Origin of the sequence: Methermicoccus shengliensis DSM 18856 (genome assembly GCF_000711905.1) — an archaeon.
Taxonomy (GTDB): domain Archaea; phylum Halobacteriota; class Methanosarcinia; order DSM-18856; family Methermicoccaceae; genus Methermicoccus; species Methermicoccus shengliensis.
In genome coordinates this window covers 56,583-114,253 of the sequence record NZ_JONQ01000011.1, presented here as the reverse complement: position 1 = coordinate 114,253, position 57,671 = coordinate 56,583, and the positions used below count along the sequence as shown (strand labels likewise).

Genomic DNA, 57,671 nt, shown 5'->3' with positions numbered 1-57,671 from the left:
GCACAGCTCGTCCACCCTTTCAGAGACCTCGAGTGCCAGCCGCTCCGATGGGGTGATGAGCACGCACACCGCGGATGGGTCGTGCTCTGCCTGAGCCAGAAGGTCGAGCGCAATGGCGGTGGCATCGGCGCTCTCATCGGCAATCACGAGCACCTCAGATGGACCTGCTGGAAAGTCTATGTCCACCACATCCCTCACGAGCATCTTGGCACACGTCACCCACACGTTGCCCGGACCCACTATCTTGTGCACTGGGGCTATGCTCTCGGTGCCGTATGCCATGGCAGCTATCGCCTGAGCCCCCCCGACTTTGTACACCTCGCGTACGCCAGCGATGTGGGCTGCCGCCAGCGTGTATGGGTTCACCTCACCGCTTTTTGTGGGGGGAGTGCACATGCATATCCTGTCCACACCCGCAACCTTCGCGGGTATGCAGCACATGAGCACCGTTGATGGGTATGCAGCTCTTCCGCCAGGCACGTATGCTCCAACACTCTCGATGGGCGTGTACCTCACCCCCACCCTCACGCCCGGGAAAAGCTCGTGCATCCACTCGCTGCCCTCGAGCTGTAGGGCATGGAACCTCTCGATGTTCTTCGCTGCGGTGCGCAGGGCATCGAGCACCTCTGGCTCCACCCTCTCGAGGGCGCGCTCCATCTCGTCCCTCGAAACACGAATCTCAGAGAGCGATGTGCCATCGAAGCGCTCTGTGAGCTCGATGAGGGCGGCGTCTCCCCGCTCTCTGACGTCCTCTATGATGGCCCTGACAGTGGGAACGACCTCCGTTAGCGAACTGCTCCTCTCCAAGAGTGCCCGCCTCTCTTCGCTGCCAAGGCTCTTGAGATGCACGACCTCGAGAGACATGGATACACATCTTGCCTCTCGCTATAAAGCCTTTCGCAACGTATATACCCCATCAGATACGTGTGTGGCTCATGTTCAGCAGCACCGTGTGCACGGGCTGTGCCCTGCTGTGCGATGACGTGGAGGTCAGCATCGAGGAAGGCAAGGTGGAGCACACCAGACAGGCGTGCAGGAAGGGGATGGAGCACCTCAGGGCGCATAATGGTGATGGCGCCTTGGACGCCCTGGATGATGCGCTCGAAAGGGCGGCGGAGATGCTGAAGCAGAGCAGCTCCCCTCTGCTGTATGAGCTCTCCAGCCTTTCGAATGAGGGTATAGAGCTGGCGCTTGAGCTTGCAGAACGGGTGGGTGCGTGTGTGGACTTCGAGGCATCGGCGTGCAGGGGGGCTGCGTATGAGCTGTTCCTCACGAGTGAGCGGACGGTGAGCCTCGAGTGGGTCAGGGACAACGCCGATGTGATAGCCTACATATTCTGCGACCCCCTGAGCACCCATCCCAGACACCTCTCGATGTACTCCTACTACCCGAGGGGTGAGCACCGACAGCAGGGATGGGACAAGGACAGGAAGACGTTCGTTGTGGACGCATACGAGAGTGCCACCGCAAGGGTGGCGAACAGGTTCTTCCACGTGGCACATGCCGAGGCAGACGCATTCTTCAGCTCGCTCGCTCGGGCTCTCTCTGGAAGGGTGCCCTCTGCCACCTCGCATCTCACCCAAAAGCACATACTCGAGATGGCGAGCCATCTCAAGAGGGCAGAGGATGGGGTGCTCGTGCTGGGCCCAGAGCTCGCTCACGTGAGCAGGGAGGGACTACATGAGCTGCTCTCTGCCCTCGAGGGCACGAACGTGCGCATCCTTCCCACCTTTCCATATGCCAACTCGAGGGGGATGAGCGAGGCGGTGTACAGGAGGGTGGGAGCTGTGTGTGCAATCGGCTTTGATGGCAGCTGGCACCGTGTCGAGGGCGTCGATAGCCCCGACCTGATCCTCAGCATGGGAGATGATCCCATCGCTGTACGCCCATCGCTGCTGCGCTCACGCCCCACCATCATCTCCGCCTCGTTCCGACCAACGCTCACGGGCAGGGCTGCCACGCTAACATTTCCGATGGCGGTTCTGGGAGTGGACGAGGGCGGAACCGCCACGAGGCTCGATGGGGAGGTGGTGAGCATCCCAGCGCTCGTGCACTCAAGGCCAGGGGGCGCTGCCATCCTCGAGAGGCTACTCGAGCATCTCTGATGGTGGGTGCCACCTCTTATAGAGCTGGTGCTCGAGCCCGAGCACATCGAGCACCCTGCCCACGATGAAGTCTATGCACTGCTGCACCGTGGTGGGATGGTGGTAGTATGCAGGGCAGGCCGGAAGTATGCGCGCTCCTGCCCTCGCCGCCCTCACCATGTTCTCGAGGTGCACGAGGCTCAAGGGGGTCTCCCGTGGCACGAGCACGAGCGTCCTGCCCTCCTTGAGGCACACATCGGCAGCCCTCGCAATGAGGGTGTCCGCATAGCCATTGGCAATGCTCGATAGGCTCTTCATGCTGCACGGCGCCACCACCATCGCATCGATGCGATACGAGCCGCTCGCGATGGGGGCCCAGAGCTGGTCGTTGTCCCAGCACGCAGATGCCCTTGCCTTTAGCTCCTCCTCCGATATCGTGCACTCCAGCTCCAGTATGTGCCTTGCAGCATCCGAGAGCACGAGGTGGGTGGTGTGCCCACCGCTGGAGAGCACATCAAGCAGCCTTGCCCCTATGCCGACACCGCTCGCGCCCGTGATGCCCACCACGATTTTCAACGCTACACCCCCAGCTCGTCCTCCATGGGCGGGCGCACCACCACCGTGCGCTCTCTTCTGGACTGAACAGCCTCTCTCCACTGCTCCGGGGCATCGATGGAGCCACCCACCCGTCCCTCGCACAGCCTTCTTCTCACTCTGACGAGCGTGGGGGTGTTGATGCACACCCCGGAGATGACGGCAGTCCCCCTGTGCAGGGCGGGAAGGTGCTCTATCACATCCCTGCTGAACGACTCCACCGTGCGGGACACGTATTCCTGGTCCGAGGGGTTCACGATTCGAAGTGTTATCTGGGACATGCACTGCGAGAGGGCATCGGGGTCCAGCTTGCTGGGCCTCTGGGACACGAGGCACACGCCCACCCCGAACTTTCTTCCCTCGGCGAGCACCTGTTTGAGGATGCGCTTGGATGGAGAGTGTCCCTCTGCAGGGGTGAACCTGTGCGCCTCCTCGAGCACCACGAACGCTGGGCTTGGAATATAGCGCTCGCTGCCCTCCTCGTACTCCTCCAGCACCGTGCCCCGTCTGGCATCGAACAGCAGCCTCAGCAGCACCGCGGCTATGAGCTGCTGAAAGTCCTCCCCTATGCCGCTGACGTCCATTATGGTGAGCTTTCCTGCCTCGAAGTACGTGGAGAGGGGAATGCCCTCACTGTCCGTTATTATGCCCCTGCGCCTGAGCCTGCCAAGCCTCCACAGCAGGGCGTCCACGGTGGACTCCCCAGCGTCCCGCTGCAGCTCTATCTGCTCCTCCAGCTCGTCCAGCGTGAACATCCCCACGGGCCTGAACCCTTTTTTCCTCTCCCTCTCGAGCGCCCGCTCCCTTGCCCGCCTGTATGCCTGCTCGAAGAACTCCCGCATCTTTGGCGAGAGGTTGCCGTCGTCCATCATGGCGAGGTAGTCCGAGGGCTCGAGGTCGCACGCCCGTATCTTCACCTCTTGGGGCCGCACCACGTGCACCTTGGGCCTGTAGCGCCCGCTCACAAAGTGCTCGATGTCCACAATTCTTTTCATCGAGGAGGCATACTCGCCATGGGGGTCGAACACCAGCACCGAGGCGCAGTTCTTGGGCATCATCATCTCCTCGAGCAGCACCCCGACGGTGTACGACTTTCCAGAGCCCGTGGAGGCTATCACCGCAAGGTGCTGGCTTGCGATATCACTCACAGAGAGGTGCACTGGGACATCTGTGCCCAGCACGTGCCCCACGAAGGCAGAGCCCACGCCCCCGTCCACCTTGCTCACCTGCCTCAGCGTGTGCTCATCTGCAGCCTCTATGGGCGTGCCCACCTCGGGCATCTGCATCGGGTTCACGAACTCGCCAAGCTCCTCATCGAAGCTTCCCACGATTTTAGCCCGTGCGAGCACCATCCTGTATGCATCTGGCTCGAGCCCCATGAGCTCGCACAGCTCGAGGGGCGATATGTCGGGAGAGGAAAACAGCTCTGGGGGCAGCTGTGCCTGAGGCCTGCACTCCACCACCCTGCACAGCACCCTTCTCTCATCGCCATAGCACACGAACGTGCCGCCTGCCAGCACTCTCGGTGTGATGAACGTAAAGCCCCCTCCATCGAACGTGCACACCCTGCCCAGGACCTCTCCCATCGCCATCACCACCCGAGTGTTGGCACGGCTGGTTTATGTGCTTATCCCTCGGCTTGGACGAGCGAGCTATGACATCTCATCCTTCTGTTTTTCCTCCCCTAAGTATTCAAAAAGTTTTGGTGATTTAAGCTCCAATAGCGATTCTTTTATTCTTTTTTCCGCCAACTTCACATATTCTTCACTAATCTCATAGCCCATATACTGTCTGCCTGTTTTTATTGCTGCTATTGCTGTTTGTCCACTGCCCATGAAAGGGTCTAACACCACTTCACCCTCAAAGGTGTAAAGTTGAATACATCTGTAAGGTAGTTCCACAGGAAATGGTGCTGGATGGCCTATTTTTTTAGCCGAAACTGCGGGGAACGTCCACACGCTCTTGGTGAACTCTAAGAACTCCTCCCTTGATATTGTGCTTTTTCGCTTTTTATTCTCACGCTTAAATGTATCTTTGCAAAAGACGAGTATGTATTCATGGATATCTCTCAAAGTGGGATTCTTGGCCGATAGCCAGCTACCCCACGCCGTAGAAGGACTTGCACTGGTACCCTTATTCCATATTATTTCTCCCCTCATTAAAAATCCTATATCAAGCATGTCTTCGATAATAAAAGAATGTAAAGGAACATATGGCTTCCTCCCCAGATTTGCTACATTTATGCACACTCTTCCGCCAGGGACTAAAACTCTATATGTCTCTTTCCAAACTCTTTTTAAGAACTCTCTGTACTCAGATAGGGTTAAGTTTCTGTCATATTCTTTTCCTACATTGTATGGAGGCGATGTAACCATTAAATGAATACTATTATCTGGCAGTTCTTCCATATTTTCACTGGATTTACATAAAATAGAGTTTAGATATTCTTGTGATATATCATTCTCAGTATATTTAACTTTTTTCTCTTTAGGAAGGTCTTCATAGAGTCTGCTGGAATAGAATTCACTAGAATCATGATTGATCCGTCCGGGAACTCCGAACTTACTTGTTTTTGTTCCTTCTCTCTTTCTCTTATTCATCGCCAATACCTCTAAGCATTTTTAAGAATTTTTCGGCTTTTCTTTCATATGTAGGCTCTTTGTTAGATATTTCAATTATCTTTCCAAGTTTGACCTTTGGTATCATTGAAGAGAAAAACTCCTTATCTTCCTTAATTAGCTGCTTAAGAATATTGTATAATTCAATATAGTCTATTCTCAAAAAACCTTTCCCAGGTGTGCTCTTAATGTTATTTTTACTTGGATTATCTAAAGGATTTGGATTTACAGAATAAAAACCCATGTATTATGCCCGATTTTTTAAGAAAATCTACTTTCTTATAATATGTATTTGTTATTGGCGTATTACCAATTACTACAATGGGAATTTTGGATGATTGAAATCCAGAAACTCTAATGTTAATACTCTTCCCGATATTAACATTGTATCTGAGCGCAATAATCCAGGATTTCCTTGATGGGTAGTGTAATCCCCAATACATTTTATCTTCCCGTTGCTTGCAAGACCCCTTCGGAGGGGGATACGCAAGGGGAGGTGGCTAAGTTTAAATACTCTGCTAAATATACCAAGTCATGTAGCCCATCGGATAACGAGTTCGATGGGATGCGGGGCTCGTGACCGTCCCGAAGGGTGCATGAGCTTGAGGCGTAAAGCCTCAGGTGAACGCCCAACCGCAGCTGTCGTCCAGCTGGCATACAGCGCATTAAGGGGTGTGGTTAAGCCACACCCCATTAATCCACTCACGTCGGCTTTTTACAAAAGCCGGCAAAATAGCGCATTAAGGGGGATGGCTGTGCCATCCCCCATAATCCACTCACGTGCCAGCTTCGTTAAGCTGTTTGGAAGCCCCATGCGTAAGCGTGGGGAGGAGGTCACTTCTCCATTATCTTAATATTCCCAATTCCATACAGTAGACATTTTCACCTCAACCAGAATAAGGATGTTTTTAGCTTTCTGATACCTGTCAGGAGTTTTTACGATTGCGACATCTGCAGGAGAGCGCTCTTCTATTCCAATTTCCTCACACACAACATTATGAATAGAATAAGCATCAAACTCTTTAGCGACTGGTGCTAGCAACTCTTTAACCCACTTTTCAGTGTAACTTCCAATGAATGCATTTCTACTTTGTAGTGTTGTTTTCTTTCCTTTGTAATGTTTTGGCCAATATGTCAAATACCTTCCATCGTCAGTAATAAATAACTGTTCGGGAGTGGCTATCTCTAATGATTTCTTGAAAAATTCATATTCTTCGGCTTTATCCCATAATTTCTGTGTTTTCGTTTGTATCTCCCCCATGCACTACAGCTACGCCCTGTTATGCGCTGTCGGGGATTGTTCTTGACCTCTTGGTATTAAAGCATGCGCCCACGTCTAACACAACACCTATATGCTCAAACGCTGTGGAGGCTGAGGGAGAGGTATGCTGAGGGAGGGAGATGTCGTTCAGCTCATCGACACCAAGCAGCGTAGGTATCAGATAAGGCTCAGGGAGGGTGCCACGTACTCGTTCCAGAAGGGCATGGTGTCCCACGATGAGCTCATCGGAAGGGAGGAGGGCTGCTACATCACGTCCTCCATGGGCGAGAGGCTGCTCGTGGTGAAGCCCACCATGGGCGAGTACATCCTGAAGATGCCGAGGGGGGCGCAGGTGATATACCCTAAGGACATCGGTGCCATTCTCGTGCTCGCAGACATCTTTCCGGGGGCGAGGGTGCTCGAGGCTGGAACTGGCTCTGGAGCGCTCACCCTCGCCCTGTGCAGGGCAGTGGGCGATGCCGGGAGAGTGGTATCATACGAGCGGAGGGAGGACTTTCTCGAGCGCGCCCGCTCCAACATCGTGGGCTTCTTTGGAAGAATGCCCGACAACCTCGTGCTGCGCAACATGGATATATACGGGGGCTTGCACGAGCAGGACACACAGTTCGACAGGGTGGTGCTCGACCTTCCCCAGCCATGGAGGGCACTCGACAACGTCAGCAGGGTGCTCGTGGGTGGAGGCATTCTGGTGGCGTATTTTCCGACCGTCCTTCAGGTGTTCAGGCTCTCACGCACACTCGAGCGGCACGGGCTCTACCTTCAGGATGTCGTGGAGGTGCTCGTGAGGGGATGGCACGTTGCCAAAAAGAGCCTGAGGCCAGAGCACAGGATGGTGGCGCACACGGGCTTTCTGGTGTGTGCCCGAAGGCTCAGCCCATGATGCGAGCCCTCGCCACCATTCTTGGACCCCTGGCATCGAGGTTGGCGAGCAGCGCCACATCGCCCCGCCTGTAGACGAGAGGTCCCCTTGCGGTTAGCCTCCCAGAGAGGGTGCACCTCTCGCCAGCCCCCACGTGCTCTCTCGCCTCCCCCTCGCCCTCGATGAGTTCTATTCTCAGAGGGGCAGACTGCAGCCCAGCGAACACGTGCACCACGTCCCCTTGGCTCACCCCGTCGGTAAAGGGCACGAACTCGCACTCGAGATGCGGACGCTCGGTGAGCTCCTCTGTGGAGGACACCACCATGCCCCGCTCGAGCTTGTTTGGCTGTATCCCCTTCAGGGCAAGCCCCACCCTCGAGCCCGCAGGCGCACTCTTCACATCCTCGTCGTGCACCTGAATGGAGCGCACCTCCACCTCCTGCCCGAGGGGATACACCGTGAGCCTGTCCCGCACGCTCACCCTTCCAGCCCTCACCACGCCGAGCGCCACACAGCCCACCCCCCTGACGTTGAATGCCTGGTCAACGATTACCCTCGTGGGCTCGTCCACGAGCAGGGCATACCTCTCCTCGATGGCAGAGCACAGGGCATCCACGAGCTCCCACAGCTCACCCATTCCCTCGTGGGTGGTCGTGGACACGTACGCCCATGGAGCATTGTGGAGGGATGTGCCAGCGAGCACCTTCTGCGTGCGCTCTCGCACCTGCTCGAGCACGTGGGGGCTGGTGCTCTCGAGCCCCGTGTACACGAGCGCACCCTGCAGACCAAGCAGGCTCGCGGCGAGTATCTGCTCCCCAGATTGGGCATTCAGCCCCGTTGGGGACACGCAGACCAGCACGGCATCCGCAAGCCCCAGCGCCGTGGCAAGCGCCTTTAGCGAGTCTGGGTAGCCCACCGGGTCAACGAGCGTGAGCTTGTACCCCCTATCCACCTCATGGAGGGCGATGTCGGAGAGTGAGTAGCGCCTGCCCATCGAGCGCACCAGCTCTCCCCGCCCATCTCCCAGAACTGCGAGCGTGACCATGGGCATGGGCAGCGGCGTCAAGGTATAAAAAGGGTATCTGTTGCTGGGTGAAATGACGTACGATGTCTTAAAATACTATAATTGGGTTATGAGCCCAAGCAGAGGATAGACATGAGTGGCAACAAGAACGAAGATTCGCAGCATTCGTTATTTCATTTTGATCCGAGCTATCCAGAACTGCCTGATAAAAAATCAAGTGAACTAACTGATAAGTTAACCAGAAGACTGGAGAAATACGTGGACCCTGTAAAATGGATTACTGAAGATAGGTTTGAGGCGAATGGACTAAAGCTATTTGATGATGTTGGCCAGTTGTATGAGATACAGCTTGCAAAGATGGAATTTCAATCGTTGGGGAATGATTTAGAGAACTTTAGAAAAAGAACCGCATATTTTGAGCTTGTTAATGGACAAAAAAGCTATCATTGGCACCTGTCCAATGTAAAAGGAAAAGGGCAGATTGGCCATACAAATCAATATCTCACCCATTGGTTTTATCCTTATAAAGGAAAGTTCCACGGACAGATGATAAAGGCAATAATTAACTTTGTCAAAGCAGAAAATAGAGATATAATTTTAGACCCTTTTATGGGTTCGGGAACCACTTTGGTCGAAGCCGCGACAGTGGGCACCAATGGTGTGGGGATTGAGATAAACCCAGCACTTTGTATTGTATCTCAAATCAAACTCGATTCTCTGAACATACACTATCCAGAGTTTGAATATGCTCTAAGGGACGAGGCTAAGCTTCATGCTGTCTTTGATTACTTTCACAACTCTCAAAAAGCTCTAAGGGAAAAGAGTTGGAGAATTGAATCCAATGTGCAGGATGCAAAGGAGATACTAAATGAACTATGGGAGAACCACTTCCCGAGTTCGTTTCTTGGAGAGTACCCATTTGAGTGGAGAAACGTCTTAATGCTGATGTACTTGCATGCCTTATCAGACTACACCTACTTAAAGGGAACAGCCAAGGAGAGAGGACTAAGGGATTTTTTCCTTATAAATTTCAAGGAGTATTCTAAGACGCTCAGAGGTTGCTATAATGTTTTTAAGCAGCTCAATATAGCCCCAAGCCAACACAAGGTGCTCTTGGGCTCGGCTCTGGAGCTGCCCTTGGATGATAATTCTGTGAAAGGGATAATAACCTCCCCACCATACAGTATTGCCATAGACTACGTAAAGAACGACTTGCATCTACTCAATTACCTTGGCATCGATACGTCTTTACTCCGTGAAGAGATGGTTGGATTAAAAGGAAGAAAGGGAGAAAAGCTGAGATTGTATGAAAGAGATATGAGAAAGAGCATTGAAGAGATGTATAGGGTTCTCGTGGACGAGGGGTGGATAGCCATCGTTCTTGGCGATGTTGTAGTAAACGGTAAACGAACTAATTTCTGCGAGAAGATAACAGAGTGGGCTCCAGAGATAGGATTTACAGATGCATTTGCCATGAAAAGACCCATCTTGGGGGGGTTTGCAAGGCTTAGATATGAGTATATTCTATTCTTACAGAAGTAGGTGATAAAATGAAAAGAACTGTCAAGATAGGGATAAAAAGGTATTTAGAGGGTTTTCTTCAAGGGTTGGTGAACAAATACGACCCCAAAGTGGTTAGAGACGAGGTTTTTCAGAAGGCATTCTCTTCAGGGGAACAAGGGAACTACAAGCCCTTTCATGCTGCACTCATCCCTCCAGAGCTATTGAGAATTCAAAGCTTTTTTAGGTCATTTAGCACATCTCTTGGTCAGGGTGTGTTTGAATACATTGCTAAGCTCGTTGCTGAGGCAAATCCCCAATGGATAGAGGTAAAGGCGAACTACACGTTTAAGGCAAACGCCTCCCCAACTATTCAGTCAGCAGTAGATACATTTCTTGAGGATGTAGTCTCCCGTAGGGTGCCTCCTTTTCCTTATCCAGCTTTCCCAGAGCCCAACAGCAAGTTTATAAAAGATGTCGTAGTTGATTTATCTTTTAAGGGCAGAGATGGAGGTATATATTTCTTAGAGATAAAATCCCCCAAGCCCAATAAGGACCAAACAAGAAGGACAAAAGAGAAGTTTCTTTTTTTGCTGGCAACATATCCAAATGCAAGGGCATATTATGCATTTCCCTATAATCCGTATGGAGAGCTTAAACAAAGCTACAGATGGTCGTTTACTCAGCAGTTCTTTGATTTGGAAAGGGAGGTTCTGATGGGAAAAGAGTTTTGGGACTTTATAGGTGGGAATGACACCTATGAGGAGATACTGGCTGTGTTCAGAGAGGTGGGTGAGGAGAAAGGAAAAGAAATTACGAGAAGGCTAATAGAAGGAAGCAGCTGACCCCAATAGTCTCCCAGATGGATGGGCTACTGCCACCTCACGCCCACCCCCAGCCTCGCAAGGTCATCAAAGAACGCCGGATATGAGACGTCCACCGCCTCTGCTCCCTCAATCTCCACACCACACGTGAGCCCTGCCACCGCCAGCGCCATCGCAATTCTGTGGTCGTCCCAGCTCTGCACGACCGCCCTCCTTGGAGAGCCTCCCTCTATCTCGAGAAAGTCCTTCCCTTCAGTGCACCGTATCCCCATCTTGGATAGCTCACACGCCATCGCCCTTATCCTGTCGGTCTCCTTCAGCCTCACGTGGGCGATGTTCTTGATGAGTGTCTTTCCCTTGGCATGGGCAGCCATCGCCGCTATGGTGGGCACGAGGTCTGGCGTCTGGGAGCAGTCCAGCTCTATCCCGAACAGCTCACATCCCTCGTGCACCTTCAGCGTGTCTCCATTCCAGCTCAGGGTGGCTCCCATGCGCTCTGCTATGTCCACGATTTTCGCATCCGCCTGCGTGGTGGATGTGAGTCCCGAAAGCTCGATGGCACAGCCCGTGATGCACGCAGCCGCTATCAGATATCCAGCCGAGGAGAAGTCTGCGGGCACGGTGTAGCTCTTCAGAGAATACTGCTGTCCCGAGGGCACGAAGAACGCATCTTCTTCCACCTCGACGTGCACCCCGCTGTGCCGCAGCAGCTCGAGTGTGAGCTCCACATAGGGCCTCGAGCGCATCCTGCCCTCTACATATATCGTGGAGTCCTTGGATGCGAGAGGGCACGCCATCAGCAGTGCCGAGATGAACTGTGAGCTTATGTGTCCAGCAATGGTGCACTCACCTCCCACAAGCCCCCTTCTGCCCCCACACACCACGATTGGTGCGGTGCCGTCCCCCTTCGTGGAGAATGCCAGCGCTCCAAGCTCGCCCATCGCATCGAGCAAGGGCTGGTTGGGCCTTCTTCTAAGGGAACTATCCCCGGTGAGCACCGAGCTTTTGGGGGCAAGGGAGAGTATGGCAGTCATGAGCCTTAAGGTGGTGCCAGAGTTCTGTGCGTTGATGATATCATCTGGCGTCTTGGGCTCTCCTGCCACGCCGTGCACCATCAGCCCATCATCCACGTGCACGCGCGCTCCCATTGCCTCAACCGCCTCCAGCGTGGCACGCGTGTCCCTCGATATCAGTGGGTTGAGTATGTGTGCCCTTTTCGAGAGCGCACCGCACACGAGCGCCCTGTGGGTGCAGCTCTTGGAGCCCGGGGGCGTGATGGCTCCCGAGATGTGCTGTGTGGGCTCGATTACCACCCTCATCTTCTCAGCTCACTCATGCTCTCGTAAGAGAGCTCTCATAAGCCTGCACCGTCCTCTCAATGTCTTCATCGGTATGGGCATATGATATGAAGTCGGTCTCGTACTGGGATGGAGGGAGGAACACTCCACAGCTCAGCATGTTCCTGAAGAGCTCGAGGTAGCCGGTGGCATCGCACCTCTTTGCCTCCACGTAGTTCGTGGGGGTGCTGCCAAAGAACAGCTTGAGCATGGATGCGATGCCCACCACGCTGTAGGGCAGGCCAAGCCTGTGTATCACATCCTCGATTGCCTCTCTGAGGGCCCTTCCCCTCTCAGAGAGCACACGGTACACGTCTTCTCTCTCCAGCCTTGCGGTAATCGCAAGCCCTGCCGCAATCGACAGGGGGTTGGCGTTGAACGTGCCGGCCTGATACACCTTTCCCTGTGGAGCCACGTGCTGCATTATCTCGCGCCTTCCTCCCACCACTCCTATGGGGAGCCCGCCTCCGAGCACCTTTCCCAGCGTGGTCATGTCGGGCACCACGCCATAGTACTCCTGAGCACCACCGATGCCGAGCCTGAAGCCAGTGATTACCTCGTCGAATATGAGCACCACGTCGTGCTCCCTCGTGAGCCTCCTCACCTCCTCGAGGTATCCATTCTCTGGAAGTATTGGACCCACGTTGCCCATCACGGGCTCGATGATGAGGGCAGCCACCTCTTCTGCATTGGCATCGAGCACATGAGCGAGTGCCTCAGGGTCGTTGAAGGGCACCTGAAGCGTGTGTCGTGTGAACTCCTGTGGCACGCCCAGCGAGTCTGGCACGCCGTGGGTGAGTGCTCCCGAGCCAGCCTTCACGAGCACCGCATCGTGCGCTCCGTGAAAGCCCCCCTCTACCTTGATGATCTTGCTTCTTCCGGTGTACCCCCTTGCTATCCTCAGCGCTGCCATCGTGGCCTCGGTGCCCGTGCTCACAAACCGCACCATCTCTATGCTGGGATAGTATGTGCACAGCCGCTCGGCAAGCTCCACCTCTCCCTCTGTGGGTGTGCCATACAGCCATCCCCTGTCCAGCTGCTCGACGATGGCGTCCCTCACGAACGTGGGAGCATGCCCGAACAGCAGCGGCCCATAGCCCATGCAGTAGTCTATGTAGCAGCCTCCATCTATGTCCCATATTCTGGAGCCCTGGGCCCTCTCAGCATAGAATGGATGGGGGGAGAACGCCCTCACTGGGCTGCTGACACCACCCGGAAGCACGGCACGTGCCCTCTCAAACGCCTCTCTCGACCTCTCACCACTCATGCGTATCCCTTGATACCATAGGCTATTAAGCTTTATCAGGGATACTATGTAGCATGAGAAAGCTGGGGTGCAGGCTGAGATGTCCCGTATGTGGCTCCACCGAGATATACGAGATTGCCGGGGGATACATGGGCAACGTGTACAGATGCAAGCACTGTGGGTATGTGGGGGCGTTTGTCGTGGAGGCAAACGAGAAGCTTGCGAGGGAGATTGAAAGGCAGTACCTCGAGTCCAAGGACGATGGTGATGAGGATAGCGAGGCCAAGGACGACAATCAGCCCCGAAGGTAGCTGGCTGCATCCTCTGGGCTCACCACGTTGATGTACACATCTGTGCCAAGCTCAAACCCAGCCGTGATGGAGAGCTTGGGGGCTATTCTGATGTACATGTGGTACCTGCCGTCCGAGGGATGCTGAAAGAACATGTAGTTGTATGGCACATCCCCCACCACATCGTGCAGGCGCCTCAGGACATGTCTCAGCGCTCTTCCGAGCGCCACGAGCTCCCCGTGCGATAGCCCCTGCAGGCTGGCAGCGTGCCTTTTTGGCACCACCCACATCTCGAAGGGCACCTTGGCACAGTAGGGTGAGAGCACCTTGAAATGCTCATCCTCCCGCACCACCCGCACATCGGCCTCCCTGTCCAGCACGGCACACATCGGACATCCTGCCCCATACGCCCTCATCTCCCCTGCCACCTTGGGGGCGAGAAGGGGCATGGCGATGAGCTGGGTGTGGGTGTGGCTGAGCGAGGCTCCAGCCTCCATCCCGAAGTTCTTGAACAGTGAGACGTACTCGATGCCGGGCATGGAGAGATAGTGGGCACAGCGCTCGGCATATACCTTCATGAGCAGCTCCACCTCCCCATCATCGAGCGTTGCAGGGCTCGCATCGTGCCGGGGGGTCTCCACTATCACCTCGTGAAAGCCGTATCCTGCCCGCACGCAAAAGGGGCTCCCTCTGGGTGGTGTGGGGGACGGGGAGAGGGCTGGAAACTTGTTGGGCATGCACCGTATGCTCCACCCTCTCACCCTGTGCCCATCGCTGTCCTGCAGCACCCTGCCATCTGGCATGTACACCGCCGACGCTGGAGGGGTCATGTGCTCGTTTCCCGGACAAAAGGGGCACTTTGCGGGCTTGGAGGCGTGCTGGAGCCTCTTGAAGTCAGTGGGCCTTTTTTGTCGCTCGGTGGCGATGATGCAGTACTCGTCCAGAAAGTAGTGCCTTCTGAGTTCGCTCATGCTCACCTCCCGAAAAGCTCGAACGCCTCCATGCGAACGGGATGATGGTCTCTGCCCTTGGAGGCTCCTTGGAGGCTCGATGTTGTCCTTCACCTTTCCAAAAAAAGAGGGGATATTTCCCCTATACCACGTCTATCAACGTCTGTATGACGCTTCTCTTGCTCGCCCTTCTGGGCGGGTGCGCAGTGCTCCCTGGCTGTGCGCTCCTCGCCTCCTCCTCGACCACGTCCAGCCTGCTGCCCGCATAGGTGTTGTGGGTCTTCCTGCCCATGATTTGAGGTGAGCGCACGCCCGTGAGTATGGCAAGCACCCGCACCTTGTCTTCGTAGTCCTCTCTGAGCCTTGCGCCCCAGATGACGTTTGCCTCGGCGTCCAGCTCGTAGGTAAGGCTCTCGGCTATTGAGTTCGCCTCCTCGAGGGTGAGGTCTGGTCCTCCAGTGATGTGTATGAGCGCTCCCTTGGCACCCTGTGCATCCACCTCGAGCAGCTGATTGCTCAGGGCGTTCTTTACCACGTCCTCTGCCTTGTTGGAGCCCTTGCCCTCACCCACCAGCATCATCGAGGTGTCCCCGCAGCTCATCACCGCCTTCACGTCCGCAAAGTCGAGGTTGATGAGAGAGGGTCTGGTGATGGTCTCGCTTATTCCCCTGACGGTCTCAGAGATTATCTGGTCCATCACCGAGAACGCCTGCTCCACTGGCAGGTGTGGCACGAGCTTGAGCAGCTTCTGATTGTCCAGCACGATGACCGTGTCACACGCCCTTCTGAGGTTGTGAAGCCCCATCTCTGCCTTTATGAGTCTCTCCCTCTCCACCATGAACGGTATGCTCACCATCCCCACCACAATGGCTCCGCACTCCCTTGCGAGGTTGGCGACCACAGGTGCCACTCCAGTGCCCGTGCCTCCTCCCAAGCCGGCGGTGATGAACACGAGGTCGGCGTCCCTCACGTGCTCCTTGAGCTTCTCCTGAGCACTCTCTGCCGCCTTCTTGCCCTTCTCTGGGTCTCCTCCAGCGCCCAGACCCTTGGTGAGCTTGGTGCCAACCAGAATCTTCTTGTCGGCACGTATCATCTGCAGGTGCTGAACATCGGTGTTGATGGCTATGAGTTCGGCACCATCCACCCCGAGCTCGGACAGCCTGTTGAGTGTATTGTTTCCAGCCCCGCCACACCCGATGACCTTTATGACTGCCTGTCCGCAGCCATTCAGTCCTTCCACAGCTCCATCGATATCGATGGAGCACCTAAGCTCCTTTTCCTTTTCTGCATATCTCAATGCATCCAGAATCATCGAGTCCATACAGCTCCATCCCCTCTATTGTGTGTTAAGCCATCTCGGAGAGTTCCTTCAGCCTCTCCATCACTCTGTCAGCTCTTTCATCTATCAGCTTTCTAATGGCCGCCCTGATTGCTTCACTTACGGACGGATAGTCTCCGACATCCACCATGAGCTGCAGCATCTCTACCTGCTGTCTTGGGAGCCTTATGGTAACGCGCTCCATGTTGGACTTCTCCATAATGGGTGCCCCTGTGCCCGAATGCACGTCTCACGTCAGCCATCCGTCGGTCGCATGCCTGCCGCATGTCCGTCTGATATCAGACGTGCGTATGACGTGCGTCTGACACAATTTCTGAGAGCATTCTATAAAAGGTTAACTGATTGTGTGAACTGGTTTTTCGTTTGAAATTTCAAACAAAATAATATTACCTCAGGCTCTCCATGAGCCTCTCAGCACCCTGAAGGGCGGTTGTCCCCCTTTGGGTGATGGCATACACACCTCTCCCGCTCTTTCTGATGTATCCCGCATCCCGTAGTATCCCGAGATGAAACTGAAGGTGTCCACTCTTTAGTCCAAGCGCCCTGCTGATATCGGAAAAGCTGCTGCTCTGCCTCTCGAGCAGCCTCAGTATTCCTATTCGTATGGGATGGGAGAGCGGGCTCAGTATGCTGGAAATCTCTTCGGGCGTGTGCTTTAGTGGCTCAGAGGTGTGTGTGCCCTCGAGCTTTGAGCATATGGCCTCGGAGAGCTGGATGAGCATTCTCACGTCGTGTATCAGCAGCGTGGCGAGCTTGCTGCACATGGGGTCTGCACAGGGCGCATCGTTCGCGGAGAGCAGGCTTTTAATGCCATCCAGAACCTGAAGCGCCCCATTCACATCGTCCATAAGGTATGCGTGGGTTGCCTCATCGACTGCCCTTTTCATCTCCTTTTCGCATCTGTCCCTCAACGTGCATACCGAAGAGCTGCTCCACTCTCCCATCTTGGTATCAAAGAGCATGCGGGTGTGCTCAGCGAGCACGAGCTGAATCTGGGTGCACACGACCCTCTTGAAGTCCTCATACCTTATGCGGACAAGCGTATCGTTGAGGTTGCCCACATCTCTTTTGAGTTCCTCGAGCTCTTGGAGTACCGGGTCGGATTCCATGCTTACCTCCGCAAGTATAGATAACTATTAAAACACAATACTTAAGTATTACTAATGCCCTATGAGGGTTGGTGATACCATGGAACTGCGGGAATATGTTGAGAATGCAAACAAGGAGCAGCTCGAGGCACTCGCCACCTTTGCGAAATGGCTTTCTGAGAAGCAGCCCAAGCTCTGCACGTGCAGTGTAAAGTGCTACGAAAGCTGCCAGCTCGTGAAGGAGATGATGGAGGCTTTCCAGCTGGCATCCGAGCGTCTCAATGGCGCTCAGTGATTCTTTTTTATGGTGATGGCCTTTTTTAATAAAAAAGAGTGAGGCGCAGGACGCCTCACTTGGCTGGCAGTATGAGAGCTCTCTCGCCAGCGCACCTGTCGAACTCTCTCACTGCACCCTTTGCGAACTCCTTTCTCACCTGCGTGAAGTCGAAGTTCAGCAGAGGGTCGGCGAATGCCACCTTCACCAGCGGGTTCACCACAAATGCGTCTCCCCGTCCGATGTGGCCAGAGGATGCGATGCCCGCATACTCGCCCTGGTGCCCCACGTTCATGGCGTAGTTGGGGTAGTTGGGCCCTCTGAGCTCGAGGGGCAGTCCCTCGTCGGACTGATAGGAGAACACGTTGGCTGCACCGCACTGGTCCTGCAGGTCGTATCCGAAGAACCCGAGCCTGCCCTCTGCCTCCTTGAGCAGGTACTGGGCGAGATACCATCCAGACAGGCCAGCCTGACTGTTTCCTGTGGCGAGACCAGTGGCGATGCCCGCAGCAGCCGCCACCACCGCAGCCCTCTGGGACCCACCAAACTGGTCCTCGAGCAGGGTCGGGAAGTACTCGTACTGCTCGATGGCGTATATCGCGGTCTCTGTGGCGATGTCCTTCACGGTCTCGAGCGTGGCTGGTGCCTGTGCGGGTCCACCATACTTGTCCACAGCGTACTCGTATCCGTAGTACGAGAAGTCATCGAGGATGTTGTTGGTGTATGCTGCGGTGGCATACTGCGTGAAGCCCACACCACCCGACATGTACGAGCCGAGCCATATCTGGTCGTACAGCATCGCACCAGCGGCCACGACCTCGAGTGATGCCTTGACCTTGTCGTCCGTCACCCTGTCTGCCTGCACGATGTCCGCGAGGTACCCAAACTGCAGTCCACCGGGCTCGTTGGGTCCCCTTGCCCTTCTTGCTGGAAGCATGTCGCCCATGCCCACGAGGGCTGCGTGCTTGGCGGCATATGCCAAATCGGCGACGGCTGCCTCACCAGCACACATCCTGTAGGCTGCGATGAAGGACATGCCTATTTGCATGGCCGTCCATCTGGATGTGGTGGCACCATCGCACGTCCTCACTACGATGGTGGGCACGTGCACCGCCTGCCACGTGGTCTTGCCGATGGCCGCCTTTATCTGGGCTGCCTTCTCCTCACCGAACTGCTTGTCGATGTCGATGAGGAAGCGCTTGTCGATTTCGTCCGCAAGCTCGTCGTCGCCTGTGAACACCTTCACATAGCAGTCGTCCACGAGCCCGGGGTGGGTCTCCACCATCATCTCCTGCACCACGGCAGCGCCGGGCATGGCGTGGTTGAGCACCTCGAGGTAGTGGTTGATTGTCTCGGGCGTCACCTCCTTGCCCAGCCTCTTCTCGAGCGTCTCGTGGGCGAGGTCCATGCCCACAATCACTGTCCTCCTGATGTCGTCCCACATCTGCTGCATCGCAGCATTGTTCACGAAGTGCAGGTCATCGCCATCACACAGCGTGTCTGTGGAGGACACCACATATGGCGTGATCTGCCTCTGTCCGAGGGGAATGCCTCCAAGGTGGAGCTTGGGATCGTATCCCGGAAGGCCCCTCTTGGCGGCAATCTCCTTGCCGTACTGCTCGAACTCCCGCTTTCTCGGGCTCTGGGCAGTTCCGAGCCTCAGGTACTTGGCCTTCTTGCTCGTGATGTCGGTGCTCACCTCAGTAGCCTTGTTCTCACCCCACTCCTGGGTGAACTTTATCTCCAGTGCCTTCTTGAATAGCTGCTCTCTATCTACCATCGTCATCACCTCTCACTGCGGCTGGAATCCGTACCTCGTTCTGAGCTCCCATATTCTCTGCACCCACTCCACGACCTCGCTGTCGCTCCTGAAGGGCACGTTGTCCACCCTGTATATCGTGGTGCGCTTGGCTGCCTCCTCCTCGGACATGGGCTTTCCAAGGTCGACCTTTCTGTCGAGTGGCACGCCCACCTGGTCCTTGTCCATTATGATGGTGCCACCCTCCAGCCTTCTCCTGTCCAGCATGTCGAACATCACGCCGTCCTCCTGCAGCCTGCACGAGTGTCCGTGCACCGTGGCGCCCCTGAGCCCAGCGAGTGCTGGGCAGGTCATCTCCGTCTCGATGCTCATCTTGCCGTACACCTCGACATCCCGCTCACGTGCCTCCACTATCTGCCTTCCAGACAGCGTGCCCGGGTCAACGCCCCTGTGGTTGATTGCCGCATAGTACGACCTCCAGTATGGGGTCGCTGGTGCATTGTACATCGAGTCTGTCCACTGCACATACCTTATTCTGTCCCCGGCAGCAGCGCCCGGAGTGGGCTCCACTATCTCCCTTATGGGACAGTCCGGCTCACCCATCTCTGCGAGTGGTGGGTGAGTGCTGGGGTAGTCGCTTCCCGGGGCTCTATGCCCGAGAATTGCTGTGAGGTCCTCATCCGAGATTTCCCTCAGCTTCTCAACGTTGCCCGACATGTGCTTTCGCCTGTTCTGGGCAACACTCGTGTTTCCTGGATAATATTGTGGTTCATAAGCCATATTCAACACTCCTCAAGATTCCTGTTCTTCGAGTATCCTCCTGATATGTCGAACGATCTCGTTTATCTTCCTCCTTGGACAGGTTTGACCCCTCACGATGCCGCTCACGATTGCCGCCACATACCCCTTGGTCTCCACCCTGTCTGGAAGGGGCTTTACCACGACTGTGGGTACTCCCTCCTTGGCGAAGTCCTCGAAGTCCACGGGTATCTGACAGGCGATGATGGCGGGAACTGCTGCATGGCTCAGGATGAGCTTTGCCTTCGAGACCACGTGTGCCCTGACGTTGCCGAGGTGAATCAGCGCGACCTTGTGGCGCTCTATCTGCTCGAACTCACGCGCCGTGAGCCCGAACTTGGAGCCCCTCGCTGGCTTTCCCTTCTCCTCTGGGATGCCAGCGCCCGCGTTGAGCACCAGCACGCTCACCTGTATTCCCTCTCTGCGCAGTCCATGCGTGATCTCGCACACGGGCTTGGTGATGTGCCTTCTTCCGGGAGACATCGCGATTGCCACCACATCGGGCCTTCCAGTCTCGGACAGCGTGCCCCTCTGGGCAAGCCCTCCTCCCACACCGAGCCCCATGCCCTGACGGCAGTCAACGCACTGCGTCTCCCTTCCAATCATGGCACTCACCTCTCTTCCTCATCCTTTCGCCCGATGACGGTGAGCCCCTCGAGCCTTGCTCTCTGTTTGGGGTCCGTCATTCCCAGCAGCTTCTCGTCCGCATCAGGGCCCAGCTTAGCATAGTCCGTGACTGTGGGCTTCTTGGGGAAGAACAGCCCCTCCCTCAGGATGTAACCAAACGGAAGCGTCTCATCGCAGATTTCCCTAATCTGCTCTATCAGGTCCCTGCTCCCCAGCTCCAGCCTTATCCTGCCCACCTGCACGGTCAGCTCGAACACCTCGTCGCCGACCTTGATCACCTTTCGCTCGCGGTGCTCCACTGGAAGCCCTGTGGCAGGTCCAGAGGGCACGTAGGCGGGCAGCTTCTCGCCGAGGATGACCATCCTCTCGATGCCCTCGAGCTCGACGATGCGGCTGAGCAGCTTCTGGGCGGTCTCTGGAAAGAGCAGCCTCTTTGGGAATATCTCGATCTGCACTGCTTCCTTCTGGGCGTCTTGCGGCATGTGAGGCACCTATACTTAGAGGGACGCCGCCACGGTCTTGATGGGCTCTCTGAACTCTGGTATCGAGCCATACACGGTTCCGACGACCGCAGAGGTCATCTCTGGTGAGAACATCTGCGTGCCCGCATCGAGGGCCACGGCAGCAGCCACGCACGGAATGGCGAAGCCTCTGGAGTGCCTCGTCACGATGTGGTTTCCGTTGAACACACCAGGACCACCACCACCATAGATGGAGTGGCTGAAGAACGAGAACCCGACGGCAGTGCCCTGCACCTTTCCATAGTCACAGCCCGGAAGCCCTGTCTCCTTCTCGAGCAGGTCGTTGAAGTACAGCAGTGTGGAGGACACGCACTGGGCAGCCCTTGCGGCACCGCAGTTCACCATCGTGGCAGCGAGCGAGCCAGCGGCGGCATAGGCATTCCAGAGCATCACGTCGTTCGCCTTGTAGAACTTGTATCCAGATGGAGCCACCTTGTCCACAGATATCACGCCGTCCTCCAGCGCCCTCTCCACGATGGAGTGCACCACAGTACCGATTGTTCCACTCTTGCCCTGCTCCTTCACGGTCTCGTACACGATGTTGTTTGCGTTGAGGCCCTGATAGGCAAGCCCGAGCAGCTGATGTCTCTCGAACATGCCGATGGCATTGCCCATCTCGAACTCACCGCACTGCTCGAGAATGGATGAGAGCGCGGCTGCGTTCATGGCATTTCGCTGCGTAATGGCTGCGATGTGGTTTGCCATGATGTTCCTCAGGGTGAAGCCAAGACCCTCATCCTTCTGGGGTATCTCGAGGATGGAGGATACGTTTCCACCATTGAGACCAATCGTCTGAGGATAGTCGCCCCACACGGCTGCCTTCACCATACAGGCATCGAATATCCCCACATCAAACAGCTCGATGATGGCCTGGGTGATGGCTGCCGCAGACGCAGTGATACTGGACACGTACTCAGCGCCGCTCTCGAGCCTCGCACTCGGCACCTGCACTTTAAGGAACTTACCTCCTGCCAGCACCTCGACTGTTGTGTCATCCCCCTCATTGACCTGAACGAGCTCCTTGACTCTCTCTGCAAGCCTCTCGGCGTTGGCTACGATATCGAGCTTCATCTCCTTGCCGGGGATCTTTTTTACCTTTCCAATTCTCCCGTTGGCAAGGGCCTTCTCAATTCCACCGAGGTTGACGGCTGCAGTTCTCTTCGTGTCGTGGATGATGGTCCTTATTGCCCTATTTCTGGTTGGCGCAAGGTCCATTATATCCACGTCACTCGCAAGAAGCTTCCCTCGGTCACTGTATATGTCCACCTTGTCAGACAAGTCCTTTCCTCCTTTTTAGCTGTGGAGTTCACGAGGGTGCACGCTCGAGGAGGTATATCTCCCTTAGCGTGCCCACCCTCCTATATGGAGTATCCTACTTAAATCTTGTGCCATTGCTCTAAAACTCTAAAATAAGGAAATATTACCAAGGATATGGAGGGGTTTTTCTTGAAATTTGAAAAATCCAGACAAACCCGTGTTCAGCTTACTGCAGACCGATTTCATCCACTGAGCATATGTGGGCGGTGAACACCTCACCCATGTGGTACAGCGCATAGCCCATGTCGTAGTCGGATAGGGCTGCCACCGCCTCCACGGGAACGACCACGTCCACGCCCCTCATCATCATGTCGCATGCGGTGTGCAGCACGCACACGTTGGCGAGCGTTCCACACACCACCGCACGCTCGATTTCGAGGTCGAGCATGTGCTCATGAATATCGGTGTCGTAGAACGGTGAGTATCTCGTCTTCTTGAACACCAGCTCCATCTCGAGTGGTGCGAGCTCATCCACTATCTCGGCTCCCCAGCTCCCCTCCACGCAGTGGGGACCCCATCTGCCAAACTCTACATCATCGGGCTCGTGCCAGTCCTGCGTGAATCCCACTGGGGCGCCCGCCTCTCTGAACACCTCGAGCAGCCTGCTTATGCTGGGTATGATTTTTTCGGAGTTCTCGGAATACAGGGCTCCCTCTTTCTTACAGAAGTCGTTCTGCATGTCCACGATGAGCAGCATCGTGTGCTCTGCATCAAGGCTGCCAGCGCTCATGAGCACGGTGTTGGCTCTCAATGGTTATAGCTTTAACTAAAGCGGGCGGGAAGCCCCCTTTCATATGGCTATGCTATCATGCTGTATAGCTTATCCATATCGATGTGCTCCTCGAACAGCCTCGCAAGCTCATCAAACGGATCATCATCGTTCGGACGGCACACAGGGGGTATGCCCTTTTTCTCACACACATGACCCATGAGCGCATCCACCATGCACGCATTGTCGAACAGCCCATGCAGATACGTGCCAATCACGAGCCCATCCTCGCTGATGCACCCGTCGTCCTCGAAGGCGGGCCTCGTGGAGGTGGTCTTGCCCATGTGTATCTCGTAGCCCCTCACCTTCATGCCCTTGACCCTGCCCAGTATGGGACCATCTCCAGTGATGGTCTTCTCAACCTGCACGGTGCGCTTCTCGTAGGCGTCGAACACCGTGCTAACATCCAGCAGCCCGAGCCCCTCGTGGATGCCCGCCTTGCCCTCCACGCCCACATCGACGACGCGCCTTCCCAGCATCTGGTATCCACCACAGATGCCAATCACCGGGATGCCCTTCCTCGCAGCCTCCAGAACCCGCTCTGCCATGCCAGAGCTCCACAGCTGCGCAAGGTCGTCCACCGTGTTCTTGGTGCCCGGCAGTATCACCACATCGGGGCTTCCCAGACTCTCGTGCAGGTCCACATAGCGCACGGATGCCACTCTCTCCAGCGGCTCGAAGTCCGTGAAGTTGGATATGCGGGGAAGCCTTATCACGGCGATGTCCACGTCTGCCCTCGGGCCCCCTCGCTTATCCTCGATGGACACCGAGTCCTCAGAGGGTATGTTGAGCCTCGTGTGGGGCAGCACACCCAGAAACTGCATGCCCGTGAGCTCCTCTATCATGCGAGGTCCGTCCCCGAGAAGCGTGGGGTCCCCCCTCAGCTTGTTGATTATGAACCCCTTCACGAGGGGGCGTATGTCCTCTGGAAGGAGCATCCACGTGCCATACAGGCTGGCAAACACCCCACCCCTCTCGATGTCTCCCACGAGGATGATGGTGGGCTTGAGGGCTCTTGCAATTCTTATGTTGGCTATGTCGCGCTCGTACAGGTTAATCTCGGCAGCCCCGCCCGCACCCTCAATCACCATTAGCTCGTGGGAGGACAGCCTCTGCACAGAGTCGAGCACGAACTCCATCATCTCGTCCACGCTCATGTAGTAATCACCAGCCGACACGTCTGCAAAGGGCTTACCCTGCACCACCACCTGCGAGATGGCATCACCCTTGGGCTTTAGCAGGATGGGGTTCATGTGCACCGAGGGCTCCACCCCTGCAGCCCATGCCTGTATCGCCTGTGCGATACCCATCTCCCCACCCTCACGGGTCACCCACGAGTTCAGGCTCATGTTCTGGGACTTGAAGGGCACCACGTCCACCCCTCTCTTTGCAAAGATGCGGCACAGCGCCGTGACCACAATGCTCTTTCCCACGTGCGAGGCGCATCCCAGCACCATGATTCTTTGTTGCTCACTCAACACCATTGCCCCCGAACTTCGAAAAATTGAGGTATTCACAAGCTGGTTTTCCTATTGGCACGACCTTCACATAAACATTTCCCTCATGGATGTGCAGCCATACCACGCTGGGCTCGCTCATGCGGGGATACGTGGGGCTCCCAGGGCATATGGTGAGCACCTTGGAGCGGCTGAGCAGGGGGCGGTGCAGGTGGCCATACACCAGCACGTCCACGCCCATCTCGAGCGCCCTGTATCGGGATGCCTGCTCTGGCTGCCAGTCCCCGACACTGTGCACCACCCCTATTCTCACGCCCCCGAGCACAAACACCCTGTGCTCTGGAAGCAACGAGCGCACCTCATCGTCGTCCGAGTTGCCGCACACTGCATACACGGGCACCTGCCCCTCAAGAGCCTCGTAGAACGACATGCTCACGAGGTCTCCCGCATGGATGCACGCATCTGCCTCATCGAGCTGCACTGCGATTGAGCGTGGAAGGCGGGCTTCTGTGAGATGAGTGTCCGCCATCACCAGCACGTTCATGCCCTCACCTCCCCAATCCAGCCCGCTATCATGGAGCACTCGGCTCCGTCCACCAGCCTCATCTCATCCCTTATCCACGAGGGCAGGTATTCCACCACCCCGCTCTTCGCGAACCTGCTGTCGCACAGCATGAGCACCCCTATATCGTTCTCTGAGCGTATCACCCTTCCGAGCGCCTGCATCGCCCTGTTCAGCGCTGGAAGGGTGTATGCGAGCAGCATTCCCATCTGCCTGCCATGCCGTCTCACATAGTAGCGGTTTATCCTTCTTTGCACCTCGGTGTATGCCGAGAGGGGAAGGCCAATGACCGCCGCCCCCTCCAATGACCTTCCAGCGTAGTCCACCCCCTCGGAGAGCTTGCCACCGCACACAGCCAGGAGCACCCCTCCCCTACCAGAGGCGCATTCGAAGAACTCCGAAAGCAGCCTTGGAATTGCCTTAGTCTCCTTGGGCTCGATAAACACCCTCTTGTGGCTCTTACTCGCACACCGCTCACAGAATGCCCTGTACTGCTCGAGCATGCCGTACGATGTGAAGTACAGCGCCACATTGCCATCCACTCCCTCTATGAGCCCCCTGATGTGCTCCTCTATCTCGGATATGTTGTGGGGGTCGTTGCGCATCGAGGACAGGGTGGTGGCGCTTTTCGATGCGAGCACCAGCCTGTTGGATGCTGGAAAGCTGTTGGGAAGCACGAGCTTCTGTGCCCTGCCGCTCTCCCCGAAGAAGTACAGCTCGTAGGCATCTATGGGGGAGAGCGTGCCAGAGAGCATGATGGTGCAGCTCACAGAGTCCACGAGCCTTCGAAGATATGGGCTCGGGTCTATCACGCCAGCCCACAGCTCATCCCCCTCCCCCTTTGCCACGAGGCACGTCTCGTCCCCCTTCGCGCGCACGCACAGCCTGAGGAACTCGGCAATGCGGGCGAGGTGCACCTCGGGAAACTCCATCATGCTCCTCTTGTGCTGGCGTATCACCTCCACGAGGTCGAGCATGCGCACCACCATGTGCTCGTCGTCCCTCTCCAGCACCTCGGCGAACAGAAAGTCGCACAGCGCATGGGGGTCGAGCACGTCATCGGGCTTGCGCTCTCTCATGTGCTCCACGTACTCTGTAAGCCTTTTCAGCACACCCCTCGTCATGAGCACATCGTCCATTATGGCGGCATCGAGCTCTCCCTTCGAGAGGACGTCGAGCTCAGAGAGCGCTCTCCCCACCGCCCTCACACCGATTCTTGCGGTGTTTATGGAGCGCACCGCATCGCCCACGTTGTGAGCCTCGTCCAGCACCAGCACGGTGTTCTCTGGCTCGAGGTTCAGCCATCTGAACACCACGTCCCGCATGCGCTCATCGAGCACGTGGTGGTAGTTGAGCACCACGATATCGGAGAACCTCGCTGCGACCGCCATCACCTCGTATGGGCACGTGCGCTCGCACGTCTTTTTGAGCTCGGAGGGGGAGAGCACGCTGTGCACCACTCTCGCCGCATCCCTCATGGCACGCTCTGAGGGCTGCACCACCACCTTCCCATCTCTGAGCAGTGCGCTCTTCGAGCGGGCATAATAGGGACACGCACGTCTGTGCGTACCCCTGCCCTCCTCCAGAAGGGCGGTGAGCACGGGGTCCTCCTCCACGGTGTACCTCTCCCGCCCGAGTGCCCTCATCCTCGCCTCGAGGGCGTTCTTGGTGAGAATCTTGAGCAGCTCGCATCCAGCATAGGGGTTCTCGAACTCTCCTGCGATTGGGCACATCTTGGGCTTTCCCACCAGATATGCAATCTCGGGACGCTTTTTCGTGTGCTCCCTGATTCTTCGTATCTCGCTGAGATACCCCTCCACCTGACTGGTGGTGCGAAGCGCAATCACCACCCTTCTTGCACCCTTGGCTGCGAGCACCGCCGAGATTGCGCTCGTCTTGCCACTGCCAGTCGGGGCGTCCACCATGAGCACAGCGTGCTCCCCCTTCCTCACGCATCGCTCCACCGCCTCGAGCATCACCCTCTGATTGGGACGGTAGCTGGGGTATGCAAACCACTGCTCGTATGCCATCTCCCTAAGGCTTGCACCCCTCCTTTATTACCCTGTTCATGGCCGCATGGCTGGCTTGGAAACCCTTTAAATAATAGTTTAAATACTGCTATCCTCACATACTCGGGTGGTTGAATTGCAATGGCTGAGATAAAGATTGAGAATGTGGTGGCATCTACAAAGCTCGCGGAGTCGTTCGACCTCAACAAGATAGTGGAGGAGTTCGAGGAGGCGGAGTACAACAAGAAGAAGTTTCCCGGGCTTGTGTACAGGGTGAAGAATCCCAAGGCGGCGTTCCTCGTGTTCACCTCTGGCAAGATTGTGTGTACAGGTGCCAAGAGCGTGGAGAACGTGCACACCGTGATCAACATGATTGCCAAGAAGATGAGAGAGCATGGCATACCGACGCTGGACAAGCCGGACATCAGAGTGCAGAACATCGTTGCCTCTGCGGACCTTGGAAGCGAGCTCAACCTGAATGCCATTGCCATAGGGCTTGGGTTCGAGAACATTGAGTACGAGCCAGAGCAGTTTCCGGGGCTGGTGTACAGGCTGGACGAGCCACGGGTGGTGGTGCTCATATTCAGCTCTGGCAAGCTCGTGGTCACGGGAGGCAAGTCCCCAGAGGCATGCATGGAGGGCGTGGACAAGGTGAGACAGCAGCTCGAGAGCATGGGAATGCTGTGATGCGGCTGTATATCTACTACGCCAACCAGTGCGACCCGAAGAAGTGCACGGGAAAGAAGCTCGCAAGGTTCGGGCTTGCAGAGCTGGTGAGGGACAGAAGAAGGCTTCCCAGGGGCGCCATACTGCTCAACCCCTTTGCGAAAGAGGTGCTCTCGAGGCAGGATGCAGGGGCTCGGGCGCTGTGCGTGCTGGACTGCTCGTGGGCGCACGCTCAGGAGGTGTTTGCCTCGAGGCTTCCCCTGAGGTCCAGAAGGCTGCCCTATCTTGTGGCATCCAACCCCGTGAACTTTGGAAAGCCCCACAGGCTCACCACCGCAGAGGCGTTTGCAGCCGCCCTCTACATCATGGGTTATGAGGAGCATGCTCGAAGGATTATGAGCAAGTTCAACTGGGGGCACACGTTCTTCGAGCTCAACGAGATGCCCCTGAAGGATTACGCGTGCGCCAGCACCCCAGAGGATGCCCGAAAGGCGGAGGAGTGGTATGTATGATGTGGAGGAGTGGTATGTATGATGTACCTCAAGAAGTACGTGTGCGGTAAAACGGTGCTCGTCGCTGCGTGTGATGAGGAGCTCGTGGGAAGGACGCTCAGGCAGGGAAAGCTCAAGCTGCACGTGAGCGAGCAGTTCTATGTGGGCGAGCGTGTGGAAGAGGCAGCGATGATAGAGGAGATAAGACGTGCAGACATCTCCAATCTCGTGGGAGAGCATGTGGTGGGCTGCGCGATAAGGGCTGGAGAGGTGCTCGAGGAGAACGTGCTGTATATCGAGGGGGTGCCCCATGCTCAGATAGTGAGGCTTTAGGTGGTAGGCACTTAGGCGGTGTGCCTTATATATAGCACGGATGCATAGAGCACACATTCGAAGGGTAGATCACATGAGTGAGAGTGATACAAGGCGTGAGGATGTGTCCCCAGAGCAGGCGATGCGAAGGAGCAGGATGCTCAACAAGGGAATTGTACCAGACACGAGCACGATAATAAACGGGCAGGTGAGCACGCTCATCAGGCGGAGGGGGCTCAGCGGGTGCGTGGTGTACATCCACGAGGCAGTGGTGGCTGAGCTCGAGTCGCTGGCGAACAAGGGCATGGACGTCGGCTTCAAGGGGCTAAAGGAGCTCAGAAAGCTCACCGACATGGGAAAGCGGGGCGAGATCAAGGTGGTGCACACTGGCGAGAGGCCCACGCTCGAGCAGATAAGGTTTGCCAAGAGCGGTGCCATCGATGCGATGATTCGCCAGCTGGCTTCCGAAAAGAAGGCAGTGCTGCTCACGGCAGACAGGGTGCAGGGCGAGGTGGCTTCAGCATACGGCATAGATGTGGAGTATACCTTCAGGCGCACCCGCAGCCGAAGGCTCAAGCTCGAGCAGTTCTTTGAGGAGGACGTCACCTCGGTGCACCTCAAGAGCGGGTGCTACCCTGTTGTGAAGCGGGGTCCCCCCGGTGCCCAGCGTGTGGAGCGGGTGGGCAACAAGAAGCTCACCGACAGGGAGCTCGAGAGGATGATACACCAGCTGTATGCGCGGGCTGGAAAGGAGAAGGGCTCGTATGTGGAGATCGAGCGTGCTGGAGCCACGGTGCTGCAGATTGGAGACATGCGCATCGCGATTACCAAGCCAGCGTTCTCGGATGCGCTCGAGATAACAGCGGTACGCCCCACGGTGATGGTGGACCTCGACTCGTACAGGTTCGCAGACGAGCTTAAAAAGCGCATTGTGGAGAGGCAGCGGGGCGTGCTCGTCGCAGGTCCTCCGGGCGCTGGAAAGAGCGCCTTTGCCTCGGGAGTGGCACGCTATCTCACAGAGCAGGGGTTCATCGTCAAGACGATGGAGTCCCCGAGAGACCTTCAGGTTGGAGACGAGGTCACGCAGTACACCAAGCTCGATGGAAGCATGGAGAACACCGCAGACATACTGCTGCTGGTCCGTCCAGATTACACGATATATGATGAGCTCAGAAAGACCTCGGACTTCAAGGTATTCGCAGACATGCGGCTTGCGGGCGTGGGCATGGTGGGCGTGGTGCACGCCAGCCGTGCGATAGATGCCGTGCAGCGCATGCTCGGCAGGGTGGAGCTGGGCATGATTACACAGGTGGTGGACACGGTGGTGTTCATCGACCGTGGCGAGGTGAGCAAGGTGTACGACCTGAGGTTCACCGTCAAGGTGCCCTCCGGGATGTATGATGAGGACCTCGCAAGGCCCGTCATCCTGGTGGAGGACTTTGAGACCAAGCGCCCCGAGTACGAGATATACACGTATGGCGAGCAGGTGGTGGTCATGCCAGTGGAGGAGGTCGAGCACGAGACATCGCCAGAGTCGAAGCTGGCTGCAGAGCAGGTCAGGGCGACCCTGTCGAGGTATGCGAGGGAGGCTCTGGATGTGGAGGTAAAGGGCGGAAGGGCGACGGTGCACGCCTCCAAGGGGGACATTCCCAGGCTCATAGGCAGGGGCGGACGCAACATCGAGAGGCTCGAGCACGAGCTGGGCATGCACATCGATGTCAGGGAGAGAGAAGATGAGCTGCCCCATGGAGGATTTGAGCTGGAGGGCTTCAGGGTGACAAAGCGCTCGCTCGTGCTCGTGTTCTCATCGCTTCAGGGAAAGGACGTGGACGTGTTCGTGGGTGATGACTATCTGTTCAGTGCGACCGTGAGGAAGAAGGGCGAGATCAAGGTTCCCAAGAACTCGGACATCGCAAGGCAGCTAAGGGAGGCGCTGGACAGGGGGCTTGGGGTGTGGGCAAGGCCCATTTAGATGTCCATGCTTCCGCTTCTGAACCCCTCGAGGTCAAGGGTGATGTAGGAAAAGCCCAGCCCACGCAGGCTTCTTGCGATTTTCTCCCGGTGCTCGAGGGCACGGGCCAGGTCCTCGATGGGCACCTCGATTCTCGCCACACCACCATGTGCCCTGACCCGAAGCTGCAAAAAGCCCATCTGCCGAAGCTCGCTTTCCGCCCTTCTGATTCTCTCAATCTTCTCATGGGTGATGGGCTCGCCATACGGGATGCGGCTGGCAAGACACGCGCTCGATGGCTTGCTCGCGCATTTTAGGCCCATGTCCTCTGCCATCCTCCTTATCTCGTCCTTGGTGATGCCCACCTCAAGATACGGGGAGAGCACCCCATGCTCGCGCAGCGCCCGTATGCCGGGCCTTGGCTGGCTTAAATCAGAGACGTTCGTACCCTCCACTATGTTCCACGTGGGATACAGGGCTCTCGCAGAGCGTATTACTGCAAGCTTGCAGTGGTAGCATCTATCGCGCGGGTTCTGAGCCACTGGGGAGGAGAGGATGTCCACCTCCTTTACCACGTGCTCGATGCCAAGGCTTCTGGCAGTGCGCCGTGCCTCCTCGAGCTCGCCCTCGCCAAGCAGCCCCGTGTCCACTGTGAGCGCCACTGCCCGCGCTCTGGCCTCCACCGCGAGAGCACACAGCAGCGTGCTGTCCACTCCCCCAGAATACAGAATCACGAGGGGGCTGTGCTCCGCAAGGTAGCTCTTCAGCTTCTCCCTCATAGCTCGATGTCCCCGACGGTGATGCCCTCTTCGACCACTTCGCCCACCACCCTGGCGTCCTTAAGAAGCGAGAGCACCCCTGTGCTCTCAGAGGGCGGGCACACCACGAGAAAGCCCATGCCCATGTTGAATGTGGTGTACATCTCGTGCTCCTCTATGTCGCCAAGCTCCTGCAGGAATCGGAAGATGGGCTGTGGCGGAAGTGGGGAGTGGATGTGAAAGCCAAGAGAGGTGAGCCTTCTGAGCTTCGTGAGCCCCCCACCAGTGATGTGGGCAAGGGCGTGCACCTCGCACCTTCTGAGCACTTGGAGCACCTCGGTGTATATGCGGGTCGGGATGAGCATCACCTCGCCTATGCTTTTGGTGGGCTCTAAGGGGAAGGGGTCGGTGTAGGAGAGCCCAGCCTCCTCGACGAGCCTTCTTGCGAGCGTGTATCCATTGGAGTGCAGTCCGCTCGAGGGAATGCCGATGAGCACGTCTCCAACCTCTATGCGCTCTCCTGTAATCAGGGCGTCCCTTTTCACGATGCCAACGGCAGAGCCAGCGAGGTCAAAGCCCCTTATGAGCTCTGGCAGCGTGGCGGTCTCTCCTCCCACCACCGAGATGTTGGCGAGCCTCGCCCCTTCCGAGAGTCCCTTTCCGATTTGGGCAGCCACGTGCTCGTCCATGTGCTCGAGGGCGAGGTAGTCCACGAATGCGAGCGGCTCTGCCCCAACGCACAGCAGGTCGTTCACGTTCATCGCTATGCAGTCTATGCCTATGGTGTCGTACCTGCCAAGCGCCCGTGCCACGAGCACCTTGGACCCCACACCATCGGTGGTGAGCGCGAGCACATACTCCCCGAGGTCTATGAGCCCAGCATAGTGCCCTATGCCATGGAGGGGTGCGCCCCACCCCTCCCGCCTGTATGAGAGAGCCTTCGAGAGGCTGCGGATGATGTCCTGCTCCCTGCGGATATCCACGCCAGCCTCGCGGTACGTTTTTACCATGCTACACCTCTCTCGGGTCGGTTATCTCGCCATACAGGGCGGTGGCTGCTGCAGTCGATGGCGAGCCCAGATACACGAAGGAGTGTGGACTGCCCTCCCTCCCCTGGAAGTTGCGGTTGGATGTGGCAAAGCCCACCTCTCCATCGCCAAGAAGCCCGAACGAGCCGCCCATGCAGGGACCACAGCACGGATGCTCCACGATGGCTCCAGCCTCCACCAGCCCCTCCACGATGCCCTCTCTCAGGGCTCGCATGTACTCTGCCCTGCTGGCGGGAATCACTATGAGCCTCACCGACCTTGGGATGTGCTCACCCTTCAGGATGTCGTATGCTGCCTCGAGGTCCTCGTATCTGCCGTTGGTGCACGAGCCGATGAACACCTGATCAACGGGAGTGCCCGCCACTTCGTCCACCGGGTGCACGTTGTCCACCCTGTGGGGCACCGCCACCTGTGGGGGAAGGTCGGACACGTCGTAGTGGTGCACAGCCTCGTACGACGCGTCCTCATCGCTTCTCCAGTGCGCATCGAGCTCAAAGCCCTCCACCCGCTCTGCTATGTACCGCTCGGTCCTCTCATCTGGCTCTATGAGCCCAGCCTTGCCCCCCATCTCGATTGCCATGTTGGACATCGTCATCCTCGATGCGATGCTCATGCTGCGCACCGTGCTGCCAGCGAACTCGCACGCCCTATAGGTGGCACCATCTGCCCCGATGTCGCCTATTATCCTCAGGATGATGTCCTTGGAGTGCACCCTTCGGGGCAGAGCGCCCTCGATCTCGAACCTGATGGTCGAGGGCACCTTAAACCACAGCCTGCCAAGAGCGAGCACTGCCGCCATATCGGTGCTGCCTACGCCAGTGGAGAATGCCCCGAGCGCCCCGTAGGCACATGTGTGGGAGTCCGCCCCCACGATGAGCTCGCCGGGGAGCACGTGTCCCTTCTCTGGGAGCACCTGATGGCATATGCCCTCCAGCACGTCGTAGTTGAGTATGCCCTGCTCCCGTGCGAACTGTCGGAGCATTATGTGGTTCTTTGCCGCCTGAAGCGAGTCTGCTGGCACCTGATGGTCGAACACCATTATCACCCTCGAGGGGTCCCACACCCTCGGGGCTCTGCCCCTCGTGATTTCCAGAAACCCCTCGATGGCAAGCGGTCCAGTGATATCGTGAATCATCGCCTTGTCTATCTGTGCGAGCACGAACTCGCCAGCCCGCACATCTTTTCCAGCTGCCCTCGAGAATATCTTCTCGGCAAGGGTGCTACCACTCATGTCTCGCCTCCGCTTCCTCTCGTATCTGGGTGCTTATTAATCTATGGCACCCTCTCCACCCTTATCATATTGGTGCCCCCAGCGATGCCAATCGGCACGCCAGCGGTGATTACCACGAGGTCTCCAGATGCCACATCTCCTCTCTCCCTCATCCTCCTCATGAGCCCCTTGAGCACGTGCTCGAGTGAGCCGAACTCGGATGTGTGCACTGGCTGGACGCCCCACGTGATGGACAGTCTTCTGAGCGTGGCGTGGCTCTCGCTTATCGATAGCACACTCTGGGAGGGTCTGTGGCTCGCCACGTGTCTTGCGGTGCTGCCAGAGGCGGTGGGTGTCAGGATGGCGCGCGCCCCGACCTCGTGGGCGAGGATGCACGCCGCATGGCTGATGGCTTGCTGCACGCCCATGCCCCTGCCCTCAAGCTCCACTGGACCTTCAAGCTCTCCAGAGCGCTCGGTCTCGGACGCCACCCTCTCCATGATGCGCACAGCCTCCACAGGGTACCTGCCCACCGCGGTTTCCCCGGAGAGCATGAGGGCATCTGCCCCCTCGAGGATGGCGTTGGCTATGTCGCTCACCTCAGCCCTCGTGGGTGTGGGGGAGGTGAGCATGGACTCCAGCATCTGTGTTGCCACGATGGAGGGCTTTGCCACCCTCCTGCACATCATGAGCAGCCTCCTCTGTATCAGGGGCACCCGCTCGATGGGCACCTCTATCCCAAGGTCCCCCCTTGCCACCATGAGCCCGTATGCCACATCGAGTATCGCGTCGAGATGCTCGAGAGCCTCGTGCTTTTCTATCTTGGCTATCACGGGGACGTCCCCCCCGTGCGCCTGTACCTCGCGCTGCACAGCCCTGACATCGTGCTCGTCCCTTATGAACGATGCAGCGATGAGGTCAACACCAGCGTCCACGGCAAATGCTATGTGCTCTCTGTCTCGCTCGGTGGGGACGGACACGCCGAGCCTCGTGGAGGGGAGGCTCACGCCCCTGCAGGATGCCACATCGCCTCCAGCCACCACGGTGCACAGCACATCGCTGCCGCTCACGGAGTCCACCACGAGCTCAACATCTCCATCCCCGATGAGCACCCTCTCCCCAGCCTGCACGTCCCGTGCCAGACGGGGATAGTCCACGTACAGCACGTGCTCATCGCCCACCCCCTCTCCATGGGTGAGCACCACCTTCGCACCCCTCTCGAGCCTCGTGCCCTCCCTCACGTGGGTGAGCCTGAGCTTGGGTCCGGGAAGGTCTGCCATGATGCCCACCTCGTGCGAGAGCGCCCTTATCTTCTGGATGGCGTGCGTATGCCACTCGTGGGTGCCATGTGACAGGTTGAGCCGGAAGGCGCTCACACCAGCCCTCACGAGCTCATCCACCCTGTCGATGCTCGCTGGTCCCAGCGTGGCGATGATTTTCGTTCTGCTCATCTGAATCTGATGATGGTACGTGCTCTGCCTATTAATATGGTATGGCGCCATAGAAGGAGAGACCCCTGTTTTCTTGGACGGTGTGTGCAAATAGATGTTATAAAAGAGATGCTTTAAATAAATTTATGTAAAATTAAGAGGTTCTGAGGAGAGTGATCTTTATGAGAAGGTCTCAACGTTATTTCACTCGCATCATTAAGCGCCTTTCTATCTCCCTCTCAAAAATTCCTGTTTTTACGAAATGCTCTCCAAACAAACTTATTACTCCTTTATGAGAGGAGGCACTTAAGTTCTTGGTAAGAAGCACTGCCTCCCCCATGAAGAACATCGCATAATAACTTCTTGAAACACAGGAATCATAATCTCCAATATTCAGGGCATTTTCTGCGGTAGTCAGGAATTTCTCTGCCCTTTTTCATGAAATCCCTTATTTCTTTCATACTCTTACACCCTCTTTCTTCACATTTAGCATAAATGGATAATTGTAATTTTCAAAGAAATCTTCAGGAAGGACGACGACTGAGATGAGTTCACCCTGTTCAAGTATCAAGTAGTATGTCAAACAAAAGATCGCTCAGGCTCCTTCTAACCTCAAAAGGATCAATGGAATCATCAATTAGCACAATCTATGTCGGAATCTTTTGTAGCCTCGCCCCTTGCATGGGAATCATACAGGATAATCTCTCTAATCTTTTTCCCATATCTTGTTATCAGATGGTTTTTACTTGATTTACCAGTTGTTTAATCTTTTCATCCATTTAGTTCACCTCTCAGAGTGGGGTTCGGAATTTCGGACAACGTTTTGTGGGTATCTGAAGTCCGAGCCGATAGGCGAGGATTTGGGCGAAGGCGATAGCCAAAGCCAGATACCCGCTTGTTAGCAGACCCGTTTTGATTCTACAGGATAAATTCATTCAACTGCCTCCGGTATGTTTCCCATTCTGGTAAATATTTGCTCATTAATTCTTTAAATCGTCTGTTGTGTTTTTTCTCCGATAAGTGTATGAGTTCGTGAACGATCACATATTCCAGATACTTTGTTGGTTTTTTTATAAGTTCTAAATTTATCCATAATCTTTTAGCATCTGGGTTACAGCTTCCCCACTTAGTTTTCATTTTTTTTATTCTTATTTCGTTTACTTTCACTCCGATTATTTTTTCCCATTTTGGTACCAAAATCTCTAACTCTTTTTTCAGTTCTTTCCTTAACCATTTTTCGTAATAATTTTCCCGTTGGTGAATCGTATAATGTGGGGGCACATAGAAATAAATATATCTCTTACTTTTTATTTCTATTTTTGGTCTTTTGGCGGATTCTATTCTCAATATATATCTCTTCCCTTTAAAATAATGACTTTCACCTGAAACATATTCTCTTTTAGTCTGTCTTTCGTGTTCTTGGAAAGATTTGATATGTTTTTTAATCCAATGATACTTTTTAATGACGAACAACTTTACTGTCTCATCCGAAACATTTTCTGGAACGGAAACTCTTACTTTTCCATCGGGTGGTAGAACACTTAAATGGAAATTTTTGATACATTTCTTATAAACTATGGCATCAATATCTTTAACTCTTATGAGTTTTTCTTTATTCATTTAATACTCACCCTGTTTTAGTACTATTTGGAAGATCTTTTCAGTGAGTTCTTCATCTTTCAAAATTTTTCTGATAGCGTTTTTTGCCTGTCGCTCTTTTATTTTATGTCCTCTCCAGTTATCTTTTTTGGTTTTTCTTATAGCTTCATCAATGGCATTTGTAAGTTCTTCTCTGTTTTCAATACCTTTTAGATTATCATATATGGCTCTTTTTGCCATACTATTCCTTATGCTTGGGGGATATGATTGTTTACCGCTCTCCCTATTTATGAGCATCTTGGTTAATTCCTCAACTTCTTTTAGGTACTCTTCGTAACTAATAACTTCTTTTTTCCTCTTTTCTACCAGTTCCTTGAGTATTTTGGACATTTTGTCGTAATATGCCGGATTAACCTCCCTCTTGTCTACTATCAGCCTTCTTATATTGTTCTCTATTGTTTCAGCAAGTGCCTCCTTGTTCTTTCCGATGGCACTTGGTAATGTTTCTAAAGCCTTCTGAAGGCCCTTAAGTACTATTATTTCCAGCAATGATGTGTCTTCGAATGATGCTAAGGTTCTGCTTTCCTCCGCTTGGATGTAAGAGTCTATAAGATACCTCATTGCAGGATCGAACACTTTCAAGTCCAAGTAATCACCACTCATTAATTTTAGCTCGCCTCTTATTGCCGTGTAATGCCTGACTTTTTCCTTGATTTCTTCTTGTTCTTTCTTGGAATATCCTGCTTCGGTTAATTCGTTAGCTATGTTCGTGTAAGCCCTCACAAGGGAGGATACTCTTTTGTAGAATTCTAACCTGAGCTGTTGCTTTTCCTCTGAGTTGTCTCCAACAAAATATTCTCTATATTCGTTTATGCCCTTTGGTGGTTTTACACCTTCAGTTAATAGTTCAACCTTCTCAAGGGCTTCGTCAAGTCTTTTTTTCGCATCGGTTAATCTATCCTTTAGCAGTCCTTCAACATCTTCCTTATCAAACTCTGCGAATGCTCCTGATGTGTAATCTTTAATGGCCTTTTCCATACTATTGAATAGGTCTCTGTAATCCACAATATAGCCATAATCCTTGTCTAACTCATCTCCATTGTCTTTATCGTCCAGCCTGTTTACCCTACAGATTGCTTGGAATAAGCCATGGTCCTTCATGGGCTTGTCTATGTAAAGATAAGTGGCGCTTGGCGCATCGAATCCCGTTAGGAGTTTATCCACCACGATTAACAACTTCATCTGTCCGGGCTCTTCGACGAATTTCTTTTTAACTTCCTTCTCAAATTTGTCTATCCAATAATCTTTTACTGCTTCTTCCTCAGAAATGCTGTAATAATCGGCTATCATTTTTTTGTAAATCTCATATTTCTTTATGTTTTCCGCCTCCCCCTCCTCTCCAGTCTCCTCTCCCTTTATGTTCATAATGTTTGGACGATAAGATGTTACAATGGCAACTTTGTCAAATCCTCTCGACTTGAAGAGTTCATAGTACTTGCATGCTTCGTATATGCTACCTGCCACAAGCATGGCGTTGCCCCTGCCAGTTGCCAATCTTGGTTTTGTCTCAAAGTCGAAGATTATGTCCGCAACGATCTTCTCCATCCTACTTCTCGAGCTGTATAATTTTTTCAGAGTGCCCCATCTCTTTTTAAGTTGAGTCTTAGCGATATCCGACAAGCCCTTTGTTTTAACTTCGAACCATTTGTCTATCTTGTCCTCCGATACTACTTTTATATCCACATCTCTCGCTTCATATCTCAAATCCAAGATTATACCGTCCTGCACACCTTCATCAAACTTGTATGTATGAATATACTTTCCAAATGTTTCCAGGGTTGTCGGTTTATCCTTTTTAAGGAGAGGAGTTCCTGTAAATCCAATTAAAACAGCATTTGGTAGAATTTTTTTCATGGCTCTATGCAGCTTACCCGATTGAGTTCTGTGGCATTCGTCCACGAACACAAATATGTTTCCTTTGGGTTCAAAATCCATAGGAAGGGTTGCCTCCAATTCTTGGATGTATTCATCATAATCCCTGTCTGTAGCTTCTGCTCTCCCAAATTTATGTATCAGTGAACACATCAGGTTCTCGTCTTTCTTGTTTAACTGCTCAATCAGGTCTCTTGCAGATTTTGTTCTGTATATATCTTCCCCCACACCCCTGAATACTTTCTCAATCTGTTCATCTAACTCTATCCTATCAGTGACAATCAAAACCCTGCTATCTGAGATGTTTTCTATTATCCATTTAGCAAGCCACACCATTATGAGCGATTTTCCGCTCCCCTGAGTATGCCATATTATGCCACCCTCTCTCTTCTTTATGCTTTTTTGGGCTGCCTTTACAGCAAAGTACTGGTTGTGTCTTGGAACCTTTTTGATACCAGCATCAAAAATTATGAAGTCGTGTATAATTTCCAAGAGCCTAGTCTTATTTAAGAGCCTGTAAATATCACAGTAAAGGATATTCTCAGACACTTCACATTTATCTCGTGGTAAGGCTCTTGGCAGGGCTGTCTTTTTGTTATGATCATACTCCGGATTCTCCTCTTTCCATTCAAGATAGTATCTTTCTGGGGTTTCAATTGTTCCATATCTCAATCCCTGTGTATCGTTTCCAGCCATAACGAGTTGTATCGTGGTAAAGAAATCTTGAATAAACTCTTTTTTCTGACTATCAAGATTCTGCCGGATGCCTTCACTTATCGAGATCCTTGATCTTTTTAATTCTAGGACTCCAATGGCAATTCCACTTATGTATATAACTATGTCTGGTCTCTTGGTATGTCTCCCCCTTATTGTTACCTCCTCGGCTATTGCAAAATGATTATTCTCTGGATTCTCCCAATCTATGAAATTAACATGTATGGACGGCTCGGATGGATGAATCTTGACATCTGTACCATATCTTAAAAGTTCGTAAATTTCTTTATTTCTATCGTAAAGTGATTTCTGCTGATTATCTGCTATTTTCTTCAACTTTTCAATAGCCTTTTTTATAACATCATCACTATATCCCTGCTTTTTGAGAAAATTGATAAGATATTCCTCTTCGATGTTTGAGTTTCCCTCTCTCTTCTCCCAGTTCCCAAGATAATCATAACCAAGTACATTTACAAAGAAGTTTATAACCCGCTCCTGAGTTCTTTTTTCAGGTTCATTGATTCCGATGGCCATGTTAGCACCTCATAATTGCTTAACTTCTCTATATAACTCTTTCAGCTCATCGCAACTCATATCAAGGATAGGTTCATACATAAATGAGTTTAAATGAATGTTCTCAGGAGTGATTAAATTAACTCTCTTTAACAGCTCTATTTTTTCTATTTCATTATTAAATTCTTCTTCAAATTTCTTTAATAATTTCCAAGTCTGATTACTTTCGATACTTCTAATAAAATCTTCATCCGTTATTTTAGATATCATGAATTGTTCCGCTTTTAATCTAATTGCCATGGAGAGTACTATTTTGTTCTCTAAATTAAGTCTTTCCTTATCATCAAGAACTTCATCTGCAGTTTCAAAAATAAGTTCTATTATCTTTTTGTCCAAATCTACGTTTGGGAAGTTTATTCCTACCAGATACTTTTCAAAGATTTCTTTAAGTTGCTGTAAAGTAATATTCTCTGTATTGGTTTTATAGTGAAGTACTGATGTGAGAAGCATATAATCATCATTTCCTATACCCTGAGTATATTCAATAATATTTCTCAAAAAAGGAATTGAAGCAATTAATTTTTTCTTTTCTGACAAATTATTTTTCCAATCTCTTGCAAATGGATTTCTTATATACTGAGCCTTTTCTAATACAATGGTGTCATTATCTCTTGTGGCCATCAAGCATTGACTGTAAGAAACAACATGACGACTCATAATTGTCCTAAAAAAATCAAAATTATGAGTAAGAATAATCATGTAAAATTTATCTACTTCGGACATATGAAGAAGATAATCAATAATCGCATATTTATTTTTGTAATCAAACGAATCTGCAATATCATCAATAATAAATAAGGACTTATGCTGATTTCTTTTTCTTGCTTCTACTTCAAAAATTATATTCAGTATATATAGAGCTCTCTTTTCTCCCTGGCTCAGGATCCTTAAAAGCTCATCTTTGTCATTAAATATTTTCCTATCTTCTTCATCTTTAAAAATAAATTGAATAACAGGGACATTGCCCTTTAATAGCACATCCTCCTTATTTGATATTTCAAGATAAAAGGGTAAATGTACAAATCTTTTATTAAATGTTTCTATAACATTTTCCCATTCCGTCCTCTCAGTCTTAGCTTGCTCGATGAGTGTTTTTATATCATTTTGTCCTTTCTCATACTTTTTGATAAGTTCTAATGACAAGTCTTTTTCATGGAGAAAATAGGAAAGCCATATTTTCTTTTGAAATTCATCTAAATTTACAAGTTCAGGCAGTATCTCACGATTATCTAATAAATAATCTTTAAATTCTCTTAACTCTGCATTGGAAGATAACTTTTTATCTATCTCTTCAAATTTTTGTTTCAATATATCATCTTCTAAAACTTTTTTCTTTTCTTCTTCTATCAGTTCATTCAATTTTTCTTCGTCATCAATTTCTTTTTTCGTATTTCCATCAAACATATTTACAGAATGCCCCGCTTTGAAAAAATTATTTTTAGCAAGTTCTCTATGTACATTCTGAACTTGATATAGAGTAAAATTTCTTTTTAAATAAGTGGATTTATCTATTAGTTCGTTATATCGCTCAATATATGAATTTATAGACCCTATAACATCTTCTTGCTCAAGAAACTTTCTCACTTTATCATTAAAAATCTTAGAATAGACAATAGAATTAAAGTTTTCAATTTCATTATTCCCTGACTGAGACTCGATTTTATCTTTAATGCTTAGCAAATAATCCAACAGTGGCTTTCTAAAGATTGATTCAACTGTTTTTTCTATGTCATCTTTTCTTCCTGTCAGTCCTGAAAGTTGTTTTAGTTTCTTTATTAATTCTTTTTTTGTTTTGTCTATATCCTTGTGAATATCGTCATATTTTTTTCTTAAATTTTCGTTTACTAATAATGTTGACATTTTATCAGATTGGAATGTTTCATTATAAGGTTCTATAACAAAAACTTCCTCAGGCGATAATTCCGGTTCTGCGTTTATCTCTCGGATCGTTTGTCTTTCGGGAAACGCCAAATCCTTAGTTTCTTTCTGCTCTGCAAAATCTTTAAAAGTTCTTGCAAAAGATGTTTTCATCATACCATTAGGAGCATATATTGCAAAAACTCTATTTGAAAAATTAAACTCGTATTCTAATTTCTTAATACCATAACAGTATTGAAACTTAACTTTTATTTTTTGTAATCTCATACTCTTAACCTCCTTATTTTACCATTTTCTTCTTTTACTCTAACCTTCCCAGTAAGCAACAACTCCATCATGCCCTTTTTTATCATCTCATACTTCTCTTTTTTCTTCTCCAGTGCCTCAATCTCCGCATCCATATCGCTGAGGATTTGGGCGATGGCTTGTTGTTCTTCAAGGGATGGAGGAAGGGAGATTTCCAAATTTTCAATATTATTCTTACTAATAGAAGGTAGTGCAGTGGATTCAACTAACCTACTTAAAGAAAGAGTGTTAAATATATAATAAATAAACCTATAATCCGCTTGTGAAGAATCAATAATAAAACCCATCATATTGTTATCTATACAGCTATTCTGAAACAATATTCTTTTTCTCTCTAGGAAAATAGCAGCACCTATTTTTGCAAAGATAATTGCATTTTGTGGAAATACAAAAGCACCTATTTTTCTTCTGATGTCTTCTGTTATCCAATGATTCGAGAATTTCAGGAATATGCTATTCCCTTTTCTAGATAAATCTGCCACCTTAAAAAAGGGATATACCCCTGTTTTAAGATTTTGATACTTTAAAGGAAAACCATTACCACTTTGACAGTATCCGGTCTCCCCCAACTTCTTCTTCACCCACTCACCTTTAAACCCAGGCAGGCGTTTTTTGCCTGTTAGAAGCTGCTGCATTGCGCCCTTTTTGATGAGCTTCTTCTTCTCTATGAGCTTGTCAAGACACTCTATTAGCTTGTCCACGTCAGAGAGAACGCGGACGATGGCGCGCTGCTCTGGGAGGGGTGGGAGAAGAAAATTCATTTCTTTTAAGAATTTAAAATGACGATTGTATCCCGTTTCTGGAATTTTATGTAAGTTAAGATAGTAATATACATATTTCAAATCAACAACTTCTTTTTTCCTTTTTATAATTTTAACACCATCTGCCCCAACGATGAAGGGGCGAATATAATATTTAACTATCCTTGTATGATCTCCAAAAATAATCACTCCATCTTGAATATCAAAAAATACCTTCTCTTCCCTATCACTAAAGCCAACTATAGATTTTTGTCCTTGGTCTATTATTGGATATTTTCCAATATTCTTATATTCAGTGGTCTGTAATTGATAATCCTTAGTTGGAATACTTATTAATATATTATCAAAATTCTTCACTTCCCAATCCTCGGGAATTACCCCAACATCGGTTTTCTTATAGCCAGGAGGGATTTTTTCGTTGGTCATATTTCAAACCCCATCACCTTCAAATGTTCCTTCACCTTTTTCTCGTACTCCTCAACTTCTCTCTCAATTTCAGGCAGAGGCTCCGCGTATCGCTCTGCAAGTTCCTTTATCCTGTTGACCATTTCTAAAATAATATCATCCAGTTCGTCTTTCAAATCATCTTCAAGGCGTTTTAACCACTTCTTTTCCACTACTAGACGTTTAACATCATCCTCGGTGAGCTCTGCGTACTTTCTCAGGAGTTTCTCGTCAAGTTCTTTCTCTTTCTCTTTTATCTTCTTTTTAATTTCAGATTCTTTGTTCATGAGATTGTGATATTTTGTCAATATTTCCAGTTCTTCTTTAAATTCTGAGGGATTCCATCTTAGTTCGTTGATTTTTAACTGCAAGTCTTTTTTTGTTATATTGCCCTTCTCATTCTTGACTTCTTCAAGAATACCTTCCTCTCCGCCATATTCCTCTTTCATCTCTTCCATTTCCCTCTGTATCTCTTCCCTCTTTGCTTCCAATTCTTCTATTTCCCTCTTTTCATCATTAAAGAACTCAGATGTCACAATCTCCTTTGGTAGTATGTCGCATGTCCATCCCTTGTCTACATTTTTGCCCTTTTTGTTTTTCTCAATAATCCTGTATGTTTTTGCTTCCCAGCCGTTTTCAATTATCATATAGACATCGTCCTTCATTTCCTCGTCCCAGTAATCCATTAGAATCTGATAAACTGCGTATTCGTCCACGAGTGCCACGGACCTGAACGCGTCGAGCAGGCTTTCAGACAGTTCCTTTATGAATTGTTTGCTTTTTGTATTACTTTCTATCGACTTCAAAAATGCGATTTTCCCTTCCTTCCAGTTTTTGAATACTCTCAAAGCATTATCTTTGAACTTGTCCACTTCTCCATGGTTCTCTATGAAGTCTTGTAGGAGCTCTATTCCTACTTTTAGTTGATAGTAACGGTCCTCCTTTTCCTCAAATAGTTCTTTTTTCAAACTCTTGAAAATCTTCAACCCTTCTATCTTGTCAATGTCTCTCTTTGGTATTCCCCCGTGTAAATGTGCATGTATGTCCTGAATATCTTCTTCCTCGGTGCTGTCTATGTACCTCGGAATATTGAGGTTGTAATCATTCTTTTCAATCTCTTCCAGGCTTACCATTCTGGAGTATCCGGGTATTTCTTCAAAGTTTACAAAAGTGGTAACTATCTTGTGAATGTCCCTCTCTCTCAATCTGTTTTTAGGTCCATCTTTCCTAAATCCCTTTGAAGCGTCAATCATAAAAATTCCTTTTCTTGCGTGGGCGTTTTCTTTGTCTATTACCATAATGATGGCGGGTATGCCCGTACCATAGAACAGGTTTGGTGGTAGCCCTATAATTCCCTTAATATAACCCTTTCTTACGAGATTCCTTCTTATCTTTGCTTCAGCACCACCCCTAAAAAGCACTCCATGGGGCAGGATTATTGCTCCTTTCCCCTTTCCAGGTTTCAGTGATTTTATTAAATGGAGTAAAAAGGCATAATCTCCATTTTTTGCTGGGGGGATACCATCATCAAATCTATGATATGGATCATTTTCTGGAACAAGTCCATTCATCCAATTTTTTTGAGAAAAAGGTGGATTTGCAACAGCAAAATCAAATGTTTTGAGAGAGCCGTCTTTGTTTTTAAATTTTGGATTAGATAATGTGTTTCCCTGTTCTATAACTGCATAAGGCTTACCGTGTAGAATCATGTTCATTCTCGCCAAATTGGCAACATTAATATCAATCTCCTGCCCGTATAAACTGATTTCAACCGGTGCTTCATCGGCAACTTTCAAAAGAAGAGAACCTGAACCGCAGGTAGGATCATATGCAGTTTGATCCGGAGAATTTGCGTTTTCTACACCAATAATCTTTGCCATGACTCTTGATACTTCAGCAGGAGTATAGAATTGCCCCTTGCTCTTACCTGCCTCCGTTGCAAACTTTTTCATGAAGTATTCATATACATCCCCGAGGATATCATCTCCTTCTGCTCGGTTTTTAGAAAAATTAAGCTCAGGGTTTTCAAAAATAGCTATGAGTTTGGTGAGTCTATCAACTTTCTCTTTTCCACTTCCAAGTTTAGTGCTATCATCAAAATCTACAAGATCAATGACTCCTTTCAATTCATTTTCTTCTGCAAGTCTCGATAGGACTTTGTTTATTCTTTCGCCAATATCTGGCTTACCTTTTGCCTCTACCAGAGCATCAAAGCTCCCATCTTCAGGAACCACAAAATCAGCGTAGGGATCATTTTTATACCTGTCCGTTACATACTTAACAAATAAAATTGTAAGTACATAATCTTTGTACTGGCTCGCATCCATTCCGCCCCTGAGGGCATTAGCAGCTTCCCAAAGATGAGTGTAAAGTTGAGTTTTCTTCATTGCCATTGTTCATCATCCTCCAGATTATACCTTCTATTCTCAAGGCGGCGTGCGGAATTTCTGCTAACGTTCTGGGGATATATGATGTTTGCGACCGTAGGGAGCAAATCTGGGCGAATGATAGCGAGCCACATATCCACCTGTTGTCCGAGTGCGATAGCACCGAAGCGAAGCGGAGAGTTGCGGGCGACGGGAAGATTTTAATCACCCTTTATCAGATCTTTTGCATTTATCTTTTCACTGTATTTCTCGATCACGCTTTTAGGTATCTTCATCTCCAAAGCAATTTCTTCGCAATTTGCGGGATTCTTTAGAAGATAGATATATGGTGCATCTGGGATATTTATGACCCTAGCAAGATAGAAGTTATCTTTTTGCTCCTCAGCAAATTTTGCTTTTTCCGAGTCCAAAGATTCGTCTGTAATATCGCCTGATGATTTTGATCGAACTTCTATAAAAATGGTTAAGATTTCTTTTGTCGCTTTCAAATCTGCTTTTCCGCCATATGGCTCTACTTTATATCCCTCAGTTTCAAATTTCTTTTTTACAATATTTTTTCCAAATTCCTCAATCATCTCTCCAGAAGCCTCTTCTTTCACACCTATTTTCTTGAAAAACTCTTTCCATTTAGAGACATCACTTCCAATATACTCTGAAGATATAAATTTAAGACCAATGATCGATTGATTTTCCCAATTCTGTTTGGGTGAATATTCGTTTGGAAAATAGATTTCACTATTTGACATCGCTCTGCTTCCATCTTTTAGCACCACAAAAATCGGCTCATTAATGTCTACTTCACATTCTACTATTGCTTGAGTATAGTTAATGACTATAGAATCTGTTAAACTTTTAATTTTTTCCCCATCTTTTAAAACAGGCAAAACCTCCTTTTTTATGTAGTCTTCATAATCGAATTTCCTATATCCTTTCATTGAAGTGTTTTCAAAAAATTTTTTCCATCCATCAGGATCGTTGTCCAACTTTAGATATTCCTCACTTAGATAGTTTATATTAGGTAGGTCAAATTTCTGCACGCAGTAAATGGAATTATATTTATCAGAGAGAAAAATCTCACTACTTTTTCTGACTTGTCCATTATCATCTATGACCCAAATTTCATCTTTTGGATAAGAGTTATATGATTTCAAAATGTATGTCCAAGATAGAATATCATCTTTAGATGGATGTTCAGAGGATATTTTAATCTTTGGTAGAATACACTTCTTAACAATCATCTGTTGCGTAATTTTATTTACCCTTGGAAGATAATCTTTCCCTCTACTCCATAACTCTTTATCAATCAAAGTGTACTCTGAAAGAATTTGTGTTTCATCAACCTCAATACCTTTACTCTTTAGCTCATCAAATATTTTCATGTCTGGCTCAATCCAAACTTCATTTTGCTTTTTTATATTTCCATTCCTATCAATTACAAGTAGCCGTCCTAAATCGTTCTTAATAAAGCCCTCGCGTTGATCTTGGCGATAATGAGCATATCTCTTTTCTAACGCTTTTTTGTATACTGGATAAAAATCGATTAAAAATTTGATGCCTTTCTTTTTATCTATTTTTGCTTTAATAAATTCTTCGGTATTTATTTTGTCCACACTCAATTCTTCAACTTTTCTGCCTCCAGTTGGGTAATCTTTTCTAATTAAATGTTTTTTCTCTTTAGAAATAATTTCTACATCTGAGCATTTAATATATCCTTTCTTTATCAATTCCTCTGTTTCTTCAGTTATTTTTATTACTTCATCAAGAGGACATTTGTTTCCCTCAATACAGATAACTTTTGGATTTTTAGTCACCTCAAATAATGGTTTTTCAAAGATGTCATCATATTTTTCGCTTATCTCTCGCTCTTCAAAAATTAAAAGAGACTGTTCTACCCATTCAGGTTTTTCTGGGTTTTCTTGGAAGTAATGGTACGCTGCTTCTGCAACTTCTCTTGCTTTTTCCATCATCCATCTATTCCATTTATTATCAAGCAATGCAACACGCCCTGCCTGAACTATGAAATCGGCATGAACGAGAAAGTTTATTTTCCGTTCCTCAATTGGGAAAAAAGAACATATATATCCCTTTGTAGGCATTAAATTCTCTTGCTCATCAAGTTGTATAGCTATTGAAATTTCTCTGCTTTTAACGTCACCTCTTTTTGCTCTTTTTGTTTCTCCATCACTTCGAATATTATCAGGTACTTGAAAAACTCCCCGAAAGACTAAAAAACGTGTAGCGGTACCTCCCTCTACTAATAAAAATTTACCAATTTTAATATCCTCATTCTGAAGGAGCGGAGTTAAATCGCCTATTTGGGTTATACTACATGTGCGAGTAGTACCATCCTCTTCGTTATGAATAGATATATTTTTTATATTTCTGAGAAATAGAAGTGAACTGGCTCCTAACTTCTTTAACTCTTCTATACTTTTATCAAAAAATTCTTCCGACTTAAAAGGAATTACAAATGTTGTCTTTCCTAGATCTATACTTTCTACAGTTTGCTCTATCCAATATGGATAAAAATAAAAAAGAGAATCTTCACCAAACTCCCTTACGCATTCTTCTCTGTCAAATCGAAACATAAACTCCCCAGAATAGATTTCTTATCTATCCGTTACCGCAAACACAGATCTAAAGCCTACTCCTAAATACCCTATGGTTTCATTTGGATCCTTTTTACTCATCGCATAACAAATATTTCTTACATCATCCTCAGTAAAAGGATCTCCGTTATGAACTACTTTTATTCTTTGCTTTGAAATATAAATTCTAAATTCTTTTGCTTTAGCATCCTCTGCATTTTGCAGAAGTTCATAAATGTATCTTGTAGCGCTTTCCCATATATCTCCAGAGGCGAGTTTTTGTAAATTACAATATCCCTCCCAGATCCCCCCTATTTCTCTCTGTCGTTTTACTTCTTCCTGTATTTTCATAATTAACTCCTTACCATCCATCTTAATATCCTCCATTTTCATTTATTTTATTCCTTTCTTTTTATCTCCGTCGCCCGCAATTTCGGACAACGTATCGGGATTAAGCGAAGTCCCGAAGGGATTTGGGTGAAACGAGCGGAGCGAAGTTGAACCGCTTAATCTCCTGTTGCGCGAAGTTTCGCCTTTGGCGAAATTTGGGCATTCCTGCCGTCGCAACGCGTATTTCACGAGCTTTTTATTCGCATAACCTCCTAAATGCGAGTTAGAGCGAACTTTTATAAAGTCAGATTTCATACAGTTTATTATGAGTTTGGACATTAAAAAAGCTTACGCCACAAGAAAAGTACCGGCTGATAGCAGGCTGATAGCAAGCTCATCTAAGAAATAAAGCTGAGGAATTATTCTTACCAGACAGACAAATCCTACATTTCAATTGTAAAGAGCCATCAGGTGCACGCTCGAGCACCGAAGAATCGTGTCCTCCCTTCTTGACACCCCCAACGTGCTCGTTCTCGTGCGCCTCCCCAAGCGATTTTACCCCTTTAGCTATCTGTTTCCTCGAGCGCCTCTCTCTCGAGCAGCGTTAGCGACCTTATCCACTCTCCAGATGCCTCCCGCGTGGTGCCCACCACGAGCTGAAGACCCTCGGAGGTTTTTTCCAGCATGCCCCTCGCCTCGAGCACCTCACCCTTGAACGCCTGTCCAGCATATGTGTGGGTGTAGCACACCACCCTTCTCACATCTGGATGGTCCACCTCGTAGATGGCAGGGGCATCGAACGCATACCTGTCCTCAATCACCTCTGCGGTGAGTGTGCGCATGCCCAGCCTCCTCGTGCGCCTTGGAGGAGTATACTCCGCCATGCCCCGCTCGTCGCGCACATAGAGCAGATCGAAGTATGTGCCCTGCACCATCCCGCGGTTGAGCTTTCTCTTCTCGTGGAGCACAAACTCTCTGTAAGAGAGCTCTGGCTTGCGCTTTTCATATATCTTCCTCCACATGGGCTCATCCACCCTTCTGATGGGCCCCCCCTCGGAGAGCTCTGCAAGGCACTGCCTTGCCAGCCACCACTCCCTTCCATAGGCTACAAAGTCGATGTCCGAGTGCTCTGATGCAAGTCCACTGAGCAGCGAGCCCGTGATGCCCATGTACCTCCTGTCAACACCACAGCCCTCGAGCCACTCGACGAGCGCACGCAGCCTTGCATGGTGTGCCATCACTTCCTCGAGCATCTCGTCTGGCCTGAGGTACTCAGCCACCTCGTGCTCTGGAACCACGAACACATCCCTTATCCACTCTGGATGGTGCTTGCGCATATAGGAAAACGCCCCAGCGGTGTCCAGCTTGGTGTACCGCACGCTGCCCCTCCTTCGCTCTCCCTCCTCGTGGGGCACATAGCGCAGCATCGCCCTGATGCCCTCCCCATCTCCATAATACTGCTGGGGCACGTAGTCCACCACCGAGAGCACGAGGCAGTCATGGGTTATCACAAAGTCCCTGATTCGAGGCACGTGCACCCCCCTATCTGGCGGCGATGTATGGCCCTATCACCATGAGCACGATGGATGCGAATATTGTATAGGCAAATGCCATCACGATCCACGAGGCGAGCCTCTGTGCCCGCTGCCTGGTGGTGATCCGCTCGAACGTCCCCGTGAGCAGGTCCCTGAACACGTGTCCCCCATCGAGCGGCACCGCTGGCAGGCAGTTGAACAGGGCGACGTTGATGTTCACCCATCCCACCCAGAACAGGGCGCTTGAAAGCACGAGCCACACGTCGCCCAGCACCGAGGCTGCACCCAGCGGGTGGTAAAGGTCGGAGAGCACCCCGGTGAAGCCTGCAAACCCACCGACGCCCGTGATGCCCCTCATTATGGGGAGCGTGAGCAGCGTGAGCCAGCCCATGGGCTCATCGAGGTGTGAGGGCAGGCTCCTCAGCCCCTCGAGGTACTCGGAAGCTGGAAAGTGAGCTATCCTGATTCCCATGGCTCTGCCCACCACATCCCCCACCGAGTAGTACACCCCGAGAAAGCCCCTCGATGTGTTGTCTGGTGCGGGTGCGAGCTGGATGGTGTGGTGTTCTGTGCCGTTTACCTCCACGTCCACCCACTGATATGGGGTGGTGGACTGCATGAACCTCGCAAAGTCCTCAAGACTCCTGATGGGCACCCCATCCATCGCCGTGATTCTCATGCCTCTCTCAAGCCCAGCCCCCTCGGCAGGGGAGCCCTTCACCACCCCCTGTATGGACAGCCCCTCGGTGCTCACGCTCACCACTGCACCTTCCTGCATGGGAACGGTGTAGCTGGCGGCTCTTCCCCCTTTGAGCACTGTGAGTACCACGCTCCCCCCAGATGGCACCTTTGCCACCTCCTCCACCACCTGCTCTGGCGTGTGGGTGGGAACGCCGTTCACCGCCAGTATCACGGCATCAGTGGGCACGTGAGCCGCCTGGGCAGCAGAGCCCTCGTCCACGCCCACGACCACCGCACTGTATCCCGTGGGTGCGATCGCATACAAGCTCGCAAAGAACAGCACGAACGTGAGCAGGGCAATGGTGAAGTTGGACATCACGCCAGCGGTGAGTATCCTTATGCGCTCCCTTCGAGTGGCAACCTTCCCGCCGTCCCCCTCTCCCTCAAACAGCTGGCTCTCGTCTGGCTCTGCAAACCCGCCGATGGGCACGACGAGCGTGAGTATGCCCATGGACTTCACTCTTATACCCTCCACCCTGCACAGCACCGCATGGGAGAGCTCGTGCACCACCAGGGTGATGAACAGCGCCACCAGCCCGTATCCCAAGGGTATGAACTGGTTGATGCCCGGGATGAGCAGGATGTTTCTCGGCTCGTGCACAATGGTGGGCTTTGGAGGGCTGGTCATGAGCAGAAGGTCGAAGAAGAGCAGAAGCCCAGTCATTACCAGCATGCCCAGCACCATCAGGGGCACGCCCGCCTCTGCATACACCCTCCAAGCCCGCCTTGGCTGCGCCAGCGCCTCGAGCAGCCCCTGACCCCGCACCGTACGTATCATCAGGATGGGTCCATATGCCGTGATGTTGTAGCGCGAGAGCACGCCAGAATCCCTGAGGTACTCCACCACCAGCCAGTAGAGCAGCACAAACGCCAGCACGATGAGGGCGAGACCCCAACCTCCGCCATCCATCAGAACCCTCTCACACGCGTGCTTCCCCTAAGGGAGCGGTGCCTACATAAAGTTTCTGCTTTTCTGCTACGGGCAAAAACGGGGCAAAAAGCGTTTTATAAAATCCCCCACAAGAAGGGTGGCATGATACCGAGCTTCGGTGGCAAGTTCAGCCCCAAAAAGATGGAGCGCATGATGAAGCAGATGGGCATCAGCATGAGCGAGCTCGAGGAGGTGCAGGAGGTCATCATAAGGCTTCCCCACTCCGAAATAGTGATTGCCAGCCCATCCGTCACGGTGATGGAGGTGCAGGGCCAGAGGACATATCAGGTGGTGGGAGAGCCCATAGAGAGGAAGCTTGCACCCCAGATATCGGACGAGGACGTGAGGCTGGTGGCACAGCAGACTGGAAGGAGCGAGGAGGAGGCGAGGGAGGCGCTCGAGCAGAGTGGGGGAGACCTTGCAGAGGCGATCGTGCGGCTCAGCGGCTAACTCCTCCTACCCTCTCTGAGCCTCTGGCTCCTGTACTCCTCCACTATCCTCTCCAGCATGTGCTCGTGCATGCGGCGCACGTACAGCTGGTGCTCTGAGCGCCATTCCTCGATCGCAGCCTCGAGGGCATCTGCCCGCACCGCATACACCTCATCGAACCTCAGCACCAGCCCCTCGCCACGTATGAGGGGCACGCCGCTCGAGAGCAGCACCTCTCTTGCGGTATGAGCCATCTCGCCCTCGAACAGCACCGCCCTCGGGGAAAGTCCCACGAGAAGCTCTGCCGTACCCGCACCCCCACCACTCGCATCCTCCAGATAGAGCACGTCCCCCTTCCTGATGAGGGGCGTGCTCTCGGCTATCGCCTCCCTCGTGAACGCCCTTATGGGCTTCAGGGGCACGAGGTCTCCCCTCATCTCCATCTCCCGAGCCCGCCTCAGGGAGTCCAGCCTCTCCCTGAGCGATTCGATCTCGGCATCCCTCTCCCTCAAGGTGCGCCTCAGGCTCTCATGACGCTCCAGCAGCCGCTGGTACTCCACCGACGCCCTTGCCCTGACATAAGCTCTCTGCCTTGCCTCAAAGAGCCGCCTTCTGAGCCGCTCTGAGCGCCTCCTCTGACGCTCAAGCTCGCTCTTCAGCTCCTCGCTGTACTTCACCAGCCTCTCTATCCTCACCCTCTGGCTCTCTATCCTACGCTTTAGCCTCTCCACGAGGCGAGAGAGCTCCTCGGGAGTGGGGGGAGGCTTCCGCTGGGGCTCTCGTGTCCCAACGCCAGCCCCGTCGCGCCCAGATGCCTTGAGGATGGCACTGTCTATCGACTCCCCCTTCAGCACGAGTGCCTTTATGTAATCGAGGTTGGATAGGGGTGGTGCCTTCTTCTCAGCCTGCATGAGCTTGTTCTTCACCCTCCTGAAGGCTGCGCTCGCAGCGGCTATCGCATCCCGCTCGTGGTCGTTACGGGGCTCGTGCTCGCAGGTGAGCCTGCGCTTATCTTCCACAGTGAGCTGCTCTCCCGTGCACTGCACCGAGAACGCATTGGCGATCTTCTGCACCGTGTGGGGCACGGGCAGCACATCGGAGGCGATGAGCACTGGGGTGCCCATGCTGCGTATCCACCCTATCGCATCAGAGGGTGAAAAGCCTCGCTCGCTCGTGGAGCCCACCAGCCTGCCCCGAAGGTCGAGCGCCGCAAGCCCCATCGTGGTGCCGGGGTCTATGCCCACGATGATATGGGGTGTGCCAGAGGACGAGAGAGGTGTGAGGGTGAGCCTGTCCCTGCCCACCGCCCTCACCTTGACCTGCACATCGGAGTGGCGCTGGGGAGATATGGGCACCTCCTCCCTTCTCGCACCCACGACGAACTCCGCCCTCGAGTATCCACCAAAGCCCTTCGTGAGCTTCATCTCAAACTCAATGCCTCTGCTCTTCGCAAGCTGCCTCAGCACCGCCTCTATCTCCCTTGCCTTTGCCCTCACAGCACCGTGCACCTTTCTTCTGTACCTGTTCTGGCTCCAGCCACCCCGCCCAAGGGAGCGGGCCCTCGAGACCACCACCACCGTTTTATCCTCGAACGCCTCCACCACATAGCCCACGCCCAGCATGGCGAGCATGGCGCATGCCCGTGCCTCCTGCACTGGGTCGGTGCGGTCTATCGAGAGCCCGTGGGAGCTGGCAAGGGCGGGAAGCGAGGGAGAGTGAGGAGCGGTGAGCTGCACCAGCCGCATGCCAGCTGGCATCTCATTGAGAAGGGCAAGAAGCTCCCCTCTGTCGGAGGCGAGCTCGTGGACGCTGTCGCACGCCAGAATGCTGGGCCTGTAGCGGTGGATGAGCCGCATGAGCCTGTGCCTTGTGAGGTGGCGGTGGTGCACAAACTCCCCACCCACATAAACAGCAGCAGCATACCTTGGGGCTCTCGAAAGGGAGCTTCCCCTCTCGATGTCCACGCCCATCACGGTGCCGCATCCATCGGCAGGCTGCGCTTGGGCACTCATGAATTGAAGTATAATGTGTGCTGGAGGCTTATATAAGTATGGAATATGGAATGGAGAATCGGAGAATCAGAGAATCAGAGAATCGGAGAATCGGAGAATCGGAGAATCAGAGCATCAGAGAATCAGAGCATCTCCATGAGCTCTCTCGCATTCCTCAGCACAGTAGTACACATCCACATCCCCAGAGAGCTCCCTATCCTGCGTGCCCACCTCTCGAGCTCCTCGTGGGGGTACCCGTGCCTCTACCACCTGCTGGTGCCGTGTAGCCGCACACAGCTTTTTTAAACAATGCCCTCATTCCAGCAAAACGATGAGGGCTCGCACATGGCTATTTGCGGGGCTGGTGGTGGCAGCCCTGCTGCTCAGAGTGTACATGCTGGATGCGCGGGCAATGCATCACGACGAGGCGGTGCACGCCCACTTCGCCTTTCAACTGATCGCTGGCGAGCCGTACGTGTACGACCCCACCTACCATGGGCCATTCCTGTACTACACACAGGCGCTCGTGTTCTCGGTGCTTGGCACATCTGAGTTTACAGCAAGGCTTCTTCCTGCCCTGTTCGGCGCGGCGTGCGTTGCGCTCGTGTATCCGCTTCGAAGGCACATGGGCAACCTCGGGGCGTTGTTCGCAGGGCTGCTGCTCGCCATATCCCCCTCGATGGTGTACTACTCCCGATTTCTCAGAAACGACATATATCTCGTGTTCTTCACGCTCGCAAGCGTGGTGCTGGTGCTCGCCCTGCTCGAGGAGAGGGGGGCAAGACGGCACATGCTCTATGCAGTGCTGGGAGCCTCGCTTGCCCTGATGTGCACCACCAAGGAGAGCGCATACATCACGCTCGCCATCCTCGCCATCTCCGCCCTCGTGGTGGCGCTATGGTTCGCACGCGATAGGCTCGGAGTGTCCTCGGTCCTGGGGACGGCTCCAGATGTGCTCATTGCCACAGCCTCCTTCGTGCTCGTGTTCGTCGCGATGTACTCGTTCTTCTTTTACGATGTAACTCAGGCTGCCCATGCCGTCCCGAGGGCGTTCGAGCACTGGATACACATGCACGAGATAAGACGCATAGGGGGACCATGGTACTACTACCTGCCCATCCTCATCCTCTATGAGTATCCCATCCTCATCCTCGGGCTCCTCGGGGGTGTGCTGGCTGTGCACAGACGGGACGGCGTGTGGATATGGGTGCTGCTCTGGGCGCTCTTCACTCTTGCCTTCTACTCCTACATGCAGGAAAAGGTGCCCTGGCTGGTGGTACACATACTGCTTCCGCTGGCGCTGCTCGCTGGCTACTTCCTCGCACACCTCGTAGAGGAGACTGGGGCAAAGAGCAGGTGGACGGTGCTCCTCGTGCTCGCCATCCTGCTGGTGCCGTATGCTGCCTCCAGCATCGCCACCAACTACACCCACGTGAACGCGCAAAAGATGATATCGTACATCCAGCCTCCCGACAGTCTTGCGGCCGTGATGGACAGAGTGCAGAATATGCATGCCCAGCATCCAGCCACCACCATCATAGTATGTGCGAGACAAAACGACTACTGGCCCATACCATGGTATGTCAGGGGGATGAGGGTAAGTTATCTTTCGGACGCTCCGTCCACACTGGAGGCAGATATCGTAATCGTAGAAGGCTCTATGGCCCTCCACCTTCCAGAAAGTGAGGAATACGAGCGGGTGCCCTTCGAGCTTCGCCCCAACAAGCGGATGGTGGCGCTGTTCAGGAGGGGTGGCTGAGCCCAATCGCATCCATCGACGACCAAGGGGACATGGAATGCCCATCATAGTCACACTTTCAGTTGGCACCACGAAGAGGGAAAAAGGGGGAGGACGTCGTCCTCACATCTGCTTGGAGGTGTAGGGGTTCTCTGGAACCTCGGTGTCCAGCCCCATGGCCTCGGCGACCAGCACCATCACGTCCTCCATGCCTATGCTTGCGCCCATGTCTTTGATGCCGTCCTTGATGTTTCGTCTGCAGAACGGGCACGTGCTGAGCACCATCTCTGCCCCAGTATCAAGGGCATCCTGCACCCTTCTCCTCGCTATTGCGAGCGCCAGCTCTGGCACACCTGCCTTTATGCCGCCCCCTGCACCGCAGCACCTCTGAAGCTCCCTCGTCCTCTCCATCTCCACGAGCTCCACGCCGGGCAGCATCTGGATGATGTTTCTCGGTGCATCGTACACCCCAAGGTGCCTTCCAGAGTGGCACGGGTCATGGTACGTGACCTTCAGGTTGAGGGGTTTCTTGAAGTCGAAGTCATAGCCTTCTGCCAGCAGCTGCTCGAGATACTCTGCGAACGTGAGCACCTCGAATGGCAGCTTTCCACCCCATATTCTTGGCCAGTCCAGTGCGGATGTGCGCACGCAGCCCGCGCACGCATACACCACCTTCTTTACCCCACGCTTTTTGAGGGCATGGATGTTCTTCTTCACGTACTTTGCGGCATGCTCCACCTGTCCAGTCCTGAAAAGCACGGACACGCAGCACTGCTCCTCCTCGCCCAGCAGCGTGAAGGGTATGCCAAGTTCGTCGAGTACCCTCACGGACGCCACCGCCACCTTCTGCATCCTGTATGCCGCGGTACAGCCCACAAAGTACGCGACCTCTGCCTCGTCCCTCACCTCTATGTCCGAGGGAAGCCAGCACAACCTGTCCTTCTGGTTGGCGGCAAACACGTTCTCGTAATTTGCGAGCAGGTCTGGAAACGCCTTCTGCTTTCCATAGGGACCAAGACCCCTGTCCACGAGGTTGGCACGGGTCGCCTCCCACAGGTTTATCGTGTCTATCCCGCTCTCGCACACCGTCCTGCATATACCACACGTGGTGCAGCCCACGTAGCTCTGCTCGGCATAGCGCTCGAGCTGGGGTCTTGGAATCTCCTTTGGACCAAACAGCCTCGCCCGAAGACCATAGCTATCATTAATCCACTTTCGCAACGTCTGGATACGGTACTTGGGTGAGTACGCCCACTTTTCTTCCTCGCTGAGCTCCTCGCCCTCTGGCTTTATTGTGCCCTCCCTAATCTCCTGATACACTGGGCACCACTCCATGCACTCACTGCATCTCGTGCACGCATCAAGCTCGAGCAGCTGCTTGGATGTGAAGTGGTCCACGGTAATCGACGGCTCACGCATGCTCTCTCTCCTCCTCCTCGGTGGGTGTGGCAAGAATTACCAGCGGGGCTGCAATGATGTGGATGTACTTTGTGAAGGGTATGAGGGCAACACAGAACGCCAGGGATATTAGTGCATGGAACAGTGCCATTGCTTGTGCAGAGGGGGCGAACGCCACGAATGCATCGCCCACCAGAAGGGCACCTCCCCTGAACCACTCGGCAAGAAAGCCCGTCAAGGTGATGATTATCAGCCCGCCGAGCAGCACCACATCATACATCTCGGTCATCGCCCTCGTCTTGGCATCCACTATCCTGCGCACCGCTGCTATCGTGATACCAATCAGCAGCATGTACCCAAAGAGGTCGTTGGGAATAGCAAGCACCGCATCTCTCCACCAC

The 57,671-nt window shown here is 52.3% G+C and carries 51 protein-coding genes and 1 pseudogene (2 of these 52 cut by a window edge); 12 read left to right on the top strand and 40 right to left on the bottom strand.

Annotated elements, in window-relative coordinates; all coding sequences use genetic code 11:
• A protein-coding gene (gene hisD, locus BP07_RS04460) for a histidinol dehydrogenase (RefSeq protein ID WP_052353244.1) crosses the window boundary here: on the bottom strand, positions 1-864 show its 5' portion. The gene continues 423 nt to the left of window position 1, outside the view; 864 of the gene's 1,287 nt are visible here — the first part of the coding sequence; it begins with the start codon at positions 862-864; its stop codon lies off the left edge, out of view.
• Between the two features lie 71 nt (positions 865-935).
• Between hisD and BP07_RS04455 the strand changes: the two genes are divergently transcribed.
• Entirely contained in the window at positions 936-2,105 is a 1,170-nt protein-coding gene (locus BP07_RS04455) for a molybdopterin-binding domain-containing protein (protein WP_042686229.1), read from the top strand.
• Here the strand turns inward: BP07_RS04455 and BP07_RS04450 are convergent.
• The 5 genes from BP07_RS04450 to BP07_RS04430 form a co-directional block, all read right to left on the bottom strand.
• A complete protein-coding gene (locus tag BP07_RS04450; RefSeq protein WP_338045899.1) occupies positions 2,088-2,651 on the bottom strand; it encodes a UbiX family flavin prenyltransferase in 564 nt (187 codons plus the stop codon). The genes BP07_RS04455 and BP07_RS04450 overlap by 18 nt on opposite strands.
• An 11-nt stretch (positions 2,652-2,662) precedes the next feature.
• Positions 2,663-4,264: an ATP-binding protein gene (locus BP07_RS04445; protein WP_052353243.1), complete on the bottom strand. Its 1,602-nt coding sequence runs from the start codon at positions 4,262-4,264 to the stop codon at positions 2,663-2,665.
• A gap of 66 nt (positions 4,265-4,330) precedes the next feature.
• Positions 4,331-5,278 carry a DNA-methyltransferase gene (locus tag BP07_RS04440; RefSeq protein ID WP_052353242.1) on the bottom strand — a complete coding sequence of 316 codons (948 nt, stop codon included), beginning with the start codon at positions 5,276-5,278 and terminating at the stop codon, positions 4,331-4,333.
• Positions 5,271-5,540 carry a hypothetical protein gene (locus BP07_RS08345; protein ID WP_157203076.1) on the bottom strand — a complete coding sequence of 90 codons (270 nt, stop codon included), beginning with the start codon at positions 5,538-5,540 and terminating at the stop codon, positions 5,271-5,273. The genes BP07_RS04440 and BP07_RS08345 overlap by 8 nt, the downstream gene beginning before the upstream one ends.
• 606 nt (positions 5,541-6,146) lie before the next feature.
• Positions 6,147-6,557, bottom strand: a complete 411-nt coding sequence (locus BP07_RS04430) for a hypothetical protein (RefSeq protein WP_042686378.1) — start codon at positions 6,555-6,557, stop codon at positions 6,147-6,149.
• Positions 6,558-6,681: 124 nt separating this feature from the next.
• Between BP07_RS04430 and BP07_RS04425 the strand changes: the two genes are divergently transcribed.
• On the top strand, positions 6,682-7,458 hold the full coding sequence (locus BP07_RS04425) for a tRNA (adenine-N1)-methyltransferase (protein ID WP_052353240.1): 777 nt from the start codon (positions 6,682-6,684) through the stop codon (positions 7,456-7,458).
• Here the strand turns inward: BP07_RS04425 and BP07_RS04420 are convergent.
• The gene (locus tag BP07_RS04420) at positions 7,448-8,488 is read right to left on the bottom strand and encodes an EF-Tu/IF-2/RF-3 family GTPase (protein ID WP_052353239.1); all 1,041 of its coding nucleotides are present in this window, start codon (positions 8,486-8,488) and stop codon (positions 7,448-7,450) included. The genes BP07_RS04425 and BP07_RS04420 overlap by 11 nt on opposite strands.
• A gap of 105 nt (positions 8,489-8,593) precedes the next feature.
• Here BP07_RS04420 and BP07_RS04415 point away from each other — a divergent pair, with 105 nt between their 5' ends.
• On the top strand, positions 8,594-10,003 hold the full coding sequence (locus BP07_RS04415) for a DNA methyltransferase (RefSeq protein WP_157203075.1): 1,410 nt from the start codon (positions 8,594-8,596) through the stop codon (positions 10,001-10,003).
• An 8-nt stretch (positions 10,004-10,011) separates the two neighbouring features.
• Entirely contained in the window at positions 10,012-10,806 is a 795-nt protein-coding gene (locus BP07_RS04410) for a TdeIII family type II restriction endonuclease (RefSeq protein WP_042686220.1), read from the top strand.
• Positions 10,807-10,832: 26 nt separating this feature from the next.
• On the opposite strand, the gene aroA is transcribed toward BP07_RS04410, so the two are convergent.
• Together aroA and hemL are read right to left on the bottom strand one after the other, a co-directional pair.
• The gene (gene aroA / locus BP07_RS04405) at positions 10,833-12,104 is read right to left on the bottom strand and encodes a 3-phosphoshikimate 1-carboxyvinyltransferase (protein ID WP_042686217.1); all 1,272 of its coding nucleotides are present in this window, start codon (positions 12,102-12,104) and stop codon (positions 10,833-10,835) included.
• A 13-nt stretch (positions 12,105-12,117) separates the two neighbouring features.
• Positions 12,118-13,389: a glutamate-1-semialdehyde 2,1-aminomutase gene (hemL, locus tag BP07_RS04400; protein ID WP_042686215.1), complete on the bottom strand. Its 1,272-nt coding sequence runs from the start codon at positions 13,387-13,389 to the stop codon at positions 12,118-12,120.
• A gap of 53 nt (positions 13,390-13,442) precedes the next feature.
• Between hemL and BP07_RS04395 the strand changes: the two genes are divergently transcribed.
• A complete protein-coding gene (locus BP07_RS04395; RefSeq protein WP_042686213.1) occupies positions 13,443-13,679 on the top strand; it encodes an eL43 family ribosomal protein in 237 nt (78 codons plus the stop codon).
• Here BP07_RS04395 and BP07_RS04390 read toward each other — a convergent pair.
• From BP07_RS04390 to BP07_RS04375, 4 genes are all read right to left on the bottom strand, one after another.
• Positions 13,664-14,629, bottom strand: a complete 966-nt coding sequence (locus tag BP07_RS04390) for a galactose-1-phosphate uridylyltransferase (RefSeq protein ID WP_042686210.1) — start codon at positions 14,627-14,629, stop codon at positions 13,664-13,666. The genes BP07_RS04395 and BP07_RS04390 overlap by 16 nt on opposite strands.
• 121 nt (positions 14,630-14,750) lie before the next feature.
• Positions 14,751-15,929 (bottom strand): cell division protein FtsZ, encoded by a 1,179-nt coding sequence (gene ftsZ, locus BP07_RS04385; RefSeq protein WP_042686208.1) that lies wholly within the window; start codon positions 15,927-15,929, stop codon positions 14,751-14,753.
• A 25-nt stretch (positions 15,930-15,954) separates the two neighbouring features.
• A complete protein-coding gene (locus BP07_RS04380; RefSeq protein WP_042686371.1) occupies positions 15,955-16,131 on the bottom strand; it encodes a ribbon-helix-helix domain-containing protein in 177 nt (58 codons plus the stop codon).
• A 202-nt stretch (positions 16,132-16,333) separates the two neighbouring features.
• On the bottom strand, positions 16,334-17,056 hold the full coding sequence (locus BP07_RS04375; protein WP_042686205.1) for an ArsR/SmtB family transcription factor: 723 nt from the start codon (positions 17,054-17,056) through the stop codon (positions 16,334-16,336).
• 79 nt (positions 17,057-17,135) lie between these two features.
• Between BP07_RS04375 and BP07_RS04370 the strand changes: the two genes are divergently transcribed.
• Positions 17,136-17,330 (top strand): hypothetical protein, encoded by a 195-nt coding sequence (locus BP07_RS04370; RefSeq protein ID WP_042686204.1) that lies wholly within the window; start codon positions 17,136-17,138, stop codon positions 17,328-17,330.
• A 55-nt stretch (positions 17,331-17,385) separates the two neighbouring features.
• On the opposite strand, the gene mcrA is transcribed toward BP07_RS04370, so the two are convergent.
• The 9 genes from mcrA to BP07_RS04325 all read right to left on the bottom strand — a co-directional run bounded on the left by mcrA (position 17,386) and on the right by BP07_RS04325 (position 27,149).
• A complete protein-coding gene (gene mcrA / locus BP07_RS04365) occupies positions 17,386-19,095 on the bottom strand; it encodes a coenzyme-B sulfoethylthiotransferase subunit alpha (protein ID WP_084174107.1) in 1,710 nt (569 codons plus the stop codon).
• 6 nt (positions 19,096-19,101) lie between these two features.
• Positions 19,102-19,848 (bottom strand): coenzyme-B sulfoethylthiotransferase subunit gamma, encoded by a 747-nt coding sequence (gene mcrG, locus BP07_RS04360; protein WP_042686201.1) that lies wholly within the window; start codon positions 19,846-19,848, stop codon positions 19,102-19,104.
• Positions 19,849-19,860: 12 nt separating this feature from the next.
• Positions 19,861-20,472, bottom strand: coding sequence for a methyl-coenzyme M reductase I operon protein C (mcrC, locus tag BP07_RS04355; protein ID WP_042686198.1), 612 nt, complete (start codon positions 20,470-20,472; stop codon positions 19,861-19,863).
• A gap of 5 nt (positions 20,473-20,477) precedes the next feature.
• Complete coding sequence (gene mcrD, locus BP07_RS04350) at positions 20,478-20,975, bottom strand: methyl-coenzyme M reductase operon protein D (RefSeq protein ID WP_042686196.1); 498 nt, start codon at positions 20,973-20,975, stop codon at positions 20,478-20,480.
• A 15-nt stretch (positions 20,976-20,990) separates the two neighbouring features.
• A complete protein-coding gene (gene mcrB, locus BP07_RS04345) occupies positions 20,991-22,292 on the bottom strand; it encodes a coenzyme-B sulfoethylthiotransferase subunit beta (RefSeq protein WP_042686194.1) in 1,302 nt (433 codons plus the stop codon).
• A 205-nt stretch (positions 22,293-22,497) separates the two neighbouring features.
• Positions 22,498-23,082 (bottom strand): cysteine hydrolase family protein, encoded by a 585-nt coding sequence (locus BP07_RS04340; RefSeq protein ID WP_042686192.1) that lies wholly within the window; start codon positions 23,080-23,082, stop codon positions 22,498-22,500.
• A 47-nt stretch (positions 23,083-23,129) separates the two neighbouring features.
• Positions 23,130-24,584 (bottom strand): cobyric acid synthase, encoded by a 1,455-nt coding sequence (locus BP07_RS04335; RefSeq protein ID WP_042686190.1) that lies wholly within the window; start codon positions 24,582-24,584, stop codon positions 23,130-23,132.
• On the bottom strand, positions 24,571-25,101 hold the full coding sequence (locus BP07_RS04330) for a metallophosphoesterase (RefSeq protein WP_042686189.1): 531 nt from the start codon (positions 25,099-25,101) through the stop codon (positions 24,571-24,573). Before BP07_RS04330 ends, BP07_RS04335 begins: the two co-directional genes overlap by 14 nt.
• Complete coding sequence (locus tag BP07_RS04325) at positions 25,098-27,149, bottom strand: ATP-dependent DNA helicase (protein ID WP_052353238.1); 2,052 nt, start codon at positions 27,147-27,149, stop codon at positions 25,098-25,100. Before BP07_RS04325 ends, BP07_RS04330 begins: the two co-directional genes overlap by 4 nt.
• A gap of 120 nt (positions 27,150-27,269) precedes the next feature.
• Between BP07_RS04325 and BP07_RS04320 the strand changes: the two genes are divergently transcribed.
• From BP07_RS04320 to BP07_RS04305, 4 genes are all read left to right on the top strand, one after another.
• Positions 27,270-27,815, top strand: coding sequence for a TATA-box-binding protein (locus BP07_RS04320; protein WP_042686187.1), 546 nt, complete (start codon positions 27,270-27,272; stop codon positions 27,813-27,815).
• The gene (locus tag BP07_RS04315) at positions 27,815-28,306 is read left to right on the top strand and encodes a DUF367 family protein (RefSeq protein ID WP_084174106.1); all 492 of its coding nucleotides are present in this window, start codon (positions 27,815-27,817) and stop codon (positions 28,304-28,306) included. Before BP07_RS04320 ends, BP07_RS04315 begins: the two co-directional genes overlap by 1 nt.
• Positions 28,307-28,324: 18 nt before the next feature.
• The gene (locus BP07_RS04310; protein WP_042686184.1) at positions 28,325-28,618 is read left to right on the top strand and encodes a DUF424 domain-containing protein; all 294 of its coding nucleotides are present in this window, start codon (positions 28,325-28,327) and stop codon (positions 28,616-28,618) included.
• A gap of 73 nt (positions 28,619-28,691) precedes the next feature.
• Entirely contained in the window at positions 28,692-30,569 is a 1,878-nt protein-coding gene (locus BP07_RS04305; RefSeq protein WP_245597046.1) for a PINc/VapC family ATPase, read from the top strand.
• On the opposite strand, the gene larE is transcribed toward BP07_RS04305, so the two are convergent.
• From larE to BP07_RS04240, 15 genes and pseudogenes are all read right to left on the bottom strand, one after another.
• A complete protein-coding gene (gene larE, locus BP07_RS04300) occupies positions 30,566-31,327 on the bottom strand; it encodes an ATP-dependent sacrificial sulfur transferase LarE (RefSeq protein ID WP_042686181.1) in 762 nt (253 codons plus the stop codon). The genes BP07_RS04305 and larE overlap by 4 nt on opposite strands.
• Complete coding sequence (purM, locus tag BP07_RS04295) at positions 31,324-32,316, bottom strand: phosphoribosylformylglycinamidine cyclo-ligase (protein WP_042686178.1); 993 nt, start codon at positions 32,314-32,316, stop codon at positions 31,324-31,326. The genes larE and purM overlap by 4 nt, the downstream gene beginning before the upstream one ends.
• A 1-nt stretch (position 32,317) precedes the next feature.
• Positions 32,318-33,586: a 3-isopropylmalate dehydratase large subunit gene (locus tag BP07_RS04290; RefSeq protein WP_042686175.1), complete on the bottom strand. Its 1,269-nt coding sequence runs from the start codon at positions 33,584-33,586 to the stop codon at positions 32,318-32,320.
• Between the two features lie 41 nt (positions 33,587-33,627).
• Positions 33,628-35,016, bottom strand: coding sequence for a pyruvate kinase (gene pyk / locus BP07_RS04285; protein ID WP_042686173.1), 1,389 nt, complete (start codon positions 35,014-35,016; stop codon positions 33,628-33,630).
• A 178-nt stretch (positions 35,017-35,194) separates the two neighbouring features.
• A pseudogene (locus tag BP07_RS09230) lies at positions 35,195-35,419 on the bottom strand (HEPN domain-containing protein); the annotation flags it as partial.
• A gap of 209 nt (positions 35,420-35,628) precedes the next feature.
• Positions 35,629-35,727: a nucleotidyltransferase domain-containing protein gene (locus BP07_RS09225; RefSeq protein WP_394296289.1), complete on the bottom strand. Its 99-nt coding sequence runs from the start codon at positions 35,725-35,727 to the stop codon at positions 35,629-35,631.
• Between the two features lie 186 nt (positions 35,728-35,913).
• On the bottom strand, positions 35,914-36,615 hold the full coding sequence (locus BP07_RS04280) for a M48 family metallopeptidase (RefSeq protein WP_042686171.1): 702 nt from the start codon (positions 36,613-36,615) through the stop codon (positions 35,914-35,916).
• Complete coding sequence (locus BP07_RS04275) at positions 36,616-39,774, bottom strand: type I restriction endonuclease subunit R (protein ID WP_042686167.1); 3,159 nt, start codon at positions 39,772-39,774, stop codon at positions 36,616-36,618.
• A 9-nt stretch (positions 39,775-39,783) separates the two neighbouring features.
• Complete coding sequence (locus BP07_RS04270; RefSeq protein ID WP_042686165.1) at positions 39,784-41,958, bottom strand: hypothetical protein; 2,175 nt, start codon at positions 41,956-41,958, stop codon at positions 39,784-39,786.
• Positions 41,955-43,184 (bottom strand): restriction endonuclease subunit S, encoded by a 1,230-nt coding sequence (locus tag BP07_RS04265; RefSeq protein ID WP_042686162.1) that lies wholly within the window; start codon positions 43,182-43,184, stop codon positions 41,955-41,957. The genes BP07_RS04270 and BP07_RS04265 overlap by 4 nt, the downstream gene beginning before the upstream one ends.
• Entirely contained in the window at positions 43,181-45,595 is a 2,415-nt protein-coding gene (locus BP07_RS04260) for a type I restriction-modification system subunit M (RefSeq protein WP_042686158.1), read from the bottom strand. Before BP07_RS04260 ends, BP07_RS04265 begins: the two co-directional genes overlap by 4 nt.
• Positions 45,596-45,789: 194 nt before the next feature.
• Positions 45,790-48,177 carry a protein NO VEIN domain-containing protein gene (locus BP07_RS04255; protein ID WP_042686155.1) on the bottom strand — a complete coding sequence of 796 codons (2,388 nt, stop codon included), beginning with the start codon at positions 48,175-48,177 and terminating at the stop codon, positions 45,790-45,792.
• 21 nt (positions 48,178-48,198) lie between these two features.
• On the bottom strand, positions 48,199-48,549 hold the full coding sequence (locus tag BP07_RS04250; RefSeq protein WP_157203072.1) for a sacsin N-terminal ATP-binding-like domain-containing protein: 351 nt from the start codon (positions 48,547-48,549) through the stop codon (positions 48,199-48,201).
• A 521-nt stretch (positions 48,550-49,070) separates the two neighbouring features.
• On the bottom strand, positions 49,071-50,039 hold the full coding sequence (locus BP07_RS04245; protein ID WP_245597045.1) for a DNA polymerase subunit beta: 969 nt from the start codon (positions 50,037-50,039) through the stop codon (positions 49,071-49,073).
• 10 nt (positions 50,040-50,049) lie between these two features.
• Positions 50,050-51,693 carry a site-2 protease family protein gene (locus tag BP07_RS04240; RefSeq protein WP_042686147.1) on the bottom strand — a complete coding sequence of 548 codons (1,644 nt, stop codon included), beginning with the start codon at positions 51,691-51,693 and terminating at the stop codon, positions 50,050-50,052.
• A gap of 123 nt (positions 51,694-51,816) precedes the next feature.
• Between BP07_RS04240 and BP07_RS04235 the strand changes: the two genes are divergently transcribed.
• Positions 51,817-52,164 carry a nascent polypeptide-associated complex protein gene (locus tag BP07_RS04235; protein WP_042686145.1) on the top strand — a complete coding sequence of 116 codons (348 nt, stop codon included), beginning with the start codon at positions 51,817-51,819 and terminating at the stop codon, positions 52,162-52,164.
• Here the strand turns inward: BP07_RS04235 and BP07_RS04230 are convergent.
• The gene (locus tag BP07_RS04230; RefSeq protein WP_084174103.1) at positions 52,161-54,155 is read right to left on the bottom strand and encodes a DUF460 domain-containing protein; all 1,995 of its coding nucleotides are present in this window, start codon (positions 54,153-54,155) and stop codon (positions 52,161-52,163) included. The genes BP07_RS04235 and BP07_RS04230 overlap by 4 nt on opposite strands.
• A gap of 310 nt (positions 54,156-54,465) precedes the next feature.
• Between BP07_RS04230 and BP07_RS04225 the strand changes: the two genes are divergently transcribed.
• Complete coding sequence (locus BP07_RS04225; RefSeq protein ID WP_042686140.1) at positions 54,466-55,893, top strand: flippase activity-associated protein Agl23; 1,428 nt, start codon at positions 54,466-54,468, stop codon at positions 55,891-55,893.
• 102 nt (positions 55,894-55,995) lie between these two features.
• Here BP07_RS04225 and BP07_RS04220 read toward each other — a convergent pair whose 3' ends face one another.
• On the bottom strand, positions 55,996-57,291 hold the full coding sequence (locus BP07_RS04220; protein WP_042686138.1) for a (Fe-S)-binding protein: 1,296 nt from the start codon (positions 57,289-57,291) through the stop codon (positions 55,996-55,998).
• Positions 57,284-57,671, bottom strand: partial view of a respiratory nitrate reductase subunit gamma gene (locus BP07_RS04215; RefSeq protein ID WP_157203071.1) — the 3' portion only. Its footprint extends 467 nt past the window's final position; only the last 388 of its 855 coding nucleotides appear in the window; the start codon falls outside the window, past its right edge — the gene reads right to left on this strand; its stop codon occupies positions 57,284-57,286. The genes BP07_RS04220 and BP07_RS04215 overlap by 8 nt, the downstream gene beginning before the upstream one ends.

Coding starts and splice junctions, on each gene's coding strand:
- BP07_RS04455 (WP_042686229.1), top strand. CDS start 936: ATGTTCAGCAGCACCGTGTGCACGGGCTGTGCCCTGCTGTGCGATGAC.
- BP07_RS04445 (WP_052353243.1), bottom strand. CDS start 4,264: ATGGGAGAGGTCCTGGGCAGGGTGTGCACGTTCGATGGAGGGGGCTTT.
- BP07_RS04440 (WP_052353242.1), bottom strand. CDS start 5,278: ATGAATAAGAGAAAGAGAGAAGGAACAAAAACAAGTAAGTTCGGAGTT.
- BP07_RS08345 (WP_157203076.1), bottom strand. CDS start 5,540: ATGGGTTTTTATTCTGTAAATCCAAATCCTTTAGATAATCCAAGTAAA.
- BP07_RS04430 (WP_042686378.1), bottom strand. CDS start 6,557: ATGGGGGAGATACAAACGAAAACACAGAAATTATGGGATAAAGCCGAA.
- BP07_RS04425 (WP_052353240.1), top strand. CDS start 6,682: ATGCTGAGGGAGGGAGATGTCGTTCAGCTCATCGACACCAAGCAGCGT.
- BP07_RS04420 (WP_052353239.1), bottom strand. CDS start 8,488: ATGCCCATGGTCACGCTCGCAGTTCTGGGAGATGGGCGGGGAGAGCTG.
- BP07_RS04415 (WP_157203075.1), top strand. CDS start 8,594: ATGAGTGGCAACAAGAACGAAGATTCGCAGCATTCGTTATTTCATTTT.
- BP07_RS04410 (WP_042686220.1), top strand. CDS start 10,012: ATGAAAAGAACTGTCAAGATAGGGATAAAAAGGTATTTAGAGGGTTTT.
- aroA (WP_042686217.1), bottom strand. CDS start 12,104: ATGAGGGTGGTAATCGAGCCCACACAGCACATCTCGGGAGCCATCACG.
- hemL (WP_042686215.1), bottom strand. CDS start 13,389: ATGAGTGGTGAGAGGTCGAGAGAGGCGTTTGAGAGGGCACGTGCCGTG.
- BP07_RS04395 (WP_042686213.1), top strand. CDS start 13,443: ATGAGAAAGCTGGGGTGCAGGCTGAGATGTCCCGTATGTGGCTCCACC.
- BP07_RS04390 (WP_042686210.1), bottom strand. CDS start 14,629: ATGAGCGAACTCAGAAGGCACTACTTTCTGGACGAGTACTGCATCATC.
- ftsZ (WP_042686208.1), bottom strand. CDS start 15,929: ATGGACTCGATGATTCTGGATGCATTGAGATATGCAGAAAAGGAAAAG.
- BP07_RS04380 (WP_042686371.1), bottom strand. CDS start 16,131: ATGGAGCGCGTTACCATAAGGCTCCCAAGACAGCAGGTAGAGATGCTG.
- BP07_RS04375 (WP_042686205.1), bottom strand. CDS start 17,056: ATGGAATCCGACCCGGTACTCCAAGAGCTCGAGGAACTCAAAAGAGAT.
- BP07_RS04370 (WP_042686204.1), top strand. CDS start 17,136: ATGGAACTGCGGGAATATGTTGAGAATGCAAACAAGGAGCAGCTCGAG.
- mcrA (WP_084174107.1), bottom strand. CDS start 19,095: ATGACGATGGTAGATAGAGAGCAGCTATTCAAGAAGGCACTGGAGATA.
- mcrG (WP_042686201.1), bottom strand. CDS start 19,848: ATGGCTTATGAACCACAATATTATCCAGGAAACACGAGTGTTGCCCAG.
- mcrC (WP_042686198.1), bottom strand. CDS start 20,472: ATGATTGGAAGGGAGACGCAGTGCGTTGACTGCCGTCAGGGCATGGGG.
- mcrD (WP_042686196.1), bottom strand. CDS start 20,975: ATGCCGCAAGACGCCCAGAAGGAAGCAGTGCAGATCGAGATATTCCCA.
- BP07_RS04335 (WP_042686190.1), bottom strand. CDS start 24,584: ATGGTGTTGAGTGAGCAACAAAGAATCATGGTGCTGGGATGCGCCTCG.
- BP07_RS04330 (WP_042686189.1), bottom strand. CDS start 25,101: ATGAACGTGCTGGTGATGGCGGACACTCATCTCACAGAAGCCCGCCTT.
- BP07_RS04325 (WP_052353238.1), bottom strand. CDS start 27,149: ATGGCATACGAGCAGTGGTTTGCATACCCCAGCTACCGTCCCAATCAG.
- BP07_RS04320 (WP_042686187.1), top strand. CDS start 27,270: ATGGCTGAGATAAAGATTGAGAATGTGGTGGCATCTACAAAGCTCGCG.
- BP07_RS04315 (WP_084174106.1), top strand. CDS start 27,815: ATGCGGCTGTATATCTACTACGCCAACCAGTGCGACCCGAAGAAGTGC.
- BP07_RS04310 (WP_042686184.1), top strand. CDS start 28,325: ATGATGTACCTCAAGAAGTACGTGTGCGGTAAAACGGTGCTCGTCGCT.
- BP07_RS04305 (WP_245597046.1), top strand. CDS start 28,692: ATGAGTGAGAGTGATACAAGGCGTGAGGATGTGTCCCCAGAGCAGGCG.
- larE (WP_042686181.1), bottom strand. CDS start 31,327: ATGAGGGAGAAGCTGAAGAGCTACCTTGCGGAGCACAGCCCCCTCGTG.
- purM (WP_042686178.1), bottom strand. CDS start 32,316: ATGGTAAAAACGTACCGCGAGGCTGGCGTGGATATCCGCAGGGAGCAG.
- BP07_RS04290 (WP_042686175.1), bottom strand. CDS start 33,586: ATGAGTGGTAGCACCCTTGCCGAGAAGATATTCTCGAGGGCAGCTGGA.
- pyk (WP_042686173.1), bottom strand. CDS start 35,016: ATGAGCAGAACGAAAATCATCGCCACGCTGGGACCAGCGAGCATCGAC.
- BP07_RS04280 (WP_042686171.1), bottom strand. CDS start 36,615: ATGAATAAAGAAAAACTCATAAGAGTTAAAGATATTGATGCCATAGTT.
- BP07_RS04275 (WP_042686167.1), bottom strand. CDS start 39,774: ATGGCCATCGGAATCAATGAACCTGAAAAAAGAACTCAGGAGCGGGTT.
- BP07_RS04270 (WP_042686165.1), bottom strand. CDS start 41,958: ATGAGATTACAAAAAATAAAAGTTAAGTTTCAATACTGTTATGGTATT.
- BP07_RS04265 (WP_042686162.1), bottom strand. CDS start 43,184: ATGACCAACGAAAAAATCCCTCCTGGCTATAAGAAAACCGATGTTGGG.
- BP07_RS04260 (WP_042686158.1), bottom strand. CDS start 45,595: ATGGCAATGAAGAAAACTCAACTTTACACTCATCTTTGGGAAGCTGCT.
- BP07_RS04255 (WP_042686155.1), bottom strand. CDS start 48,177: ATGTTTCGATTTGACAGAGAAGAATGCGTAAGGGAGTTTGGTGAAGAT.
- BP07_RS04250 (WP_157203072.1), bottom strand. CDS start 48,549: ATGGATGGTAAGGAGTTAATTATGAAAATACAGGAAGAAGTAAAACGA.
- BP07_RS04240 (WP_042686147.1), bottom strand. CDS start 51,693: ATGGATGGCGGAGGTTGGGGTCTCGCCCTCATCGTGCTGGCGTTTGTG.
- BP07_RS04235 (WP_042686145.1), top strand. CDS start 51,817: ATGATACCGAGCTTCGGTGGCAAGTTCAGCCCCAAAAAGATGGAGCGC.
- BP07_RS04230 (WP_084174103.1), bottom strand. CDS start 54,155: ATGAGTGCCCAAGCGCAGCCTGCCGATGGATGCGGCACCGTGATGGGC.
- BP07_RS04225 (WP_042686140.1), top strand. CDS start 54,466: ATGAGGGCTCGCACATGGCTATTTGCGGGGCTGGTGGTGGCAGCCCTG.
- BP07_RS04220 (WP_042686138.1), bottom strand. CDS start 57,291: ATGCGTGAGCCGTCGATTACCGTGGACCACTTCACATCCAAGCAGCTG.